Below are 57,398 nucleotides of genomic sequence, written 5' to 3' on the forward strand. Positions count from 1 at the left end.
ACAGAATCATGGTCACAAGACTTCGAAAAGGCACAAGAAATCTTTAACAAAGAATTCCTAACCAGCGCATTTGACGCTTTGTCTGCCAAGATGAAAGAAGACGGTGGTTTGAACTTGACTGCGCTGTCTGAAAGCATGACGGAACTGCAAGCCAAGGTACAAGAACGCTTAGCTGAGCATTCGAAAGACGTCGAAAAACAAGCGGAAGATTTGTGTGAATCACTGGATGATATGGCAGGTGAAGAGCAAGATCTGCTGAAGAAGATCCCAGCGTTAAAAGATTACCAAGTCTTCATGATTTAATTCGCGAAACACAAATAACAAAGAGCGCCTGTTATCGGCGCTCTTTTTACATGGGTACTATTCAGTATCTATACGAGTTATTCCGCATTCATCTGAGTTAACTTATCGCCTACTGGTTTCGAGAAGTTAAAGCCATCGTGTTCATCCCAATTGATTGACCATGTCATCACACCAGCGTAGTTCGGGTAGTTGAATGCTGGTTTCACTGTGCCACATGAAGTGCCTTTGGTTAAGCAATCTAATGCGTCTAGGATGTTCTGTGTTGGCGCCTGACCTGAGTTAGCTGAACTTGGACCCGATGGTAAGCCAATCGCGACTTGGTCATCACGCAGTGGTTCAAACATGGTACCGTCTGCCAATTCAAAACCTTCAATCAGCATCTTAGACTGCGCTACCATCATATCCACAGAACCTTCTGGTGCGGAGCCAGACATGTAAGGGTTTGGCAGGCCGCCGTTGTTGTATAGCTGAACGTGTAGTAGGTCGAGCGTGCTGCGTGTTTCGTTAATCACAGGAATGTATGCGCCCCAAATACCGCTATAAGCAATGTAGCCACCTTGTACATAAGGGTGCTCAGGTGCCATGGTTAGGTACATATCGCCGCCCATGTTCTGCTCGATTTGCAACAAAGCACCACCTAAACGAGCTTGGATTTGCGAACCATGCAGCAGGTTAGAGCCACTTTCTAGGTCCACATCCAAACCATCGAAGCCCCATTCGGCAATCAATGCGGTCAGGCTCGATACGAAGTTTGCTTCATCTTGGTCAGTGTTGAGTGTGATTGTGCCTTCTGCGCCACCAAGAGACAGAACGAACTTCTTACCTTTAGCTTGCAGAGCGGCCATGTCTTGCTTGAATTGAGTTGGGTCTAGCGCAGGACAATCGCTATAGATGTCACCAGAGTACAGGTTGAAGTGCACGGTACCATCGCTGTTACGGTCGTTTTCTGCAAAGGCAATATCAATCACATCCCATGCATCAGACATGTCAGCGAGGCGGATAGGACAGCCTGCACCGTTCACGAAGTTGTGCCAGTAGCCAATCAACTTATGACGTTTCTCAGTTTGTTCAACAACCGTAATCGATGCCGCATCAGAAAGCGCTGTTGTACCTGCAAGGTCGGTAGCTTGAGCACTTACCGTAAAGCTACCAATCGCGGCAGGTGTCCAGTTCGCCGAGTAAGGTGCCGTCGTGTCGGTTGCGACAATTGCACCGTTCACCATAAAGTCGACGTGTTTCACGCCAGAGGTTAGTGAGGTTGCATCTGCGCTTAGAACGAGATTCTTACCTAAACCGACGGTTTGACCTGCACTCGGTGACGTCAATGAAATCACCAAATCTTGGTCACTCACAGTCACGTTAACGACAGACTCGGAGGTATTGTTATCGTTGTCTGTGGCAACGGCTTTTAGTTGATTGGTACCAATCAGCGTTGCACTCCACAAGACTGAGTATGGTGCTTGAGCAACCACACCTAAACTGGTGCCATTGGCGAAGAACTCCACTTGAGTCACGTTACCGTCTGCATCGCTGGCATCCGCCGAGACTTCAACATTGTCGCCTGCGAGTAATACTTGGCCTTCGCTTGGTGCGGTGATAGCGACTTGAGGCGGTGTCGAACAGGCACCTAGCCCAGTCCAGGCATCCTGCCAGTACAAACCTTCACCTGGCTCATAAGCCCAGGCTGCATCAGAAGAACACCAGCCTGCAACATCACAACGATATTTCTGGTTGAGATTAGAGACGAGTGCACCTGCTTCATAGCGGTTACCTGCCACATAAGACACGGCGTCTGCACAACCGCCAGAACTAGAGTCGCTGACGACGAGCGAGACTTCTTGGCTCATGGTTGACAGGTTCGAATCATCGGTTGCTTGCGCTTTGAAGGTATGAGTACCGACTGCCGCCGTCCAGACATATTCATATGGAGCCGCAGTATCGACAGCCACGGATTGGTTGTTTACGAAGAACTCAACTTGGGTGACTAAACCATCGCTGTCTGCTGCATCGGCCGTTACCGAAATAGTGTCACCTACATTTGGTGTTTCTGTACCTGTTGGGCTCGTTAGAGAAACGGTTGGAGGTGGCAATTCGGTTTGTGGTTGAACGAAGATAGAAACATTGGTTGTGGTTACCGCACCTTCGTTGTCGGTGGCGATTGCCGTTAACTGAGAGACACCCTCTACTGCTGTCCAGTTAGCTTGGAAAGGGGCTTGGCTTACCATTGCAACAGTTTGATTCCCAGCAAGGAACTCTACTTGAGCCACTTGCCCATCTTCATCAGCAGCATTGGCTAATAGCGTTATTACGCTGCCTTCTGGTATCTGTGCGTTATCGGTTGGAGAAGAGAATGAGACTGTTGGAGGTAGGTTTGTACCGCCACCATCACATTGCCCAAGGCCTTTCCAAGCCTCCCATGGTCCCGAGTTGTTTACCGGATTATTGCCTTGGGTCCAATAGGCCGCTTCATAAGCTGCGCCTTGGGTCCGTACTTGATCGCCAGAGTTATAAACGGTGGTACCATCCCATGCTGATAAATTTTGGCAGTTATAAGCTTGAGCTTGGTAGCTGACACTGAGTGCCGCGATGACCGCACCATGCAGTAGCGTGACCTTCATTTTTCTCTCCTTGAGTTACAAGATGTTCTGTTGAACTAATTAGATAACTAGTTGATAAATAGACATCAGGAGAGAAATTCGAAGCGTTATGTTTCACTTTTCAACACGAAATCACGTTGAACTATTCGTACTTTACAACTCGGCTCATTATTTTTCGGCTCACTTCACGCTGATTTATAAATTCATCAAAAAGACAAAAAACGATACTTGGCGAATATGAGATGTACGTGGAAATTTACAAACTGAATGTCTGCTAATTGATCTGATTGTCGAGTAATTAACCTAATGACTCTTGTTGAGTAGAAGATATTGCTATACTGTACTAGTCAGCTAGTTCATTGATATTTTGTGTGAGTGGTATGACACAACAAACTTCTTCTCAGCCTCGTGAGCATTTTGGCTCACGCCTTGGATTCATCTTAGCGGCAGCAGGTGCTGCAGTGGGTCTAGGTAACATTTGGGGCTTTCCTACCCAAGCAGCAAGTAACGGCGGCGGTGCCTTCTTGTTGGTGTACTTGGTGATGATTCTTATCGTTGCATTCCCAATGCTGGTGGTTGAAATGGCGATCGGTCGTCATGGTCAAGCAAACCCAGTAGACAGCATGCGTTCTTTAACAGACAACCCTGTGGGCAAGAAACTTGGCGGCCTAGTTGGTTGGATTGGTCTGAGTGTGCCAAGTGCGGTTTTGGCGTTTTACTCGATTGTAGGCGGTTGGTTGATCTGCTTTATGTTGGGCGCAGTGACCGACATCATGGGTATGGAAGCGGCGACACAATGGTTGAAAGGCTTCAGCGTTGAACGCAACTTGTTTGGTACGATTACATTTTATGTATTAACCATTTTGATCGTACAAGGCGGCGTGAAGCAGGGCATTGAGAAGTGGTCAACACGTTTAATGCCAGCACTGTTTGTTCTGTTCGGTTTGCTGTTCATCTACATCATGACGCAAAACGGTGCGATGGAAGGTTTGAAGCACTACCTAGTGCCTGATTTCGAGAAAGTATGGGATCGCAAACTTATCCTTGCCGCAATGGGCCAAGGCTTCTTCTCACTGACCATCGGTGGCTGTTCGATGCTTATCTATGGCTCTTACCTAAGTAAGAAAGAGAACCTGCCGAAGATGGCGATGAACGTGACTATGGTCGATACCGCAGTTGCCTTTATTGCTGGTCTAGTGGTGATGCCAGCAATGTTCGTTGCGATGCAAAAAGGCGTTCAAATCTATGCAGAAGATGGCTCTCTATTAAGTTCAGATACATTGGTATTTACAGTTCTACCGCTGATGTTTGATAGCTTAGGTTTGCTTGGCCAACTGTTCTCAATCGTGTTCTTCTTACTGCTGACGATTGCAGCACTGACGTCATCTATCTCGATGCTTGAATGTCCGGTTGCTCTGGTTGGTGAGCGATTCAACACTAAACGCAGCACGACAAGCTGGGTATTGGGTGGCCTGATTGCGCTGTTCAGTGTGGTTATCGTATTTAACTTCGGCGCACTATTTGGCATGGTTGCGACTATCGCGACGCAATATTTACAACCGATGGCAGCACTGTTGTTCTGTCTGTTTGGTGGTTGGGTATGGAATCGTCACTCGAAAATCAAAGAGCTTGAACAAGGTTGTCCTGAGTTCACCCAAGGTTGGTTTGGTAAGTTGTGGCCTGCATACGTGAAGTTTGTTTGTCCGATTCTCGTGGCGACTGTTATCTGGGCTTCGTTCGGCTAATAAGCTGACTCAAAACATAAAAGAAAAGGGCTTGATGAATGCATCAAGCCCTTTTTTCTATTCGTGTTTTTGCTATCCGTCTCGGCTCACGATTAACGGAACTGACCTGCATCAGGTAAGAAATCGAAACCTGCCGTCGCTAGCTTTGCTTCAAGCGCAGCACGGTCGATATCAAAAAATACGACCAACTTATCCAGATCACCGCCAAAGTCGTCACGCAGCTTCATATTGACGATGCTCATTAACATGATTGGATCCATGGACTCAAAATTTGCCAGATTCATTACTTATCCTCAAAATCTGAAATCAGCAGGTTTGCTGCTGCAAACGCGGCTTTTTCACGAGCTTCTTTTGGTAGGGATTCGTCGGCAGCGATGTCGTTTAACGCTTTTACTGCACACGAGATCGCTTGAGGAATGTAGCCTTGATCGCCACTACCGATTTGAGCGTAAAGCTCACGAACTAATTCACAACAGCCGTATACTTGCATGGCTAAATCCTTAAGAAATGATAACTGCTCTCAAATATACACATAGCCGTTTTGAAACTCAAAGCAGAGAATTGTTTTGGCTCAAGTTAACACGCAACTTGAGCAAACATTCATCACTGTAATTGTGCTTCTAACTGATAAGTGACCTCTGGAGAAAGGTTGAGTTGCTTCGCAAGCTCCTGCAAATACGTTTTCTCCATAAAGTTTTGCTCATCGGCCACAATCAACGACGCCAGATAAATTTCTGATGCCTGTTGTGGCGACGTTGCTAAACGCGCGATTTCTGCTGGATCGAGCGGCTTGTGCAGTTCTTGATGAACCAACTGTCTTACATGATCATCTGCGCCCATTTCTGTCAGTGCTTGTTCGATGCGAGCCATTTCTTGTTCATCGACGTGGCCATCGGCTTTGGCTGCACCAATCATGGCTTTAAGGATCAGTTTTGCATGTTTGTTGTCATCAGGATCGAAGCTTTCGTTGACGCCCTGTGTGTCCTGCTTCGCTTGCCAATCATTGTAGACTTTGTAAGCCAGAGCACCTAATGCAGCTGCGCCACCGACTTTGAGTGCGCCTGTACCGACTTTCTTGGCCATCTTTTTGCTCTTTTTAGAGCCCATTAACATGCCGATAAGACCGCCACCAATCGCGCCGGCACCAAGTGTTTTCAGTTGGCTAGAGCTTGATGAGGATTTGATATTGCTGGTTTGTTTACCAATCGCATCGGTACCTTGCTTGATTAGGTCTGATTTGAGCGCTTGGTTAAGAAGACTTTTTAGATCCATGAATGACCTCCTTACTAGATTGAATCCAGTGTAAGGTGATGAGTCTGAACCAAAGATTAACAGCGCCAATATTAGGTAGGGCCAAAAGGCTTAAAAAACAGACGTAAAAAAGGGCTGACCGAAGCCAACCCTTTTTATCACTCTGTATTCAGCACAATGTGCTTATTGCAGTTGAGCTTTAATGTGTTCAACGATGTCTGCCATAGCAATCGCTGTTTTCTCACCAGAGCGGCGGTTCTTGTACTCGAAGTTGCCTTCTTTCATTGAACGATCACCGATCACGATAGTGTGAGGAATGCCGATAAGTTCCATATCAGAGAACATCACGCCTGGGCGCTCTTTACGGTCATCGAATAGTACTTCGATACCCATAGCCGTCAGTTCAGCGTACAGCTTCTCAGCCGCTTCTTTCACTTCTTCAGACTTGTGCATGTTCATTGGCACGATAGCAACTTGGAAAGGCGCTAGTGCGTCTGGCCAAATGATGCCGTATTTGTCGTGGTTTTGCTCGATTGCAGAAGCAACAACACGAGATACACCGATACCGTAACAACCCATTTCTAGGATAACGTTTTTACCGTCAGGACCAAGAACGCCACAGTTCATCGCTTGAGAGTAAACATTACCTAGTTGGAAGATGTGACCAACTTCGATACCACGTTTAAGCATTAGCGTACCTTGACCACATGGGCTTGGATCGCCTTCTACTACGTTACGTAGATCTTCAACTTGGCCTAGTTCAACGTCACGACCCCAGTTGATACCGAAGTAGTGTTTACCGTCGATGTTTGCGCCTGCGCCGAAGTCGCTCATTACAGCAACAGAGCGGTCAACGATGAATGGCAGTTCAAGACCAACAGGGCCTAGAGAACCAGCGCCGGCACCGATCAGTGCACGCATTTCCTCTTCTGATGCCATCTCTAATGGAGAAGCAACTTGAGGTAGGTTTTCTGCTTTCACTTCGTTTAGCTCGTGGTCACCACGAACGATAAGAGCAATGATGTCAGCATCTACTTCATCAGACGCTTTCACGAATAGAGTTTTCACAGTCTTCTCAATCGCTAGACCGTGTTGCTCTACAAGCTCCGCGATTGTTTTCGCGTTTGGCGTATCAACCAACGTCATCTCTTGAGTTGGCTCAGCGCACTCACCTGCAGGTGCTGCCGCTTCTGCTTTTTCGATGTTCGCTGCGTAATCAGACTCAGTAGAGAATGCGATTAGGTCTTCGCCGCTTTCAGCAAGTACGTGGAACTCTTGAGAACCACTACCACCGATAGCGCCAGAGTCAGCAAGTACTGGACGGTACTCAAGACCCATGCGATCGAATGCTTTACAGTAAGCGTCGTGCATCGCTTGGTAAGATTTCTCTAGACCTTCTTTGTCGATGTCGAAGCTGTATGCATCCATCATGCAGAATTCACGTGCACGCATTACGCCGAAACGTGGACGACGTTCATCACGGAATTTAGTCTGGATTTGGTACAGGTTTAGCGGAAGCTGTTTGTAAGAGCTCACTTCGTTACGCACAAGGCTAGTGATCACTTCTTCAGCTGTAGGGCTAAGAACAAACGGACGAGTATGACGGTCAGTAAAGCGAAGTAGCTCAGGACCCATCTTCTCAGAACGACCTGTCTCTTCCCATAGTTCAAACGGCTGAACAACGGGCATCAAAGTTTCGACTGCACCTGCATTGTCGATTTCTTGACGAACGATGTTTTCGACTTTACGCAGCACACGTAGACCAGTAGGCAGCCAGGTGTATAGACCTGAAGCCAGCTTACGGATCATACCCGCGCGTAGCATGAGCTGGTGGCTCACTACTTCTGCGTCGTTTGGAGTCTCCTTCAGAGTAGAAAGAAGATAATTACTGGTACGCATTAAATTTATCCGTTTATTAAAGTTAGATACTCAAGCCAGAATGGACAGGAGCATGAGGTCCCACAAAGGGAAAATTGTTAGCCGCTTATAATATCAGCCAAATGCCTTTGTCAAAAGCTTTCAATCGCAGTAACTGTTATTAAGTTATCGCTAACCGTGAACTTAACGTTCAGATCGAACAAATTTACCGCATATTCCTTACTGTCAGGCTTGTTTTTCTTGTAAGCCGGACGAGGATCTTGTGCCAGAACTTGCTCGATCACTGTTTTGACATACTCAGTATCGCTACGCTTTTTGAGTTCCGCCAGTGCAGCTGAAGAAAAGCCGATCTGAGATGTTTCGGGTTCGTCTTCTGCGTAGCCACCTTGTGCCTCTGTAATAGAATCTGAGTAGGGGATGTATGGTTTGATATCAACAATTGGCGTGCCATCGACCAAGTCTACGTTACCAAGATCCAAATAGATCTGATCGCCTTTCTTGCTAATACCTTTGACTTCCACTGCCGACATGCCAATGCCATTGGGACGGAAAGTAGAACGTGACGCAAAGACGCCAACACGTTCATTGCCTCCTAAACGAGGCGGGCGCACGGTGGGTTTCCATCCCGCTTCTAAGTTCTGATCAAACAAAAACAGTAGCCATACATGAGAAAACTGCTCTAAACCACGAAGGGCTTCTGGACTATTTGCTGCGCCTTGAAGTTTGACACGTGAATGCGCCGCAGGCACCAAGCGAGGTTGGCGAGGGACCGCAAACTTCTCTTTATATGGGCTTTCAATTACGCCAATAGGCTCAATGGAATACATGAATATGGTGTCTTATACATGGAAGATGAAAACTAAAGTACCACAAAATTCCGCTTGCTTTTTTGTTGAGAATGATTCCTAATTGATATGTTATATTATAACAATTAATCAAGAGGGAAATTTTAATATGAAACCAGGAATTCACCCTGAATACCGTCCTGTAGTATTTCATGACACCAGCGTAGACGAATACTTTGTTGTTGGTTCGACACTACAAACTGATCGCACCATTGAATGGAAAGACGGCAAGACTTACCCATATTTCACACTGGATGTGTCATCTGCCTCTCACCCGTTTTACACAGGCAAGCAACGTGTCGTACAAGCTGAAGGTCGTATTGCTAACTTCAATCGCCGCTTTGGTCAATTCAATAAAGATAAGGAGTAAAAAATGAAGGTTGTTAAGTCATTAAAGAGCGCAAAAAGCCGTCACCCAGATTGTCAGATCGTAAAAAGAAGAGGGCGTTTATACGTTATTTGCAAAACGAACCCACGCTTTAAGGCGGTGCAGAAATAACCATAAATATCGTATCGATTTATGGGATGGCGTGACTTATAATTCTGATTTATGATCTGTATGTGGGTGATATAACTATATTTTTATCGATAATAGGTCATAAATCCGCCTTTGAGTTACATTCTGTAACGTTTTGAACTTTCACTTAACCCTTGTGTCGAGTACCCTGCGCAAGCTTTATGACATTTTTGTCACAAATGCGCAGGAATAAATACAAGGAGGGAACAGATGAGTTCATCTGCTTCAATGAAACAAAACTCACCAAAGAAGCCGCTGTTCACGCGTTTTCTAGATACAGTTGAATATTTGGGGAACCTTTTACCCCACCCAATCACACTTTTCGCCATTTTCTGTCTTGCAATCCTAGTTATGTCGGGTATCGCTGGTTACTTTGAAGTTTCCGTTGTCGACCCGCGCCCAGAGGGTGCGCCTGGCCGTGCTGCTGATGGTATGATTCAAGTCGTAAGCTTGCTAAATGCTGAAGGCTTACAGCTGATTGTTACAAATCTAGTGAAAAACTTTGTTGGCTTCGCACCGTTAGGTACCGTCTTGGTTGCGATGCTTGGTGTTGCCATTGCAGAACATTCTGGTCTACTTTCTGCTGCAATGCGTGGCCTAGTAATGGGCGCTTCTCAGCGCATGGTTACTGTAACCGTTGTTTTCGCTGGTATCATTTCAAACACGGCTTCTGAGCTTGGTTACGTGGTACTGATTCCACTGGCAGCAATGTTGTTCCACTCATTAGGTCGTCATCCACTAGCTGGCCTTGCCGCTGCATTTGCTGGTGTATCGGGCGGCTACTCTGCAAACCTACTTATCGGTACGGTTGATCCACTGCTATCAGGCATCACTGAAACAGCAGCACAGATGATTGACCCAACTTACTCTGTTGGTCCAGAAGTAAACTGGTACTTCATGTTTGTTTCTACCTTCTTCATCGCGATTACCGGTGCATTTGTTACTGAGAAAATCGTTGAACCAAAACTTGGTAAATATAATGACGAAGAAGCGGCTGAAGACTTGTCTCAAGACAAGATGGGCGGTCTAACTGACGTAGAGAAAAAAGGCCTTAAGCTTGCGGGTATCGCAGTATTGGCAGTGTCTGCACTACTAGCATGGACTATTGTTCCTGCTGATGGTGTTCTACGTTCTGACGCTGGCACAGTAGCGGGCTCTCCATTCTTGAAGAGTATCGTCGCGTTTATCTTTGTTTTCTTCGCGGTACCGGGTTTTGTGTACGGTCGCGTAGTTGGTACGATGAAGAATGACCGTGATGTCATTGATGCCATGTCGAAGTCAATGTCTTCAATGGGCATGTACATCGTACTGGTATTCTTCGCGGCGCAATTTGTTGCTTTCTTTAAGTGGACGAATTTTGGCCAAGTGTTTGCAGTAGCAGGCGCAAGCTTCCTACAAGAAATTGGTCTAACTGGTCCAATGCTGTTCTTCGCCTTCATACTAATGTGTGGCTTCATCAACTTGATGATTGGTTCAGCATCAGCACAGTGGGCAGTAACTGCACCAATCTTTGTACCAATGTTAATGCTAGTCGGTTACGCTCCTGAAACCATTCAAGCGGCTTACCGTATCGGTGACTCAACGACGAACATCATCACACCAATGATGAGCTACTTCGGTCTTATCCTTGCGGTAGCAACGCGCTACATGAAGAATCTAGGTATCGGTACGCTGATCGCGACCATGTTGCCTTACTCGATTGTCTTCCTTGTTGGTTGGAGTGTGCTGTTCTACCTGTGGGTATTCGTATTCGGTCTACCAGTAGGTCCAGGTGCAGCGACATACTACACGCCTTAATAGGCAACCTCACTCAGCTCAATCAAAGCCTGCGTTTATCGCAGGCTTTTTTCGTTCAAAGACCTGCGAAACGATAGGTTAGACCGACTTCTAACGACCAACCTATATCACGCTGTATCAATGTGCTGTCACTGTCATGATGAATAAATTCTGCTTTGGTGATTGCAATCCAAGATGGTGTGACTTCATAAAGACCAATAAGTCCTGCTTGGTAAACAAAAGTAGAATTGGCTTTAAATTCTCTTAGCCCTGATGCTGCCGCTTCTCGCGCAGAGACACTGTACAGATGGTTAGAGAGTTTTTTATCTCGGTAATCGACTTCTAGAAAGGGGGTGAGGGTAAACGGTGGTAACCAAGTCTCTAGTGTCCGGCCGAGATGCAGTTGAACTTCGTAACCATCGTGATCTGAGGTGACATCATGCAGATAAGTCAATCTTGCGCCAACAGTGCCCAAAGTAATACCAAGTTCACCATTGCCATCGCGATCGGTGATGCCATTTGGTAAATCGACAAAGGTGTTGGAGACTTCCGCAAAGCGCCAATTAGCCGATAGGCCCAAATAAGTTAATGCTTGCCAGTTGGCTAAGCTGCCATCGACAAAGCCAATAGGGCCGGAATAGAACAAGTTAGGTGTCGCACCCAACTGAGGTGTGTCTTTGACGGAAAAAGCGCTTTCGCCAGAGGTGATACTACCGCCAACAATGCCAAAGGGTTCTTGGCTGGCAAGCAACGTCGTAGAAAAGAAAAATAATGAAAAGGGGACGACGATCCGTGCGTTCATAAATAAAACTCCATTCTTGTTATAACAACAAAGAACGGAGTTTTGAGGTTCTCATTTCACTGGCGACGATTTTCGTGGGTAAAAATGAATGCCTAACGTTTTGCGAGGATTCTGTCGAGGTGATTGGCGAACTCGCGACGTTCCGTTTGAGACAGCGCTGCTGGCCCTCCCGTTTGAATACCGCTTGATCGCATGGTATCCATAAAGTCACGGATATTGAGTCGCGCTTTGATAGTATCTTTCGTGTAAAGCTCGCCTCGTGAACTTAGCGCCAATGCGCCTTTGCTAATGACTTCATCTGCAAGTGGAATATCTGATGTGATCACCAGATCATTGGCTTCGACACGACGAACAATTTCGTTATCCGCAATATCAAAACCGGCAGGCACTTGCAGAGAGTGAATATTGGCACGCTTTGGTACAGGAACTACGTGGTTTGCAACAAAGGTACACTCAACACCGGTTCGTTCTGCCGCACGTACGATAGTCTCACGAATGACTTTCGGACAAGCATCTGCATCTACCCATAATTTCATGCTGTTTTCTCATTTAGTTTGGCTTCAAGCTCTTCAACACGAGCCACCAGTTTAGCTACTGTGTTTTCCAGAATGGTGATGCGATCTTCTTCTTTCGGTGTTTGTACCGCAACTTCAACTTTAGGAATGCGATTCGCGCTTTTCCAACTTTTGATGGTTGCGATTAATGCTGGCATAGGCACAGGCGTTTTCATTCGAGCTTTGACCAGAGCAACGGTTGGCTCTTTACCTTGCTGTTGCAACTGCTCCATCACGGCTTCCAGCTCTTTAGTGACGTCTTGAGTTAACATATTTTGTCCCTACTAAAATGACTTCTGTCATCATACGTTGAGGCGCTGAAATTAGCGAATGGCAATTTCGGCAGACCCTTGTGCGAGATCTCTCACAGAGGTTGTGAGAGAAAACGATTTCGTCGTCAGAACAAAAGAAATTGGTTGGCATAAGATTATGAAAAATAACGGTTTAACATATTTTTAACTAAGTTTTCAAACAAAAGAATATCTTGGGCTGATTGTGATTTAAAAGGAAAAGCGTAAATTAAACCTTGTCGGCAGGAAGCAGACATGGAACAGGAAAGCACCAAGGATTTGGTCATCGTCAGGACGACGATTTGATTATTCAGGATGAGTGATCAAGCACGGAGCGCAGGACATTGTAAGGACACAATCATCAACAGGATGTTGATGACTAAGGATAGACAATGGACCCCTCTTAGGATTGAGGTAAGGACAGCATCAGGAAGATGCAATGGACACCGCTCAAGGAACAAGTGATGCGCGCTAACGAGGATTGTTAGCTATCAGGATGATAAGGACACCGCTAGGACGGCGACGTAAGGACTAAGCTGACGGAATCAGCCACTATTATGGATGATGCATGGAGCACTATTTAGTAGCCGGACTGCTGCGAGTAAGACTATGACCCCGATACGCTAGTGTCGGGGTCTTTCTTATTTTGCACTTTCATAATTTCAGATAATTAAAAGTGTCAATATCACATAATTTATAAATTCCTCATAACACTGAATAAAAAACAATCCAGATCAATATCCTTTCCAATCAGTTGGTTTAACTTTCGGCTTCTCTAAAAGGCGTTATGTACCGCATAACAAATGAATAGCTCTTGAGCTTCTGCTATGCGGATAAATTAAGTTTGCTGTAATCAAGGAACAGATGTGACCATAGTAACCAGAAGAATGCTTCTTCTACCCTACAATGAGTCGTTGCAACTAGAGTTCGTGATGTTAAATTGCTGCGCTAAGAATCGCGCAGAGATGAATGGACCACATACCGTGTCTTCTGCGAAACAGTTGTTTGAGAAGATTCTGGATGATGAGAATGTCTACAGTATGGCGGTACTTGAAAGTACCAGCCGTGACTATATGGGACACGTGTTCATTTCGAATCTGGAGCATGAACCAGAGCTAGGATTTATCTTTGATAAAGCTTATTGGGGTAAAGGATTAGCAACAGAAGCGCTAAAGGCGTTTTTCCCGAAGGCGTGCCGTGAGCTTGGACTACACAAAGTTAAAGCAAATGTGAATAGTCATCACAAAGCATCCATGGCAGTACTGGAAAAACTTGGATTTACAAAGACAAGAGAAAGCAAGGACCTATACGGCCCTTACTTTGAAATGGAATTTACAAGCGATGTGGCGGTAGGTGAAAGTTCAGCGGCCTAAACCCGATCATCGTCAATTCTCCTTGGTAGCAATCGTCACCAAGAGATGAGAACTCAAATTGATACACTGTATGCCAACGCCAGATTCCGTCTGGCGTTTTCATTTTATGTGCACCAAATGCGATGCTGACCAATTGCAGATCAAGTTGCTCGCATTTGCGTGTAATAGCCGCTTTCGCTAATTCTGATTGGCGTCTTTGTTGCCAAAACAAAAAGCAGAAAAAGCACAGTCCTAAAATGGCTAGTAAGTCACCAATCATCCCTAATCCTTTATTATCCCTTGGTCGCTTGCTGCAATTTGACTAATGCCGTCGCTAGCTCTTCCGATGGGCTAGAGTGTAATAGAGGTAGCAGAACCATTCTTAGTTCTGGCAGCATCACTAAGTCGGCAAATAATTGGTTGAAGAGTGCTTGGTTGCCTGTTTGAGCAAGGCGCAGTAAAAACTGCTCAGCGACATTTGCATCAGCCAATAAGTGCCAAGTGCGGCCTGCGATACCAATTAAGACCTCTTGATGACTTAAACGTGGGCTTTGTAAAATTGTGTTTAACACTGGCAGTGAAATTTCCGACGATGCGCCTGCTAGAGCACGGATTAACGCAGATAATAGGAACAGATCAGGCTCATCACTTTCAATCTCTTGCTGTGCTTGTTCTGCAATACGCTGTGCTAGGCGCTCTTGCAGTTCTACATGTTCTAAAGCACCAAGCAGAGCGTAGCGTGGTTCGTTTGGTAGATGGTTTAAGGCCTTACGTAGTGTCACCGCATTTTGCTCTTGGCCAAGGCGTGCGGCCATATCAGTAATACCTTGTAGACCAACGGTTTGCCAGTTTTCCCAACCGAGACCACCAGTGAAATAGTGCTGAGTATGTTCGTAATACTGGCTGGTGGGTAAATCTAAACTAGCGCGAACTCGGCTATGAAATACCGCCATCTTCTCTTCAGCGGGTTTGAAAGTATATGGGTTGTTAGAAAGCTTTTGTTGTTGCTCTTCCGACATTTCCTCATTCAGACGAGTTCCCATCGCCTCTACAACGTATTTAATGAAGTTACCGATATCGGATTGCTTTAGCAAACCACGTTCATCCAGCTCAAATTTTAGAAACCAAATCCAAGGCTGCTTTTGCTCGTTCCAGTACGCGATCGCGAGGTGCGCTTTACGCTGCATTGGGAATGGGTAAGGGCACTGGCCTTTTTCCACATCCGCAAACACTTGTGCATCGATAGTCTTGATACGACGACCAAGGTCGAAGATTTGATACTCACATTGGCTGTTGCTAAGCAACTGGGTGAGTGTTTGAATGTTTTCCATTAAATACGACATCCTAATGTTCTTTTCACAAGAAATGGTATCATTCTCGGCTAATTCAAGGTTCGAGACGGAATTAATGGCAACAAACATCCAATTGGTCGACTTACTTCAACAACTTGAAGCGCAATTACAGCACTATGAGCTGTGGCAACAAACCATGCCTACGACAGAAGCGTTACAGAGCACAGAACCTTTCGCGATTGATACGCTGCATCCCCATGAGTGGTTACAATGGATTTTTATTGCACGTATGCGCGCGTTAGTGGAAAGTAATCAGCCTTTGCCGCGTGGCTTTTCTATCGAACCGTATTTCGCGGAAGCTTGGAAGCAAGAACCACATTATGCTGAGCTACTTGTAACCATCCGAACCATCGACGAACTATGTAAGTAATCTCAATGTCAGAACAAGAAACATCACAAGTTGTTACTCCAGTGGAATTGGAGATCGTTTATCAGGATGAGTACTTTGTTGCAGTAAATAAGCCTGCAGGTATGTTGGTGCACCGCAGTTGGTTAGATAAACACGAAACAGTTTTCGTGATGCAAACGCTGCGCGACCAAATTGGCCAACATGTGTTTCCTTTGCACCGTCTGGATCGTCCGACGTCTGGTGTGCTTGTGTTTGCATTGTCGAGTGAAGTTGCATCGCAAGTGATGCCGATGTTTGCTGAACATAAGATGGAGAAAACCTATCACGCGATCGTTCGCGGCTGGATCGAAGAAGAAGGCGTTCTCGATTACGCGCTAAAAGTTGAGCTGGATAAAATTGCCGATAAGTTCGCTTCGCAAGAGAAAGAAGCGCAGGATGCAGTGACAGCCTACAAACCGTTAGCGAAAGTTGAGGTGCCGTATTCAACAGGTAAGTTCCCAACCACTCGCTATTGCTTGATGGAAATGCAGCCAAAGACAGGGCGTAAGCATCAGCTGCGTCGCCACATGGCCCACCTACGTCATCCTATCGTCGGTGACACCAGCCATGGTGATGGTAAGCATAACAAGTTGTATCGTACAGAGTTTGATTCTCACCGTTTGTTGCTGCACGCGTCGGAGTTACGTTTTGTCCACCCATTTACCGAACAAGAAATCGTAATGAAAGCGGGTATTGATGAAACGTGGCAAAAATTGTTTGCACGATTCGAGTGGGATGAATCATTGGTGCTATAAGTCGTTAGTTTGATGAGCTCCGCTTTGATTCAATCAAAAAGAAAGGGGTTGGTATCTATACCAACCCCTTTTAAATTGTTTAGTTCTTAACGTTTTATTTCAGCTTTTCTAGATCCGCTTCGATCTCGGCGATTTTACTCGAAACCACTTTTTCCAGATGACGAAGATCGGACAGAATCTTCTGCTTCACGTCCACTTCTGCGGTTTTTACCGGTTTAGTTATCTTGTTTAATTCGTCGATGACTAGAGTTAAGTTACGATTGATTTCAGTAATTTCTTTGTACTTATGGCTGCCGCTGTCGACCAAGACGTTCTTTACTTGGCGTGGATATTTGAATTTAACGCTTTTGGCAAAGAATTCGCCTTTTTGTTTGTGGAAGTAAATTTTGAGGACGTCTTTGTGTGCTTCTTGGCGTAGGGAGTAACGTTCAATTTGTTTTGGTTCGTGGATACCCAAACCAGTGAGGTGGGGATACATAGGCTACCTCTGTCTCATAACTAGAATAAGTTTTCCGTATAACTGTAGCAGCCCATTTATGAGCTAGATAGCTGATATTTAGTCAAATTGCTCAACTTGTGGGCAAGATCGCTCTGGTTCTTGCCCTCGGTTTTATTGCTTAATCGCTTTTACGCAGAAACAGAATCGGACAACTTTTCAATCAGCTTCTCGCGCAATTCGTCTTGTTGTTCATCACTCAAACGACCACCAGCATCACTTGTGAGGATAAACAAATCTTCTGCACGTTCTCCAATTGTGGTGATCTTAGCGGCGTGTAAGTTAATGCCTAAGTCTGCAAACGTACGCCCCACTTTGGCGAGAAGCCCAGGCGTATCAAGTGCCACGAACTCCATTAAAGTGCGTTTCTTGCTCTTAGTTGGTAGGAAATCGACCTTGGTTTTGACGTTAAAGTGCTGAAGTTTATTTGGTGTACGACGTGTTTTGATTTTTGTCGGACGACCATCTTCCAATACGTGAGTAATGTGCTTGGTGACAGCGCCATGACGACCTTCTTCAATTGCTTTACCGTGTTGATCTAGCACCATAAAGGTATCGAGTACATAGCCATCTTTACTGGTCATGATCTGCGCGTCATGAACGTTAAAATTACGACGATCGAGCTCTGCAACCACCGTCGCGAATAGGGCTGGTTGGTCTGGGCAGTAGACGAACACTTCGGTACCACCACGCGTGGCTTTTTTGCTGATCAGAACCAGTGGTTTACTTGCGTCTTCCATACGCAGCAAGTTCTCACAATGCCAAGCAATTTGTTTATGGGTATGACGCAAAAAGTAGTCGGCTTTAAAGCGCTGCCAAAGCACCTCGATCTCGCGTGCCGAGAAACCTTCTTTACGCAGTAGCGCTGACGCCATTTGCTGGTTGTGGCGTATACGTTCACGAACATCCACAGGGTTCTCCAAGCCGCGACGCAACGCGCGCTGAGTTGAGTAGAACAATTCCGCGAGCAGGGTACGCTTCCAGCTATTCCAAAGCTCTGGGTTAGTCGCACAGATATCGGCAACAGTCAGGCATACGAGGTATTCAAGATACTCTTCATCACGTACTTGTTTCGCAAACTCAGTGATGACGTCTGGATCGTATATATCGCGTCGCTGAGCGGTCACGGACATCAATAGGTGATGTCTCACTAGCCAACTTACCAATTTCGCTTCAGGTTTAGATAGGCCGTGCTCAATACAAAAATCATACGCTTCACCTTCACCAATAACGGAGTGATCGCCACCACGCCCTTTACCGATATCATGGAAAATCGCGGCCAGAATCAGCAATTCTTTCTTTTGAATACGAGGGTAAACTTCACAACAAATCGGGTGCTTGCTGTGGTTTTCTGCGTAGCTAAAAGTATTGATGTGTTTGAGTAGGCGAATGCTGTGTTCATCCACGGTATACACATGGAACAAATCAAATTGCATCTGACCGACAATTTGGCTCCATTGCGGAAGATACGCCGCCAGTACACCAAGTTTGTGCATCAGACTGAACGCCTTATGCAGCGCATTTGGATGACGACACAGCGCCATAAACTTTTCACGCGCTTCAGGAATAGTGTGCAAGAACTTGTTTAAGCGACGACGCGCAGTACGCAACTGACGCAACGTAGGAGGGCTCACGCCTTCGATGCTCGAATCATTGGCGATGTGCAGGAACATATCCAAAATGGTTTCAGGACGAGCTTGGAACAGCGCGGGTTTGCGAGCCTCGATCAGTGAACCACGGCGTTGGAAATCCTCATCAATGATTTCGGCATCTGCAGAGGCGCCACCGTTGATGATCGCTTGATCAAACAGCTTGAGAAGCATTTTATTAAGCTCTGCTACACGTCTAAGCGTACGGTAGAACTCTTTCATCATCATTTCGACGCCGCGGTTACCTTCGCCGACATAGCCCAAATGTTCAGCCACTTGTGCTTGATGTCCGAACGTTAAACGGTTGTCATAACGGCGTAGTTCAATATGCAGAGCAAAACGGACTCGCCATAAGAAATCCTGACACTCAACCAACTCACGGTATTCTGCGTCGGTAAGAAAGCCATAGCGGCTCATTTCCAGCAATGAAGTCGCACCAAAGTGACGACGCGCTACCCAACTTAAAGTGTGAATATCACGCAAGCCTCCCGGCGTGGACTTGATGTCGGGTTCGAGGTTGTAGGTGGTGTCATGGTAGCGCGCGTGGCGTTCACGCTGCTCTTGAATCTTGGCGCGGTAGAAAGTTTCGCTTGGCCAGAAAGAATCAGACAACACCACTTTCTTTAAGGCTTGGAAGGTATCTTCACTGCCGCAAAGCAAACGCGCTTCTTGTAGGTTCGTGGCAACGGTTAAGTCTGAACGTCCAATCTCTGCACATTCAGCAACAGTTCGAACGGCATGACCGACTTCGAGGCGCAAATCCCAAAGTAGGGTAATGAATTCACTGATTTTAGCTTCAAGGGCGTTCGGTAATTTGTTGTTCGACAAAATCAAAATGTCGATATCAGAAAGGGGGTGTAACTCACCACGGCCATAACCACCTACTGCAACCAGCGATATATTATGGATGTCTTTGAAGCCAAAGTGTTGCCACAAACGGTTGAGGAGTAAGTCCATGTACTCAGCGCGTGACAACACCAAATTGGTGACCGGATGGTGGTTAAGAAATTCTTGTTTTTGGAATGAACTGAATTTTTCGAGTTCTTGCTTAAGTTCAGCGATGTTGATCTGTTCATCGGTAAACGAAAGAGGGGACTGAAGAGTCATATTTGCTATCCGTGCAACTTGCTACTGTAAGCAATCTAACAAATTTGAAGCAGATAAAAAATATCCCCGCATGGGCGGGGATAAGGAAAGTGATATGCGATTATGCGTTTTTCATTAAACGAGGAATCGTGTCGTCGCTACGAAGCGTCAGCACTTCACAACCGTCTTTCGTCACCACAATGGTGTGTTCCCACTGTGCCGAGTTTTTACCATCGCCAGTGTATACCGTCCAATCGTCTTGTGCGTCGACTGTACAGCCAAACTTACCTGCGTTGATCATTGGCTCGATAGTAAAACACATGCCTTCTTTTAGTACGCGACGGTCTTTGTTCTTGTAGTGAACCACTTGTGGCTCTTCGTGGAACTCATCACCGATGCCGTGACCGCAGAAGTCTTTCACGATAGAGAACTTGTTGCGTGGGTTGTTCTTGTTGTTCTCTTTGATGTACTTCTCGATTGCTGTACCGATATCACCAACTGTTGCACCAGGCTTAACTTGACGCATACCAATGTACAGAGACTCTTGAGCAACCATACACAAACGTTTGTTTGCTGGAGATACATCACCAACTAGGAACATCTTAGAAGTGTCGCCGTGGTAGCCTTGTGGACGAACGCTTAGATCTGCGTTTTCATCGTTAGGCACGATAACCGTGATATCAACGTTAATGATGTCACCATCTTTAAGTACCGCTGGCTTCATTTGGCCATTTGCACCTTTTTCATCTTCTGTCGCAGGGATGCCGTGACAAACGATGTGGTTGATTGACGTACAGATTGATTTAGGGAATCCATGGTAATCAAGCGGTGCAGAGTAAGCGCCTCGCTCTAGAGCGTAATCGTGACAGATTTTGTTTAATTCTTCTGTCGTCACACCCGCCTTGATGTGCGGTTCGATCATTTCTAGAGTGTCTGCGGCTAGCTTGCCCGCAATACGCATGCGTTCGATTTCTTCAGCAGTTTTAATCTTGATTGACATTGGCTTTCTCTACTTATTCGTAAGCACGTAAACGTGCGAATGCGCGCATTCTATCAGACAACCCTTGCTTAACCCAAGCCAGTTAAGAATATGAGTCATTCTTACTTAAAGTGTAGTGATGGAATTTGGTGAAGAGTAGGGTGGTCATGCAATGGGGGTAAGAAGTGTAAGAAACAATTTTTACTAGCCATCTTAGGCTAAAATATGGTATAAAGCGCGCCGGAATCGAGGACTGTTCTCTTTACTTTCCATTAGAAGAGTAGCGAAGCAAGCTTCTTCCAATTAACTTTTATCTTTAAATCACACACATTCCGTCACATGTTCCGGGGTGCTGAGCAGAAGCTTGGTCGGAATTATGGGGGATGTGGAGGCCTAACCCCATAGAGGATTTTAAAATGGCAACTGTATCAATGCGCGATATGCTGAAAGCTGGTGTTCACTTCGGTCACCAAACTCGTTACTGGAACCCAAAAATGAAGCCATTCATCTTTGGTGCTCGTAACCGCGTTCACATCATCAACCTAGAAAAAACTGTACCAATGTTCAACGAAGCTCTAGCTGAACTAGCTAAAGTTGGCGAGAAGAAAGGTAAAGTTCTATTCGTAGGTACTAAGCGCGCTGCATCTGAAGCTGTTAAAGAAGCTGCAATCGCAAGCAACCAATACTACGTTAACAACCGTTGGTTGGGCGGCATGCTAACGAACTACAAAACAGTTCGTCAGTCTATCAAGCGTCTAAAAGATTTCGAAGCACAAGCACAAGACGGTACTTTCGAAAAACTAACTAAGAAAGAAGCTCTAATGCGTACTCGTGAAATGGAGAAGCTAGAGAAATCTCTTGGTGGTATCAAAGATATGGGCGGCCTACCAGACGCTCTATTCGTAATCGACGCTGATCACGAGCACATTGCAATTAAAGAAGCTAACAACCTAGGTATTCCAGTATACGCTGTGGTAGATACTAACTCTAACCCAGACGGCGTTGACTACATCATCCCAGGTAACGACGACGCGATCCGCGCAGTTCAACTATACCTAAACGCTGTTGCATCTGCAGTAACTGAAGGTCGCAACAAAGACGTTGCAGTAGTTGCTGAAAAAGACGGTTTCGTAGAAGCTGAATAATAGCGGCTCTGCGTCACACTTAGTCTATGTGAAACCTTGTTGTAGCATAGACTGAGTTATAGTTAGCAATGGGGGCCGACAATGTAGGCCCCTGTTTTTTACCTTATTTCGAATCAAACGAGGAATAGAGAATGGCAACTGTAACTGCTGCTCTAGTTAAAGAACTTCGCGAGCGCACTGGCGCTGGCATGATGGAATGTAAGAAAGCGCTTGTAGAAGCAAACGCTGACATCGAACTAGCAATTGAAAACATGCGTAAATCTGGCGCAGCGAAAGCAGCTAAAAAAGCTGGTAACGTTGCAGCTGAAGGCGCAATCATCATCAAAGAAGAAAACGGCGTAGCTGTTCTTCTTGAAGTTAACTGTCAAACTGACTTCGTAGCAAAAGACGCTAGCTTTACTGCATTCGCTGAAGACGTTGCAGTTGCAGCACTAGCTTCTAAAGCTTCTGTTGAAGAGCTTCAAGCTCAATTCGAAGAAACTCGCGTTGCACTAGTTGCAAAAATCGGTGAAAACATCAACATCCGTCGCGTTGCTTACGTTCAAGGTAATGCAATCGCTTCTTACCGTCACGGTGAGAAAATCGGTGTTGTTGTTGCTGGTGAAGGCGATGCTGAAACTCTTAAGCACGTTTCTATGCACGTTGCTGCTTCTCGTCCTGAGTTCGTTAACCCAGAAGACGTACCAGCTGACGTAGTTGCTAAAGAGAAAGAAGTTCAAGTTGAAATCGCTATGAACGAAGGCAAGCCTCAAGAGATCGCTGAGAAGATGGTTATTGGCCGCATGAAGAAATTCACTGGCGAGATCTCTCTAACTGGTCAAGCATTCATCATGGAACCTAAGAAAACTGTAGGTGAAATGCTGAAAGAAAAAGGTGCATCTGTATCTACTTTCGTTCGTCTAGAAGTAGGTGAAGGCATCGAAAAAGCTGCAGAAATGAGCTTTGCTGAAGAAGTTGCTGCGGTACAAAAAGGTTAATCCTTAGCGTATAGAGCAAATATTAGACCGTAGCCTTGGCTGCGGTCTTTTTACGAAAAGAGCGGCGAAACTTAGCCGTGATGAATAGCTATAAGTCATCTTGTGTCTATTCATGACTGTTAATCAACAACTCTCTTTTGGAAGGTAAACTCCATGACTACGAACCCTAAACCAGCGTATCAACGTATTCTATTAAAACTGAGTGGTGAAGCTCTTCAAGGCGAAGAAGGTTTCGGTATTGACCCTGCGGTTCTTGACCGTATGGCTCAAGAAGTTAAGGAGCTGGTTGAACTGGGTGTTCAAGTTGGTGTGGTAATCGGTGGTGGTAACCTATTCCGTGGTGCTGGTCTGGCTGAAGCGGGCATGAACCGCGTTGTGGGTGACCACATGGGTATGCTAGCAACAGTAATGAACGGTCTAGCAATGCGTGATGCACTTCACCGCGCATACGTAAATGCTCGCGTAATGTCTGCAATTCCTCTAAAGGGTGTGTGTGACGATTACAATTGGGCAGACGCTATCCGCGAACTTCGCCAAGGCCGTGTAGTAATCTTCTCGGCAGGTACAGGTAACCCATTCTTCACAACAGATTCAGCGGCTTGTCTACGTGGTATCGAAATCGAAGCTGACGTAGTTCTAAAAGCGACAAAAGTTGATGGTGTATTTACTGCTGACCCAGTAGCAAACCCAGACGCAGAGCTGTATGATAAGCTATCTTACACTGAAATTCTGGATAAAGAATTGAAAGTGATGGACTTGGCTGCGTTCACACTTGCTCGTGACCACAAAATGCCAATCCGCGTATTTAACATGAATAAGCCAGGCGCACTACGTCGCGTGGTAATGGGCGAAGCTGAAGGCACGTTGATCTGCGCTGACGCGTAAATCTCAGCGCCATTCAACAAGAGACATTGGATGGCGTTTTGCTTTGCTTAAGCCCTTTAAGCTTTCTTCATGAAAGATGACATTTTTAAGGTGAAACCGTGATTAACGAAATCAATAAAGACGCGCAAGAGCGCATGGACAAAAGCGTTGAAGCGCTAAAGAACAACCTTTCAAAAGTTCGTACTGGCCGCGCACACCCAAGCCTACTATCTGGCATCTCTGTAGAATACTACGGCGCAGCTACTCCTCTTAACCAAATCGCTAACGTTGTTGCTGAAGACGCTCGTACTCTAGCAATCACAGTTTTCGACAAAGAACTAACTCAAAAAGTTGAAAAAGCGATCATGATGTCTGACCTTGGCCTAAACCCAATGTCTGCTGGCACAATCATCCGCGTTCCACTTCCACCGCTAACAGAAGAGCGTCGTAAAGACCTAGTTAAGATCGTTCGTGGTGAAGCTGAAGGCGCACGTGTTGCTGTTCGTAACATCCGTCGTGACGCAAACAGCGACCTAAAAGGTCTTCTAAAAGATAAAGAAATCTCTGAAGACGAAGATCGTAAAGCACAAGACGAAATTCAAAAATTGACTGACGTAGCAGTTAAGAAGATCGACGACGTTCTTGCTGCAAAAGAAAAAGAGTTGATGGAAGTTTAATACTCCCATCCACATCACTGTTGGAAAACGCTGTGCTCACAGCTCAGCGTTTTTTTGTGTTAGTCTATCCAACTGATGGAACTCAATTAACTCCCTATGCAAAATTCTCAAGCCTTCTCTGATTCCCTTCCTAAACATATTGCCATCATTATGGACGGTAATGGTCGTTGGGCTAAGTCCAAAGGAAAGCCTCGTGTATTCGGTCATAAAAAGGGCGTAAACGCCGTTCGTAAGACCGTTGCAGCCGCTTCCAAGCTTGGCATCAAAGCCATGACTTTGTTCGCTTTCAGCAGCGAAAACTGGCGTCGTCCAGAAGAAGAAGTCGGCCTTTTAATGGAGCTGTTCATTTCTGTCTTATCGAGTGAAGTGAAAAAGCTGCACAAAAACAACTTACGCCTACGTGTCATTGGCGATACCAGCCGTTTTAGTGAACGCTTACAAGGTAAAATTCTTGAAGCGGAAGCTCTAACTGCCAGCAACACGGGGATGGTGATTAACATTGCAGCCAACTATGGTGGCAAGTGGGACATCACTGAGGCGGCCAAATCGTTAGCGTTAAAAGCGCGTAACGGTGAGATCCGTGTAGAGGATATCAATGAGCAGTTGATTACCCAGCATCTGACTATGGCTGATCTACCAGAAGTCGATCTATTGATTCGTACTAGTGGTGAGTGTCGCATCAGTAACTTCATGCTGTGGCAAATGGCTTATGCTGAAATGTACTTTACTCCTGAGTACTGGCCTGAATTCGATGAAGATAGCTTAGTAGAGGCTGTGACTTGGTTTATCAACCGAGAACGTCGTTTTGGTTGTACTGGTGAACAAGTGAAGGCATTGATGGCTGCTCAATAAGGACTAGTTAGTTTGAAACAGAGAATAATAACAGCACTAATTTTAGCTCCCCTGGTTATTTTAGGTATTTTTAAGTTACCACTAATGGGTTTTATCATCGCATTGACCGCGATAACCCTATTAGGTTTTTGGGAGTGGACTCAGTTTACAGAAAGCAAATCTCGCATTGCTGCCCTTGTTCCGGCTGCCGTTGTTACCGGACTTAGTTTTCTATTCATTTCGCCTGATGCAGCAAGCCTTAACCAACTGGCAGCTCCGCATTACACCGTTTTAGCACTCGGTTTTGCTTGGTGGATTATCGCAAGTGGAATGGCAATTACTTACCCTAAAACCATTAATTTATGGCAAAGCAGTAAAGTGTTGCGCCATGTATTTGGTTTCCTTACGTTGATCCCTTTCTTGTGGAGTGTGATCATTCTTAGGGCTTCTGATTTTGCAGTAGATCCATACCACGGCGCAAAACTTGTGCTGTATGTTTGCTTCTTGGTATGGGCTGCTGATAGCGGTGCTTACTTTGCTGGTAAAAGCATGGGTAAGCGAAAAATGGCGCCTCATGTGAGCCCAAACAAGACGATAGAAGGCTTGATTGGTGGCATTATCGCAGCATTGATTGTTGGCTGGTTGTTCGCCGGTTGGTTTGATATCCAATTTACTAGTCCAATTCACATGGTGGTCATCACATTGGTTACTGTCGTGATTTCTGTGCTTGGTGATTTGGTTGAAAGCATGTTCAAACGTGTGTCAGGCATCAAAGACAGCAGCAACATCATTCCAGGTCACGGCGGTATCCTAGATCGTGTCGATAGCCTTACCGCTGCATTCCCAGTATTTGCTCTTCTTTACTACGTATTCTAATTTAATCGGGAGCGGCATCGTCGCTCCTGAGTTTTTCTAACGGTCTTACATCATGCAAAAGTTAACGATTCTTGGTGCAACAGGCTCAATCGGTGCAAGCACACTAAAAGTGGTTGAACAAAATCCTGAGCTGTTTTCTATCGTCGCATTAGCGGCCAGCACTAACGTTGAAAAGATGGTCGCACTTTGCCGCAAATGGCAACCAAAATACGCTGTTATGGCGGATAAGGCTGCGGCAGTGGCATTAAGCGCTGAGCTAGCTTCAATCTCGCTAAAGACTGAAGTATTAGGTGGTGTTGATGCACTTTGTCATGTTTCTGCACTGGAAGAAGTCGATAGCGTAATGGCGGCAATAGTGGGTGCTGCAGGTCTGTTGCCAACAATGGCAGCGGTAAAAGCGGGCAAGCGTGTGCTACTGGCAAACAAAGAAGCACTTGTGATGTCTGGTCAACTGTTCATTGACGCAGTTGAAGAACATGGCGCAGAGTTACTTCCTGTAGACAGTGAGCACAATGCGATTTTCCAGTGCCTACCACAACAAGTTCAAACTAATCTAGGCCGTTGCAACTTAGAAGAGCATGGCATTTCCTCGATCCTGCTGACTGGTTCTGGTGGTCCATTCCGCTATACCGACATTGCAGAGTTAGATAAAGTGACGCCAGCACAAGCGATTGCTCATCCTAACTGGTCAATGGGGCCAAAAATCTCGGTTGATTCTGCAACCATGATGAACAAAGGCCTTGAGTACATTGAAGCAAAATGGCTATTTAACGCCGCTCGTGAACAACTGAAAGTGATCATTCACCCTCAGTCTGTCATTCATTCCATGGTTCAATACCGCGATGGTTCTGTACTGGCGCAAATGGGAGAGCCAGATATGGCAACCCCGATTGCATTAACCATGTCGTATCCATCCCGTGTGGATGCGGGAGTGAAACCGTTAGATTTTACTCAAGTAGGTGAATTGACATTCCTTCAGCCAGATTTTGCACGCTATCCGTGTTTGAAGCTGGCTATCGATGCGTGCTACGAAGGCCAACATGCCACAACGGCTCTGAATGCAGCGAACGAAATTGCCGTTGATGCTTTCCTAAATAATCGACTTGGTTTCACAGATATCGCTCGCATCAATGAGTCAGTTTTGAACAAAATAACTGCAAGCCATAAAAGTGAGAATGTGAATAGCTTGGAAAGCTTGATAGAGCTAGATAGAATGGCACGAACTATCGCCTTAGAATTTTTACGCGAGCGTAGCTAATGACTGGTATTTTGTGGAATTTGGTTTCTTTTATCGTTGCATTGGGCATCTTGGTGGCTGTGCACGAGTTTGGTCACTTTTGGGTTGCTCGCCGTTGTGGTGTCAAGGTTGAGAAATTCTCAATCGGTTTTGGTAAGTCTATCTGGAGCAAGGTAGGCAAAGATGGCACTGAGTACAGCATTTCAATGATCCCATTGGGTGGCTACGTCAAAATGGTGGATAGCCGTGTTGATGAAGTACCTGAAAACGAAAAGCACATGGCGTTTGATCAAAAGCCATTGTGGAAGCGCACATCAATTGTTGCGGCGGGTCCTATTTTCAACTTCCTGTTCGCGATCGTTGCGTATTGGTTAGTTTTCCTGATTGGTGTGCCAGCGGTTAAACCCGTAATTGGTGAAGTTACGCCCAATTCAATCGTTGCTCAGGCAGGAATTGAAACAGGGATGGAACTAAAATCTATCTCAGGTATCAAAACTCCGGATTGGGAATCAGTCAACATGGGTTTAATCTCTCATATTGGCGATGATTCAATGACAGTGACCTTAACTTCATCGAATGAAGTGGGCTCTGAAGTGACCAAAACTCTTGATATCCGTGATTGGAAATTTGATCCCGAAACTCAATCAGCAATGCATTCACTTGGCTTTACGCCGTTCACTCCAGAGATATATACGGAGTTAGCGCAAGTAAGTGAAGGCGCTGCGGGTGAAAAGGCGGGTTTACTGGCTGGTGACAAGATTGTCGCGATTAACGGCAAAAAGATTTCTAACTGGAATGAAGTGGTTGAAGCCATTCGTTCTAACCCAGAAACGCCAATTGACCTGACGTTGTTACGTCAGGGTGATGAGCAATCATTGACGTTGACTCCAGGTCGCCGTGAGCTAGCTAACAAACAAGTGGTTGGTTTTGCGGGTATCGCACCTGAAGTCGCAGAATGGCCAGAAAGTTATCGCTTCGAATTACAGTTTGGTGTATTCGAGTCTATTGGCAAAGCGATTGACAAAACTGGTCAAGTTATTGGACTTACAATCAGCATGCTTAAGAAACTGATTGTAGGTGATGTTGGTCTGAACAATCTGAGTGGGCCAATTTCAATCGCCAAAGGAGCAGGAGCGACGGCAGACTACGGTCTGGTTTACTTTTTAGGTTTTCTCGCACTAATTAGTGTTAACCTAGGTATTATCAACCTCGTTCCTTTACCAATGTTGGATGGTGGTCATTTGCTATTTTTTGCAATCGAAGCCGTTATCCGACGCCCAGTACCTGAAAAGGTACAGGAAATGGGTTATCGAATTGGTGGTGCGATTATCTTCTCGCTCATGGCGTTAGCGCTATTTAATGATTTTACTCGTCTGTGATAGTTCAGAGACAAAAGCAGTAGCAAGGAATAATTAGAACAAGTATGGCGATTAAGCGAATTCTGTTTGCAAGTTTACTGGCGACCAGTGTATCTGCAAACGGAGCACAGAACTTTGTAGTTCAAGATATTGAGATCGATGGATTGCAACGTGTGGCACTGGGTGCTGCGTTGCTGAAGATGCCTGTACGTGTCGGCGATACTGTTGACCAAGGCGATGTTGCTGAGATCATTCGTGCACTGTACGCATCGGGTAACTTTGAAGATGTAAAAGTACTGCGCAACGGTGATGTGTTGGTTGTTCAAGTGAAAGAGCGCCCAACGATTGCTAGCATCTCATTCTCAGGCAACAAAGCAATCAAGGATGAGCAGCTACAAGAAAACCTGAACGCTTCTGGTGTTCGCGAAGGTGAAGCGCTTGACCGTACTACGCTAAGCAACATCGAAAAAGGTTTGGAAGACTTTTACTACAGCGTTGGTAAATACAACGCGACCGTAAAAGCGGTTGTTACTCCATTGCCTCGTAACCGTTCCGATCTGAAATTTGTCTTCACCGAAGGTGTATCGGCAAAAATTCAGCAAATCAACTTTATCGGCAATGAAGTCTTTTCTGATGAAGACCTTCTTTCTCGTTTCAACCTAAACGTAGACGTGCCATGGTGGAACTTCCTAGCGGACGAAAAATACCAAAAGCAAGTACTTGCTGGTGATATCGAAGCGCTGAAGTCTTACTACCTTGACCGCGGTTATCTGAAATTTAACGTTGATTCGACACAAGTGGCGATTTCTCCTGACAAAAAAGGCGTATACATTACGCTTGGTCTTGAAGAAGGCGACGTGTACACCGTGAAGGACGTGAAATTCCGTGGTGATTTGATCGGTGAAGAAGCAACGTTCGAAAAGCTGGTTCCATTTGAAGACAACGAGACGTACAACGGTTCTCGTGTGACTTCGATGGAAGAAGGTATCAAACGTGTGCTTGGTGAATCTGGTTACGCTTACCCGCAAGTTAACACCATTCCTGAGTTCGACGACGAAAACAAACAAGTATCACTTGTTGTGAACGTAGAACCAGGCAACCGCATCTACGTACGCGATATTCGTTTCACGGGTAACAACTCTACGAAAGACGAAGTACTGCGTCGTGAGATGCGTCAGATGGAAGGCAGCTGGTTAAACTCGAAATCGATTGAAACGGGTAAAACGCGTCTAAACCGTCTGGGTTACTTCGAAAACGTAGAAGTACAAACTGTACGTGTACCTGGCAGCGATGACCAAGTAGACCTAGTTTACTCAGTTAAAGAGGCAAACTCAGGCAGCGTTAACTTTGGTGTCGGCTACGGTACTGAATCAGGCGTCAGCTTCCAAGTTGGTCTACAACAAGACAACTTTATCGGTAGTGGTAACCGCGTCGGTATTAACGCGATGATGAACGACTACCAGAAAAACGTGAGTTTGGACTACCGCGACCCTTACTGGAACCTAGATGGTGTAAGTTTGGGTGGTAAGATCTTCTATGACGAGTTCGAAGCATCTGAAGCGGGTATCGTTGACTATACCAACCAAAGTTACGGTGCAAGTTTGACATGGGGTTTCCCATTCGACGAATTGAACCGTTTTGAGTTTGGTGTTGGTTATACCCACAACAAGATCGGTAACTTGTCGCCTTACTTACAGGTAGAACAGTTCCTACAAGCGCAAGCAGACAATATCGACTCTAGCGGCGCATTGAATACAAACGATTTTGACTTCAACATCTCATGGACACGTAACAACCTAAACCGTGGCTACTTCCCAACAGCGGGTAACCACCAACGTGCATTCTATAAGATGACCGTACCTGGCTCTGACGTTCAATACTTCAAGATGCAGTATGATGTTCGTCAATACGTGCCACTGACTAAGAAGCATGAATTCACGCTCTTGTTCCGTGGTCGTCTAGGTTATGGTAACGGTTATGGTCAAACGGATGGTAACGATAACTTGTTCCCATTCTACGAAAACTACTACGCAGGTGGTTTTACAACACTACGTGGTTTCGGCTCTAACTCTGTAGGTCCAAAAGCGGTTTACCGTGATTACTCAGGCTCAAATAACGGTGCGGACACCGCAACAGATGATTCTGTTGGTGGTAACGCGGTAGCGCTGGCGAGTATCGAGTTGATCGTACCAACACCATTTGCTTCGGATGAAGTTCGTAACCAGATTCGTACCAGTATCTTCTTCGATATGGCGAGTATTTGGGATACCGAATTTGATTACCGTAGCTCAGGTGCTGAATACGGCGACCGTTACTACTACGATTACTCAGATCCAACCAACTACCGTTCATCTTACGGTGCGGCGTTGCAATGGATGTCTCCTATGGGGCCACTAGTCTTCTCACTAGCGAAACCAATTAAGAAATATGATGGCGACGATGAAGAGTTCTTCACGTTCACTATCGGTAGAACCTTCTAAAGAGGAAAATATTTTGAATAAAATGATCAAAGCGGCTGGGATTGGCCTTCTTGTACTTAGCTCTTCAATGTTTGCAAACGCGGCTGAAGCTGCTCAGAAAATTGCTTACGTAAACACGGCTCAGGTTTTCCAATCTCTTCCTCAGCGCGAAGTGGTTCTACAAAAAATGCAGAAAGACTTCAAGAGCAAGGCAGACGAGCTGAAGTCTATCCAAGCAAAAGCGAAGACTAAGATTGAAAAGCTACAGCGTGATGGCCAACTTCTAGGCCAAGACGAAGTTGAAAAGCTACGTATCGACATCGCTAAACTAGACAGCGAGTACAAAGTAAAAGCTCAAGCTCTAGAGAAAGCAAGCGCACGTCGTGAAGCTGAAGAAAAAGCGAAGCTATTCAAAACGATTCAAGATGCTGTGAAGAAAGTAGCAACGAAGAAAGGTTACGATATGGTAATCGATATTTCTTCTCTTCAGTACGGTAAGCCAGAATACAACATCTCTGAAGACGTAATTAAAGCTCTAAAATAAGAAGTTATGAAGACATTAACATTAGCCGAGTTGGCGACAATTACCGGGGGAGAGCTATTTGGTGACGAGTCACTCGTCGTAAGCCGTGTAGCTCCAATGGATAAAGCACAAGAAGGTGACGTTACCTTTTTGTCTAACCCAAAATACGCAAAACACCTTGCTGAATGTCTCGCGACAGTGGTGATGGTGAAGGAAGAGCACAAAGAGCAGTGTACAGGCAATGCGCTTGTTGTCGCTGACCCTTATGTTGCTTTTGCTCGTGTGGTTCAAGCTATGGATACCACACCGAAGCCTGCTGAAGACATTGCACCTAGTGCCGTGATTGCAGCAGACGTTAAGATGGGTGCGAACGTAGCAGTCGGTGCAAATGCAGTGATTGAAACGGGTGTAGAGCTTGGCGACAACGTTATTGTTGGTGCGGGCTGTTTTATCGGTAAAAACGCAAAGTTAGGCAACAACACCAAGCTTTGGGCTAATGTTACTATCTATCATGAAGTGTCACTTGGCGATGACTGTCTGGTTCAATCTGGCACAGTCATCGGCTCAGACGGTTTCGGTTACGCGAACGATAAAGGCGAGTGGATCAAAATCCCTCAGCTTGGTTCAGTGCGTATCGGCAATCGTGTTGAGATTGGTGCATGTACTACGATTGACCGTGGTGCACTTGAAGACACCATCATTGAAGACAACGTGATTCTTGATAACCAGCTTCAAATCGCTCATAACGTGCAGATCGGATATGGTACTGTGATGCCAGGTGGTACTATTGTCGCTGGCAGTACCAAAATTGGTAAATACTGCCAGATCGGCGGCGCGTCGGTTCTTAACGGACATATCACGATTGCAGATGGCGTAGCTATCACCGGTATGGGCATGGTTATGCGTAGTATCGAAGAGAAAGGCTTGTATTCGTCAGGTATTCCACTGCAAACGAACCGAGAGTGGCGTAAGACGGCAACTCGAGTTCATCGCATTGACGATATGAACAAACGCCTGAAAGCTGTTGAGAAGCAGCTGGAACCGAAAGAAGAATCTTAGTTCCATAATTCTGAACAAAGACTCGCGAAATGCGGGTCTTTTTCTTCTATAATGACGCGCTATAAGTAGATTTATCACCAAGCTGGTATACACTTTGCAGGCATTTCCTGATTAAGTGGCTTTTGCCGCTGCCTTGCCATCTTGGTTGTTGAGTATTGATATAGGAAGACGACTTTGACTACTGAAAAGAAAACGATGAACATCTCTGAAATTCAAGAGCTACTACCTCATCGCTACCCATTCTTATTGATCGACCGAGTGATTGACTTCCAAGAAGAGAAGTACCTTCACGCGATTAAAAACGTGTCGGTTAACGAACCTCAGTTCACAGGTCACTTTCCACAATTGCCAGTCTTCCCAGGTGTTCTTATTCTGGAAGCGATGGCGCAGGCGACAGGCTTACTTGCATTTAAATCATTTGGTGCGCCAACTGAAAATGAGCTGTACTACTTCGCAAGTGTTGACGGTGCAAAATTCCGTAAACCAGTAGTACCAGGCGACCAAATGATTATTGAAGTAGAATTTTTGAAAGAGCGTCGCGGCATTGCTGCATTCAAAGGTGTAGCGAAGGTTGATGGCGAAGTAGTATGTTCAGCAGAGCTGAAGTGTGCTCGTCGAGAGTTTTAATATGATTCATGAAACCGCTAAAATCCACCCAGCTGCGGTGGTAGAAGAAGGCGCGAAAATTGGCGCTAACGTGACTGTTGGTCCATTCACTTACATCACCTCAACGGTAGAGATCGGTGAAGGTACGGAAGTGATGTCTCACGTAGTGATCAAAGGTCACACCACAATTGGTAAAGACAACCGCATTTTCCCACATGCTGTGATTGGTGAAGAAAACCAAGATAAGAAGTACGGTGGCGAAGATACAACAGTGGTTATCGGTGACCGCAACGTGATTCGTGAAGCGGTTCAGGTTCATCGTGGCACTGTCCAAGATAAAGCAACCACTGTGATTGGTGATGATAACTTGCTGTGTGTTAACGCGCACATTGCTCACGATGTTATCGTTGGTAACCATACTCACATTGGTAACAACGCGATTCTTGGCGGTCACGTAACGGTTGATGACCATGCCGGCATTATGGCACTTTCTGCGATTCACCCATTCTGTACGGTAGGTGCTTACGCTTACGTTGGCGGTTGTTCTGCGGTTGTTCAGGATGTACCAGCTTACGTACTTGCACAAGGTAACCATGCGACACCATTTGGTTTGAACTTGGTTGGTTTGAAGCGTAACGGTTTTGAAAAACCAGAAATCCGTGCACTGCAAAAAGCGTACAAAGAGCTTTACCGCTCAGGTAAAACGCTAGAAGAAGTAAAGCCGATCCTTGCTGAAATGGCACAAGAGTGGCCAGCAGTAAAACGTTTCTCAGACATTCTGGAAACAACGGAACGTGGCATCATTCGTTAATTTACGAATGTGCGGTTAATGAGAAAAGATCGCGCCCAGTTGGGCTGCGGTCTTTTTGTGTTTTATGGATAGGGTAAAATAGCAAGATCCCCGGATATTACTCTCTATCCATAGCGCATAGGAAAAAGCGAAAGAAAGATGGAAAGACCACTACGTATTGGCATCATTGCCGGAGAACTGTCAGGCGATACTCTTGGTGAGGGCTTCATCAAAGCAGTTAAAGAACAATACCCAGATGCAGAATTTGTCGGTATTGGCGGCCCTAAAATGATCGCGCAAGGCTGTGAGTCACTGTTTGAAATGGAAGAGTTGGCTGTGATGGGCTTGGTTGAAGTTCTGGGTCGCTTACCAAGATTATTAAAAGTGAAAGCAGAGCTGATTAAGTATTTCACTGCAAACCCGCCGGATGTCTTTGTAGGGATCGATGCACCAGACTTTAACCTACGTGTTGAGTTAGATTTAAAAAACGCAGGAATCAAAACGGTACACTACGTGAGCCCTTCTGTTTGGGCTTGGCGTCAAAAACGTATCTTCAAGATTGAAGCGGCAACCAACCTAGTATTGGCTTTCTTACCTTTCGAAAAAGCGTTTTACGACAAATTCAATGTGCCTTGCGAATTCATTGGTCACACATTGGCAGATGCCATTCCTCTGCATCCAGACAAGGCTCCTGCACGTGAGTTACTAGGTTTAAAACATGATAAACAATGGTTAGCGGTGCTTCCGGGGAGTCGTGGCAGTGAGTTGAAAATGCTCTCTCAACCGTTTATTGAAACCTGTAAAAAACTGCATCAGAAGTTCCCTGATCTTGGCTTTGTTGTTGCGTTAGTAAATCAGAAACGTCGCGAGCAATTCGAGCAAGCGTGGAAAGAGTATGCGCCAGAGTTGGATTTCAAACTGGTAGACGATACCGCTCGTAATGTGATTACGGCGTCTGATGCCGTGATGTTGGCGTCTGGTACGGTCGCGCTTGAGTGTATGTTGTTAAAACGACCAATGGTTGTAGGGTACCGTGTTAACGCGGTTACCGCCTTCCTAGCCAAGCGCCTGCTGAAAACCAAATACGTGTCATTACCAAACATTTTGTCGGATAGCGAGTTAGTAAAAGAATACCTGCAAGAAGAGTGCACTCCAGAAAACTTATTCACTGAAGTGTCTCGCTTACTAGAGAGCGATAACCAACAGATGTTGGATAAGTTTACGGAAATGCACCACTGGATACGCAAAGACGCGGACCAACAGGCTGCAAATGCGGTTCTAAAACTGATTGAAAAATAGAGATTTACCATGGCTGTAAAACCAAAAACGACCAAAGCGAAAGTAGAGCTCCCACCGTTTGAATACCCACAAGGTTACCAATTGGTTGCGGGTGTGGATGAAGTAGGGCGTGGGCCTCTTGTCGGCGACGTTGTTACCGCTGCGGTTATCTTAGATCCAAATAACCCAATTGAGGGTTTGAACGACTCGAAAAAGCTGAGCGAGAAAAAACGTCTCGCACTTCTGCCCGAAATTAAAGAGAAAGCCTTAGCTTGGGCGGTCGGTCGCTGTTCTCCTGAAGAAATTGACGAGCTTAACATATTGCAAGCCACCATGGTTGCCATGCAACGTGCAATTGCCGGTTTGAAAGTGCAGCCAGACCTCGCACTTATCGATGGCAACCGCTGTCCGCAGTTGCCAATGGATTCCCAAGCGGTGGTGAAGGGTGATTTGCGAGTTGCGGAAATCAGCGCGGCTTCAATCATTGCAAAAGTGGTTCGTGACCAAGAAATGGAAGAATTGGACAAGCAATACCCACAGTTTGGTTTTGCAAAGCACAAAGGTTACCCAACCAAAGCGCACTTTGAAGCGATTGAAGAGCACGGCGTGATCAGTGAACATCGCAAGAGCTTCAAGCCAGTGAAGAAAGTGCTTGGTATTGAAGAATAATTAGCGGCTGCTTGGTGTTATAAGCCAGCCCTTAGGTTAGAATTCCCAACAAGATTTAGTTTTACGGTACCTGTTAATGTCAGATCCCAAGTTCATTCACCTTCGTGTCCATAGTGACTTCTCGATGGTGGATGGTATCAACAAAGTTCCACCGCTCGTTAAGAAAGTCGCCGAACTCGGCATGCCAGCAATGGCACTGACCGATTTCACCAACTTATGTGGTTTGGTGAAATATTACGGCACAGCTCACGGTAGTGGTGTTAAGCCAATCATTGGTGCAGACTTTAAAATGCAATCCGATGAGTTTGGCGAGGAACTGACACAACTGACCGTATTAGCGGCGGACAACACCGGTTATAAAAACCTAACATTGTTGATTTCCAAAGCGTATTTACGTGGTCACGTTCAACATCAGCCTGTTATCGATAAAGCATGGTTAGCGGAACTGTCAGAAGGACTTATCATTCTTTCTGGTGCGAAAAACGGTGAAATCGGTAAGGCATTGCTAAAAGGCAACCGTAAAGTTGTCGACAGCTGCGTCGAGTTTTATAACCAATACTTCCCTGACCGCTTCTATATAGAATTGGTTCGAACCGGTCGCCCAGATGAAGAAACCTACCTTCACTTTGCGATTGAATTGGCAGAAGAGGTAGAACTGCCAGTTGTTGCAACTAACGAAGTGGTGTTCATCAGCGAAGACTTGTTTGATGCTCATGAAATCCGCGTTGCGATCCACGATGGTTACACCCTAGAGGATCCACGACGTCCAAAGAACTACAGTCCAGAGCAGTATTTGCGTACGGAAGAGGAAATGTGCGAGCTGTTTGCCGACATTCCTGAAGCGCTGGAAAACAGTGTCGAAATCGCTAAACGCTGTAATGTAACGGTTCGTCTCGGTGAATATTTCCTGCCAGCCTTCCCAACCGAAGGGATGGAAGAAACCGAATTCTTGGTGATGAAATCTCGTGAAGGCCTGGAAGAACGTCTTGAGTTCCTATTCCCAGACGAAGCCGAGCGTAAAGAGCGTCGACCAGAATACGACGATCGCCTTCAAATCGAACTCGACGTAATCAACCAAATGGGATTCCCAGGTTACTTCTTGATCGTAATGGAGTTCATCCAGTGGTCGAAGGACAATGCGATTCCAGTAGGCCCAGGTCGTGGTTCGGGTGCTGGTTCTTTGGTGGCATACGCACTGAAGATCACCGACCTTGACCCGTTGGAATATGACCTTCTTTTCGAACGTTTCTTGAACCCAGAACGTGTCTCTATGCCCGATTTTGACGTCGACTTCTGTATGGACAAACGTGACCAAGTTATTGACCACGTAGCAGAAATGTACGGTCGTGATGCGGTATCGCAGATCATCACGTTTGGTACCATGGCGGCAAAAGCGGTAATCCGCGACGTTGGCCGTGTATTGGGCCACCCATTTGGTTTCGTTGACCGTATCTCGAAACTGGTTCCGCCTGACCCAGGTATGACGCTAGAGAAAGCGTTTAAAGCTGAGCCAGCGCTACCAGAGCTTTATGACGCCGATGAAGAAGTCAAAGAGCTGATCGATAAGTGTCGCATCCTAGAGGGTTGTACACGAAATGCCGGTAAGCACGCGGGTGGTGTTGTAATTTCACCTACCACGATCACCGATTTTGCGCCGATTTATGCTGATGCTGAAGGCCACTTTCCCGTTACTCAGTTCGATAAGAACGACGTTGAAACCGCTGGCTTGGTTAAGTTTGACTTCTTGGGTCTGCGTACCTTAACCATCATCGACTGGGCACTGGGCCTGATTAACCCACGTTTAGAACGTGAGGGTAAAGAATCCATTCAAATTGAATCGATCCCGCTGGTGGATCCGGCGTCTTTCCGACTATTACAAAACTCAGAAACTACTGCGGTATTCCAGCTGGAATCGCGTGGTATGAAAGAACTGATCAAACGTCTTCAGCCGGACTGTTTCGAAGACATCATCGCACTGGTAGCCCTTTTCCGTCCCGGTCCGCTACAGTCGGGCATGGTAGATAACTTTATCGACCGTAAACACGGGCGAGAAGCGATCTCTTATCCAGATGAAAAGTGGCAACACGAATCACTTAAAGAGATTCTGGATCCCACTTACGGCATCATCCTGTATCAAGAACAGGTAATGCAGATTGCACAGGTACTGTCTGGCTACACCCTTGGTGGTGCGGACATGCTTCGTCGTGCGATGGGTAAGAAAAAGCCTGAAGAGATGGCGAAGCAGCGTGCCACCTTTGAAGAAGGCGCGATTGCTAACGGCGTCGATGGCGAGTTGGCGATGAAAATCTTCGACTTGGTAGAAAAGTTTGCAGGTTACGGTTTTAACAAATCGCACTCGGCAGCTTATGCGTTGGTTTCTTACCAAACGCTATGGCTAAAGACGCACTTCCCAGCAGAGTTCATGGCAGCGGTAATGACCGCAGATATGGACAACACGGAAAAAGTCGTTGGCCTTGTAGACGAATGTTTTCGCATGAAACTGACCGTCTTACCACCAGACATAAACTCCGGTTTATACCGCTTTAACGTGGATGAAAACGGCGCGATTGTTTACGGTATTGGCGCAATTAAAGGTGTGGGTGAAGGCCCAATTGATGCGATTTTAGAAGCGCGGAATAAAGGCGGTCACTTCATTGATCTGTTTGATTTCTGTGCGCGCATCGATCTGAAAAAGGTCAACAAACGCGTTATTGAAAAACTGATTTACGCGGGCGCACTTGATCGACTTGGTCCACATCGTGCGGCGTTGATGGCATCGTTGAATGACGCGGTCAAAGCGGCCAGCCAACATCACCAAGCTGAAGCATTTGGTCAGACTGATATGTTCGGCGTATTGACCGATGCTCCGGAAGAAGTGGAACACAAATACACCCAAGTTCCGGCGTGGCCAGAGAAAGTATGGTTAGAGGGTGAGCGTGAGACGCTAGGTTTGTATTTGACAGGCCACCCAGTAAACGCATACATAAAGGAACTAAATAAGTACGTTAGTTGTCGACTAAAAGATGCGACACCGACTCGACGTGATCAATCTGTGACCGTTGCGGGTTTGGTTATTGCAGCTCGTGTGATGACAACGAAGCGCGGAACACGCATCGGTTTGATGACTTTGGATGACAGAAGTGGTCGAATGGAAGTGATGTTGTTCTCGGATGCGCTCGATAGATATGCAGAACTTCTCGAAAAAGACAAAATTTTGGTCGTTTCTGGACAGGTCAGCTTTGATGACTTCAATGGTGGCCTTAAAATGTCGGCGCGTGAGGTCATGGATCTTGGTAGTGCACGTGAAAAATATGCACGTGGTTTGTCAGTATCCATCGATGCGAGCCAAATTAACGATAAATTCTTTGAGCAATTTACGCGTATTTTAGAACCGTACAAAGCCGGAACCGTACCTGTCAATGTATACTACCAGCGTGCCGACGCCAGAGCGCGGTTAACATTGGGCACCGAATGGCGAGTAACGCCAAGTGATACATTGCTAGACGATTTAAAACAGTTACTTGGCAAAGGCCAGGTAGAACTCGAATTTAACTAAAAATTCAGCGCAATATGTTAGACGCTGAGTCAAAAAGGATTCATAGATGAGCCTAAACTTTCTTGAATTTGAAAAGCCGATTGCAGAACTAGAAGCGAAAATTGAAGCGCTACGTGACGTATCTCGTCACGGTGGTGATTCTGCGGTTGACCTTGATAAAGAAATCGAACAGCTTGAGAAAAAGAGCCTAGAACTTAAGAAGAAAACCTTCAGCAACCTAGGCGCATGGGAAACAGCTCAACTGGCTCGTCACCCTTTACGTCCATACACATTGGATTACATCCAGCACGCGTTTGAAGAGTTTGACGAATTGGCGGGTGACCGTGCGTTCGCAGACGACCAAGCTATTGTTGGTGGTATCGCACGTCTTGAAGGCCGTCCAGTGATGATCATTGGTCACCAAAAAGGTCGTGAAACTAAAGAGAAAGTGAAGCGTAACTTTGGTATGCCTAAACCAGAAGGTTACCGTAAAGCACTGCGTCTGATGGAAATGGCTGAGCGTTTCAACATGCCTATTATCACTTTCATCGACACAGCTGGCGCATACCCAGGTGTTGGCGCGGAAGAGCGCGGTCAATCTGAAGCAATCGCAAAAAACCTTAAAGTGATGTCTGGTCTTAAAGTGCCAGTAATCTGTAACGTGGTGGGCGAAGGCGGTTCAGGCGGTGCACTTGCTATTGGTGTAGGCGACTACGTGAACATGCTTCAGTACTCAACGTACTCAGTAATCTCTCCAGAAGGTTGTGCTTCAATCCTATGGCGTGATTCCGACAAAGCACCTCAAGCAGCAGACGCAATGGGTCTAACCGCCCCTCGTCTAAAAGAGCTTGAGCTTATCGACGAAATCATCGAAGAGCCATTAGGTGGCGCGCATCGTGACCACGTTCAAATGGCGGCGAACATGAAAGCAAATCTGCTTCGTCAGCTAGAAGACCTAGAACAGCTGGATCACGAAACGCTACTTGAGCGCCGTTACCAGCGTCTAATGAACTACGGTTACTGCTAAATTACGGTCACCGTTAAGCGCTAGCTGATCTCTCTTGAGATAACAGATAAAATAGAAAGGGTTGGGCATGTGTCCAGCCCTTTTTTTGTTTCTACCGGATTGCTTATGGAATCGCTTTACTCAAATTTTGCTCAAGTTCTCGACCGCTATCATCAACCAAACACTAAGATCGTTTTGGCGTTCAGTGGTGGGGTGGATTCGCGTCTGTTGCTTGAGCTGTTGAGTCGTTACCAACAAGCGCATTCGGTAGACAATCAATCAGCAGGTTCTAAATCTGTTCGCTGCCATGCGGTGTACGTGCATCATGGCTTGAGTGTGAATGCTGATGACTGGGCACAAAAGTGCAAGCAATGGGCACAGCAAGCAGGGCTCTCATGTTCCGTTGAACACGTGAACCTAGATATCAACAGTGGTGAAAGCATTGAGCTTTTAGCTCGTGAAGCGCGCTATCAAGCTCTGGCGAAGCACATCGCAGTCGGTGACTTATTGCTGACCGGTCAACATGCCGATGACCAGGTCGAAACCTTTTTGTTAGCACTTAAACGGGGCAGTGGACCAAAGGGGTTATCATCAATGGCTGAAAGCATGCCGTTTGCTGGTGGCACATTAGTTCGCCCATTACTGACCATTAAGCGAGAGCAAATCGAAGCGGCAGCCAGAGAGCAAAAACTGGATTGGGTAGAAGACGAAAGTAACCAAGATATTCGTTACGATCGTAACTTCCTCCGTCATCGCATTGTGCCTGAGCTATCTGAACGTTGGCCGAGCATCCACCAAGCGGTGCAACGCAGTGCGACTTTGTGTGCCCAGCAAGAGACCTTGATAGATGAGTTGCTCGAAGCGGCATTCAATCAGGCGATGCAGCCGGATTTGAGTTTGAGTATTGACGTTTTAACGGCACACAGTGAGTTGGCGCGCGCACGTTTGATTCGGATGTGGCTGGCAAAACTCAATGCCAATATGCCGTCTCAAGTGCAGTTGAACCTGATTTGGGATGAAGTGGCGCGGGCTCAACAGGACGCCAACCCAAAATTGAAGATCAAGCAAGGTGAAGTGCGCCGCTTTCAACATCGACTCTACTGGGTCACTGAAACTTCAGATGTGACCTCGTGGCAAGCCGAGTGCCCTTTGAATACGCCTCTAAAGCTTCCTGAGCCGTTAGGGGAGCTTGAGTTGAGTACCAAGTCATGTGAGCTAAGTATTACCCTACCTGCGCACCCAGAGCGACTTAGAATTACATTTAACCCTGAAGGCTTGTCTGCACACCCGACGACTCGTCACCACAGTCGTAAGCTGAAAAAACTCTTTCAGGAATACAATGTGCCGAGCTGGCAACGTCGTCAAATTCCAATTCTAATGTATGAAGATAAAGTGGTTGCCGTCGCTGGCCTGTTCGTTGATCAAGCCTTTAGTGGTCAAGACTGTGAACTGATCTGGCGCAAGATGTTGTAATTCATGCAACAATATCGGTTATAAAACAAAAATATCTTTAAATAATAATCGATTAGGTGAAGCAATGAAGAAAATAATTATGGGCGCAGGAATCGCGCTAGCCATGTTAAGTGGGCAGGCAATGGCGGCAGGCGATGTGGCTGCTGGCCAAGCAAAAGCTGGCGTTTGTGCTGCTTGTCATGGACCAGATGGAATTGCTGTGATTCCTGGCTACCCAAACTTAAAAGGTCAAAATGAGCAGTACATTGCTAGCTCAATTAAGGCATACAAAGCAGGCCAGCGCACTGGTGGTTTAGCCGCGGTGATGCAAGCACAAGCAAGTTTGCTGTCTGATGAGGACATTGCTAACTTGGCGGCATACTATGCGAGCTTGAAGTAAGCGTTAGCCTCAAATTAACGTTCACTAAAACACATACCAAGCCAGACTTATGCTCTGGCTTTTTCATTGGTGGCATGATTGAGAATGGCGACTTTGTTACATTCGCCCGCAAATAAATCCCACCAGTGTCAGGATTTTCAGGTGCTTGGTCACAACAAGGATTGAATGTTGTGAGGCGCTAACCGATAATATGCGCAAACGATTGAAGCTTAAGGGATGAACATGAAAAAGATTGAAGCGATTATCAAGCCATTCAAATTGGATGATGTTCGAGAAGCATTGGCTGAAGTAGGCATTACAGGGATGACCGTCTCTGAAGTGAAAGGCTTTGGTCGTCAGAAAGGTCACACAGAATTGTACCGCGGTGCAGAGTACATGGTGGATTTCCTTCCTAAAGTGAAGCTAGAAATCGTAGTGACGGAAGACGTTGCAGACAAGTGTGTTGAAACCATCATCGAAACGGCGCAAACCGGTAAGATTGGTGACGGTAAGATCTTCGTAACAGACGTCGAACGCGTAGTGCGTATCCGTACTGGTGAAGAAGACGAAGATGCGATCTAATCTGTTATCCAGATAGATATAAGATTTCACTACAGCATGTGGTGAAAATTTGAGTAAGCTAAGAGGGAGCCGACTGGGGCTCCTTTTTTATTATGCGCATTTTATGCGTGCCATTTTTGTATTTAGGTAAGCCTATGTATCCGCGTTTAGCTTTTGCGTTAGTTTTTCTTATTATTACTGCGGTGGTGAGCTTTCAGGTGATTTTTACCGTGCCAGAGCAACCACAAATTATTACTCAAACAGGGACGAACATTAAGCAAGATATCCGCTGCATGGAGTTTGATAAGCCGCAAGTACTGGATAAGGATGGCGAGCTAAATGTCTTAGTGTGGAACATTTACAAACAAAACCGAGACAACTGGAAGCAAGCGTTGGATACATTCTCCGTTAATAAACAGTTGCTCTTGTTACAAGAAGCAAGCTTAACGGACGACTTCAAAAGCTGGCTGGTGGAAGGGCATTGGGTCAGTAATCAAGTCAGTGCGTTTAAAGCATTAGGAAGTGGTGCTGGTGTGATCAGCATTGCGCAAAAAGAGCCCATTCTCGCTTGTGCGTACACATCGAAAGAACCGTGGTTGCGCTTGCCGAAATCGGCACTGTATAGCAAATACAGGCTCAGCAACGGTGAAACCTTAGCGGTGGTGAACATTCACGCGATCAACTTTACCGTTGGTACCGAGGAATACACTTCGCAATTGTCTGTGTTAGAAAGGGTATTGAAAGAGCACAAAGGCCCGATTTTGTTTGCGGGGGATTTCAATAGTTGGAGTGAAGAGCGCGTGATGGCAATGAAGAAAGCACTCCAAAAAGCCAATCTACAAGAAGCAAAGTTCAGCCAAGACAATCGAACTCAGTTCATTACAGGCTTGCCGCTTGATCATGTGTTTTATCGCGGGTTAACCCTCAAAAACGCGAAAGCGCCGCAGAGCGACGCTTCCGATCATAATCCACTGTTGGTGTCGTTTACGTTAAGCGACTAACGGATTACCTTGGTCCATTAAGCGATAACGATGTACAACGCCCAAATTACGTAAAACGCAATCCAAGGCAGGCTCGCAATCACAAGAGCCTGTCCGCGTTCGAACTCTGTCCAAGTCAAAACTACACCATAGCCAAGCACGATGTACCATGGCAATAGCAATGGTAATGAGCTTGCAAAGTGTGACCAATCACTGGTCAAAGGTAACTTTAGCAACCCGTTTAGGCTATTCAAATCGGCAGCGTAAGTCATCACCTGACCATGCTTCAGCAATAAGCTCGCGTAGCTTGCAATATCGCCCAACACGGCTGGGAATAAAATCGCACTCGCAGCAGCGAACCATTTCCAGTAACCGTATTGCTGTTTACTTGCTTTGGTTGCAAGAAAGAACCACAGCGCTAATAGCAGCAGTGTTGCAAAACGATTGAATACGTCATTGATGATCGCACTTGCCATCAGCGTGTTTGGCTCCAGCAACTCGATTTGCTTTGGATCGATCTGTTGGAACTGAGCGGTCAGTTGATCACTTAACCAAGTAAAATCCACATTCGAGAAGTAGGCGCCCCAGAATAGGAATGGGCTGAGCATCAAAATGATGAACGGTTGCCACCCCCAACCTCCGCGCTGATACAGCGCTAAGAAGCAAGATGTTGGCGATCGGAAGATATCCAACAACATGACAAGCGGGTTACTCGACGGGTTCATACACTTACCTTAGTTACATCAACATACAACTTAAGCTTCTGACCTGGTTTCAGGTACTTCTGCTTTTGAAGAGAATTCCATTTTACGATGTCGTTACCCTTCACCTTAAACTTGGTTGCAATACCACTGATGGTGTCGCCAGAACGTACGTTGTAGAACACGGTACGAATCACTGCGCCTTTATCAGAGTTCTTCCAAATCACCAGTTTTTGGCCAACGCGCAAGGTGTCTTTTGGTCCCATGCCGTTCCATTTTGCCAAAGACTTATGAGAAACCTTGTTCTCTTTTGCGATTGACCACAAGCTCTCGCCTGATTGCACAACGTGAGTCAGTTTGAATTGACCACGAGATTGAGATTGCGTTTTGTTCAGGCGATTTTCAGCAGTTAAGGCGTACTTTGTATCGTCTTTTGTCGACGTTGGGATCATTAGGTACTGACCAACGCGGATATTGTTGTTCGATAGGCCGTTAGCACGTTGGATAACTTTCGTTGTCGTACCGTACTTCTGAGCCAATACGCTGAGCGAGTCACCAGACTTCACTTTATAGCGTGCGACCTTCATGCCTTTACCACGGTTCTTCTTCACTTGAGCAAGGAACTGATCCTTTTTCTCGATAGGAATAAGAAGTTGGTGTGGGCCGTCAGGTGCAGTAGACCATTGGTTATATGCTGGGTTGTAACCTTGCAGCTCCTTAACACCAATTCCGGCGTAGTCTGCCGCAATTGCTAGGTCTAGTTGTTCTTTTGGATCAACCTGAGTCAGAACTGGCTTGTTCGGGATCGGCGGAATGTCGATGCCGTACTTATCTTGGTTCGCAATGATGTCCGCTAGTGCAAGCAGTTTAGGAACGTAACTGCTGGTCTCTTTTGGAAGATCCAAAGAGAAGAAGTCCGTTGGTTTGCCTAGCTTTTTGTTCTTACGAATTGCGCTCGATACACGGCCACCACCACTGTTGTAAGCCGCAATCGCTTGATCCCAGTTGCCGTCAAAACGCTTGCTTTGCTGCTCTAGGTAATCCAGTGCTGCATCGGTAGAAGCATAAACATCACGGCGACCGTCGTACCAGTAGTTCTGATCTAGACCCATCATTTTGCCGGTGCCAGGAACGAACTGCCACAAGCCTGCTGCACTGCCGTGCGAGTAGGCAAAAGCATCAAATGAGCTTTCTACGATCGGTAGCAGCGCCAATTCCATCGGAAGGCCACGTTCTTCGATACGGGTGGTAATCATGTACAAAAACGGCTGTGCACGTTCAGATACTGTGCGCAGGTGGTTAGGATGCTTTAAATACCAAGTGCGGTAGTAAGCCACTTTCTTGTTGTCAGGAATGTCCATTTCAAGTTGCATGCCGATACGTCGCCACACATCGTCTTGTTCCTGAGGGGAAAGGGCTTTTGGCGTCTCTTTAGCAGGTTTCTTTGCTATCGATTGCTTTTTCTCGGAGTCAGCCTGAGCTGTTTTTTGCTTAACAGCTTGTTCTGACTTATTGGTTTCTGGTGTTGGAGTGCTTGCAGAATCTGACTGTGTCAATTGACAGCCAGATAATAGTAACGCCAACGCCCAACTGTACTTCAAACGCATGGTTTCAGCCTATTTAGGGCCTGTTTATCTTCTCCTGCCTGTCGCGCAACAAAGTGCGTGGCAGTCGCAAGATAATAGACATCTTGTAACACTAACTAAGGGTAGAGGCGGTTTTGCCGCTACTTTATGCGTTTGGGTGAAATACAAACAGATTTATATCAGCCCCAAACGCAATAGAAGCGCCAGAGGCGCTTCTATGAAAATCAGCTCACGATAATACTTGCGTCTAGCAAAGTTACAAGCAGAAAATGGTTAAAATTCGTTCTTCCACTCACGTAAAGCTGTAAAAACCGAGCATGGGTCGCTATTTTGGATACGGTTTGTTACAGATTTTATGACCTCTGCGTTCGTTGCACGCAGGAATGGGTTAATTAACTTCTCTTTGCGTAACGTCGTAGGAAGGGTAGGAATATTTAATCCGCGTAGACGGTTTACATCATCACGGTATTGACGCAAATGTTCATTGTCCGGCTCAACCGCCAGCGCAAATGCTACATTACTTGCCGTGTATTCATGTGCGCAGAACACTTCTGTCTCTTCCGGCAGTTTCATTATTTTGCTTAGTGACTCAAACATCTGCTCTGGTGTGCCTTCAAAGATTCGGCCACAACCCGCCGAGAACAACACATCACCACAGAACAACTTACCGTCACCAACATAGCCAATGTGACCTAATGTGTGGCCAGGCAGCCCCAGTACCATGAAGATTTCGCCAAACAATTCTAACTTGTCGCCTTCTTCCATTGCGTTGGTTAAGGTTGGAATTGGCTCTGCTTTCGGACCAACCACTGCAACATGAGGAAACGCATGAACTAAATCTGGAACGCCACCAATGTGATCGTTGTGGTGGTGTGTAATTAAGATCGCTTCTAAAGTTAACTCGTTAGCCTGCAAATATTCCAACACTGGCTTAGCATCGCCCGGATCAACCACGGCGCATCGCTTATCGCTATTTTGAATCAGCCAGATGTAATTATCATTAAATGCGGGTATGCTTTTGATCTCTAACACGTTCGTTCTCCGTCACCCTTTTAAGTCAGGTGGTTAATGAAACCAGCACTCAGCAACAAAACTTTACAGCACCCGTCGACCTGGTCAGAAATGAATAACGGCCCGTGGGTACTTGAGTCAATCCAAACCCGACTAGACGAGTGGTGTCCGAAATTGTTCGGTTACCACATGCTTAAATTGGGCGGGTTGAGCTGTGAGCTAACCAGCTGTAGTTGTAACATTCAACACCAAGTCAACGTAGATATCCAGAACCCGTTGCATAATGTCATTGCAGATGGTTACGAATTACCCTTTTTAGAGAAAAGCTTTGATGTTGCGGTCCTCGCCCATCAGCTTGACTATGCAAGTGATCCCCATCGATTGCTGCGAGAAGTCGATCGCGTCATGATGGACGACGGTTATCTTATTATTACGGGATTCAACCCCATCAGTTTCACTGGACTTGCGAGTTTGTTGCCTTGGCGCAGAAATAATTTGCCTTGGAGTGGACGAATGTTCACAGCGAACCGGATTAAAGACTGGTTAGGGGTATTGAACTATCAGGTGATTCATTGCGAACGTTATGCTCTGTTTCCGATGACACGTTACAAAACCATGTGGACATGGTTGGAAAACAGCTTGGGGGATTGGGCATCGCCGGCGGGGAGTTTGTATTACATCGTCGCTCGTAAGCGAACTTACCCTCTCAAACCTATCAAGCCACATTGGCGCTTGAAGAGAAAGTTAACACCACTGGGCGTGATGAACAGAGAGGGCAGTGCGGTAGAAAAGGTATCAAGCAGTAAAAACTAAGACGCTTGGTAACCGGTATCCTCTTCGGTTGGGTTTTCTGCGGCTGTGCGTGCTAATTCATCACACATTTCGTTTTCACGATGACCCGCGTGGCCTTTAACCCAGCGCCAATCCACTTGGTGGCGAGCAGTCTCTTTATCCAATGCCTGCCATAAATCGGCATTTTTCACAGGTTTTTTATCTGACGTTTTCCAACCGCGTTTCTTCCAGTTGTGGATCCATTGCGTAATGCCTTGGCGCACGTACTGACTATCGGTAGTCAACGTCACTTGGCACGGCTCTTTTAGCGTTTGTAACGCCACAACAGCGGCCAACATTTCCATACGGTTGTTTGTGGTGAGCGTGTAACCTTTGGCGAGGGTCTTTTCTGTTTGCTTATAACGCAAGACAATGCCGTAACCGCCAGGGCCTGGATTTCCTAAACAAGATCCGTCTGTGAAAATCTCAACGTGTTTGGTCATATTTTTGGTACTATTAGCCGAAACATTTAATAAAGCATAGTCTGACACACATAACCTTATGAATACCAGCAGCAATTCTGAACATAATCGTATTGTCGTTCTCGATACCGAAACCACGGGTATGAACCTAGAAGGTGGTCCTCACTACACGGGTCACCGCATCATCGAAATTGGTGCCGTGGAGATCATCAACCGTAAGCTGACTGGTCGTCACTTTCACGTTTACCTAAAACCTGACCGTGAAATCCAACCAGACGCGATTGAAGTCCACGGTATTACCGATGACTTCTTGGTCGACAAGCCAGATTACTCAGCCGTACACCAAGAGTTTCTCGACTTTATCAAAGGTGCCGAACTGGTTGCCCACAACGCGCCCTTCGATACCGGCTTCATGGATTATGAGTTTGAAATGCTCAATCCAAGCATTGGTAAGACGGATGACTACTGTAAGGTGACCGATACCCTTGCCATGGCGAAGAAAATCTTCCCGGGCAAGCGAAACAACCTCGACGTCTTGTGTGAACGTTACGGCATTGATAACTCACACCGTACTCTCCACGGGGCATTGCTCGATGCGGAGATTCTAGCTGACGTTTACCTCCTAATGACGGGTGGTCAAACGAGTCTAGAATTCAACGCCAACAAAAAAGACGGTGAAGCGGAAGGCATTCGTCGTGTTGAAGGAAGAAAAGCGCTAAAGGTTTTGCGTGCAACTGCCGATGAAGTAGAAGCACACCAGAAAAGACTCGAACTGGTGAACGACAGTATTTGGCAGTAAATAGGAGAGACTATGTTGAGGGCTTTGTCAGTCGCTATTTTAGCGTTCTGGAGTTGTTTCGCGTTTTCTGCGAGCGAGTCCGCCATGTCTTTGTTAGATAACCGCTTTCGTGTCGATCCCACCATCGAACAGATTACTTTTTTGGTTTATCGTGAACAGAGCTCTCAGCCCGTCGTCCTTGTCCGCCCCGATGGTAAAAAATATTACGCTTGGGGCACCTACGACAACGTTCGTTGGTATCAAGAATCTTCCCTCGACATCATCTCGATAGATAAACCCATGCCGGGTCCTTGGCAGGCCGTCGGCAAAGTTACCCCGAAAAATAACATCCGTCTGATTTCGCACCTCAAACTCAGCACCGATGTGTTTCCAAACCGCCTTTACAATAGCGAAGCTCTAAAATTTACCGCACGTTTGACCTCAGACGATAAGCCGCTTGTACTGCGTGATTTCCTAGACCGGGTAAACCTGCGTGTGACTTTTACTAAGTTTGTTGAGAACGAAGACGAACTGATCAAAGAAGCGCGCCCTGTACCAATGGTGATTGGCGAATTTGCCGATGATGGCCGTGGGCTAGATGAAAAAGCAGGCGACGGTGTGTTTACTGTTCAACTACCAATTGATGTCGAACCGGGTAAATACCGCGCGCGCATTACTTCTGGCAACGGCGTGTTCCTGCGAGCACAAGAGCAAGTGGTACTGGTATACCCATCTCCAATCTCACGTACCTTCATTCAATCTCGTCATGCAGACCAACCTCATCAGCTGGTGGTTAGTGGTGAGCAAGGCATGATCACGCCCGGAACCATTGCCGTAAACGTTGAGCAAGAAGCACCAGACGGCTTTATCAGTTACAGCCAAGGTCAGGTGTCGGCTGATGGTTCTAAAACCACATTGAAGATGGATAACGATCCTGAACTTGGCAAATATTCATGGCACGGTGAAGTCTTTGCTACCGACTTGTCTACCAAGCGCTCATTGGTGTTCCCAATTAAAGAGCAGACGTTCAGTGTGGTCGACGAAGTGGATCTAGAAGCCGCACGTCTTGCTAAAGAAGCAGAGCTTGCCGAGCAACGCCGCATCGAAATGGAAAAACGCATCATCGCCGAGCGCGAAGCCGAACGTAAGCGCAGCATGATCATCATCGCCATCGGCAACGTGATAGCACTGATATTGGTGATTCTATTCTGGATCATCTGGAGCAAGCTCAAGGCCAAGCGTCAAGCAATGCCAGAGATGCAGTTGGAAGTGCCTAAGAAGTAGAGCGCAAGAATTTATATAGAACGGAGCCGATTGGCTCCGTTTTACTTTTTATGGCGCATCTAATTTTGTGACACTCTTAGCGAAGGTTATAAATACCGGTTCGATTTGCAAAATCATTCGTGATATTCACTAAGTGGGTTAAAGCTGATTTGTGTGTGAAAGCCCTAAGCTCTACATCTCAAAGAAACCAAGTTATTAGGAGGTCTCTGATGAAGTACAAAAAACGTCGGACGTACAAATACAACCTTCATTCCGAAGAACAGATTGAAACCGGTATCACCCTTGCGCAGCCTTTCGATAGTCCGTTTCTGAGTCTATCTGAGCAAGGTTGGCTGACGATTAAGAAAGGCTATTCATGGGATGGGGCGAGTGGTCCAGCGATTGATACCAAGAACATTCTTAAAGCGTCTTTGGTGCATGATGCGTTGTATCAGCTCATGAGGGAGGAAGTATTGCCGCAAAGCAGTCGAGAGCAAGTGGATAGGCTTCTACGTCAAATATGCCTTGAACATGGCATGTCGAATTTTAGAGCTACGTACATCTATTACGGAGTCCGAGTGTTTGGCGGATGTTTTTCTAAACCGGATCTTTTATATGCCTAGTTAAGCTCTCTTGGTGAGTAGATTCTGAATCATGTTCGTTCCTCACTGTTCAGAATGACGAAAACCTAGGGACACTGCGCGTGTAGCAACCTGATAACTAAAAATAAACCGTCATTCTAGCGAGCTCCAGCGAGACTAAGAATCTGCTATCAGCGCGCTGGGGCGTTTGTTTCTTGAACCTCTACAGAATGATTGGCAAGCAGGCTTCAGTCCGTGTTCTCAATCGTTTTGCTGTTCCTTTTAGTATCTATGCTAAACTCTCGCCATCAGCTATATGAATGACTTCTCATTTGTTTACCTGAGGGCAGCAATTGGGCTGCTGTATTCTTATTAAAGGCACAAAAATGAGCAAATTAACTTCAGCTGAACGTAAAGCGCGTGACAACGAACGTTTCTCTCAACGCGTGAATGAGCGCCGTGAAAAAGGTGAAGATGTCGTTGCGTACGCATTGGCGAACAAAAAGGCTGTGAAGTTCCTGACTAAGTCAGAGAAGAAAGATTTGAACGAACGCAAAGCGACGCTTCAAGAAGAACTTAAGCTGAAAGAGCAGGAAGAACTGCGCAGAATTGAACAGTCGTTTATTGTTGAAGAAGATAACGAACAATAAACGCTTCTTTGTGATTGCCGTGTTGTGCGAAGCAGAGATTCAACAAAAAAACGGGAGCCGAGGCTCCCGTTTTGCTTTCTTATTTATCGTTTAAGTCATCATTCGCTTAAGCGACGTTTTCCATTTGAGGGTAAAGCGGCTTTGCGGCCAATAGCTCTGGCTCAAAATCGTCTACGTTGATAGTGTCTAGGCGATGCTGTTCCGCTTCTCTTAGCAGATCTGCTTCTTCTTGAGTAATGAAGCCTTGCTCTAGGCCTTCTTGAGCAATCATATCCAAACGCATGAATGGACGGCGTTTACCTTGCGCTTTGCATATTTTGTCGAACACAGGCTCAGCTTGAAGAATCACAGACAGTGCCAGTTCAATCTTACCTGCTGCGTTGTGTTCCGTTGGTTCTAGGTACTGACCACGACCAATACGTGAACGTGTTGCACTTGGCGTTTGTAGAATACGCGCCACTTTACTGTCTAGCTTATCGCTTGGCGCTTTGCGCACTCGGCCAAATGGCATGATCAATACACGCAGTGCACGACCAATCACTTTGTTCGGGAAGTTTGCTAGGAACTCATCAATGGCAGCTTCGCTTTGTTTTAAGCTGTCTTGCAAGCCCCAATGTACCAATGGCAAATCTTCTACAGGGCGGCCATCTTGCTCAAAGCGTTTCAATGTTGCAGAGCTCAAGTATAGCTGACTTAAAATGTCACCAAGACGCGCAGACAGACGCTCTTTACGCTTCAACGAACCACCTAGTACTGCCATCGAGATATCCGATAGAAGAGCAAGGTTTGCGCTGTAACGATTCAATTGTTGGTAGTAACGCTTGGTTGCGTCTTTGGTTGGTGACGTTGAACCTAGACCATCACTTAGACCAAACCAAATGCTACGAATTAGGTTACTCATGGTAAAGCTCACGTGACCCGCTAGTGCTTTGTCAAACTTCTCAACGGCGTCACCAGTCTCCGAGTATGCGGCATTCATCTCTTCAAGAACGTAAGGGTGACAACGAATCGCGCCCTGACCGAAGATGATCATTGAACGAGTCAGGATGTTTGCACCTTCTACCGTTACCGCGATTGGTGCACCTTGGTAACCACGTGCTAGGAAGTTAGAAGGACCCATACAGATGCCTTTACCACCTACGATGTCCATCGCGTCGATGATGCTTTGTTGGCCACGATGCGTACAGTGGTACTTCACGATAGCCGAGATAACCGAAGGTTTTTCACCTAGGTCGATACCTGCCACGGTTAGGTTGCTTGCTGCATCCATCACGTAGGCATTACCACCTAGACGAGCTAATGGTTCTTCTACGCCTTCCATGTGACCGATAGGTTGTTTGAACTGACGACGAATGCGTGAGTAAGCGCCTGTTGCCATCGCAGCGGTTTTGATGCCGCCCGTTGAGTTAGAAGGTAGCGTGATACCACGACCGACTGATAGACACTCAACCAGCATACGCCAGCCTTGACCAGCCATTTTCTCGCCACCGATGATGAAGTCCATTGGTACAAACACATCTTTTGCGCGAGTCGGACCATTTTGGAATGGTACGTTAAGTGGGAAATGACGGTTACCAATCTCAACACCTTTAAGGTTTGTTGGGATTAGAGCACAAGTGATACCAAGATCCTCTTGATCACCAAGCAGACCTTCAGGGTCACGCAGTTTAAAGGCTAGGCCAAGTACCGTCGCGACAGGTGCCAGTGTTATGTAACGTTTATTCCAAGTTAGGCGCATGCCTAAGACTTCTTCGCCTTCCCACTCACCTTTACATACCACACCGAAATCTGGAATAGAGCCAGCATCGGAACCTGCTTCTGGGCTAGTCAGTGCAAAACATGGGATCTCTTTACCTTCAGCCAAGCGAGGTAAGTAATGATTTTTCTGCTCTTCTGTACCGTAGTGTTGCAGGAGTTCACCAGGACCTAATGAGTTCGGTACGCCAACGGTAGAAGACAGCACGCCAGAAACGCCAGTCAGTTTTTGCAGCACCAAAGATTGCGCGTATGCAGAGAATTCCAGACCACCGTATTTCTTTTTGATGATCATGGCGAAGAACTTGTTGTCTTTTAGGTATTGCCATACTTCTGGTGGCAAATCTGCAAGCTCGTGAGTGACTTGGTAGTCGTTCACCATGGCACACACTTCGTTAACTGGGCCATCTAGGAATGCACGCTCTTCTTTGCTCAGCTTAGGCGCTTTGATTGCGTGAAGCTTTTCCCATTCAGGTTTGCCTTTGAATAGCTCCGCTTCCCACCAGACCGTACCAGCGTCCAATGCTTCTTTCTCGGTCTGAGACATAGCAGGCAGGACTTTCTTAAACATCACGAGCGCTTTGCGGCTGATCAGTGATTGGCGAATGCCCGACACGGCGAATACCGCAACGGCAAGTACATAAAGTGCCCAGCCAATAACACCAACTGAGCCTGCGATCGTCAGTGCTAGCATGGCAGCAGTTAGCAGACTGACGGATTTCACGAGAGACATTCTGTGGTAGAGCGTTATGCCTAACACAACTGTCATCGCTACGATTGAGAGCAAGATGTCCATATGTTTTTTCCTTTTCAGACTTTATTAATGTTGTACGTCTGTATTTTGGTAAGAGGTCTAACCAGTTCTCATAAGTGTAATCAAAATATTAATAAAATGTAAAACCCAAGATTGGGTAAAAAGTGATCTATGTAGAGTTAAAATTCTAAAGTTGGGAGTTGAGTGATGATTTCGTAAGCAAGTTAACAAGTTTATTACCGCGATGAATCCAAATCTGTTGGTTCACTATCGACACTAATTCTCGTTTGTGGGTAAACTCAGAGTAATGAAATGTCCGGTGCGAGATTCGCATCAGAACAATTTGCCAAGCGAGAGCCTCAACCTCACTGCTGTGGCCGAAATAATAAAGAGAACGTCTTATGTACCAAGATCTGATTAGAAGTGAATTAAACGAAGCTGCTGAAGTTCTGAATAAGTTTTTAAGTGATGACCACAACATCGCGCAAATCGAAGCGGCAGCAAAAATGATTGCTGACTCATTCAAGCAAGATGGTAAAGTGTTGTCATGCGGTAACGGTGGTTCTCACTGTGACTCTATGCACTTTGCAGAAGAGCTAACAGGTCGTTACCGTGAAAACCGTCCGGGTTACGCTGGTATTGCTATTTCAGATCCAAGCCACCTATCTTGCGTTAGTAACGATTTTGGCTACGACTTCGTATTCTCTCGTTACGTTGAAGCAGTGGGCCGCAAAGGTGATGTTCTGTTTGGTTTGTCGACGTCAGGCAACTCAGGCAACATCCTAAAAGCGATTGAAGCCGCGCAAGCGAAAGGCATGAAGACAATTGCGCTGACCGGTAAAGATGGCGGCAAAATGGCTGGCCTAGCGGACATCGAGATTCGCGTACCACACTTTGGTTACGCAGACCGCATTCAGGAAGTACACATTAAGATTATTCACATCATCATTCAGTTGATTGAAAAAGAGATGGAATAAGCTTTTCAGCTTGGCCTCGTTTGGGCTTAGTGGTGTTTTAAGGTAAGGAGTTCGTTTAACCATGTGTGAATTGCTCGGCATGAGCGCAAATGTTCCAACCGATATTTGTTTCAGTTTTACTGGATTGATGCAGCGCGGTGGTCGCACTGGACCGCATCGTGATGGCTGGGGAATTACTTTCTATGAAGGAAAGGGTTTCCGAACATTCAAAGATCCAAACCCTAGTTGTGATTCTCAGATCGCTGAGTTGGTGCAGAACTACCCGATAAAAAGTCGTGCGGTGGTTAGCCACATTCGCCAAGCAAACCGAGGCGGAGTGAATTTAGAGAACACGCACCCATTTACGCGTGAGCTGTGGGGACGCTACTGGACTTTTGCACACAATGGTCAGCTGACTGACTACCAAGATTTGTATACGGGTCGTCACCGTCCGGTGGGAGAAACCGACAGCGAAATGGCTTTCTGTTGGCTGCTCAAACAGATGGAAGATAAATACCCTGAGCCACCTCAGGATATGGAGTCGGTCTTTACTTATGTTGCTCAGTGTTGCGATAAGTTGAGAGACAAGGGCGTGTTTAACATGCTGCTCAGTGACGGTGAGTTTGTGATGACTTACTGTACCAACCATCTGTATTGGATTACGCGTCGCGCACCATTTGGCAAAGCGGCCCTATTGGATGAAGATGTCGAAATCAACTTCCAAGAAGAGACCACGCCAAATGATGTGGTTTCTGTGATTGCGACTCAGCCATTAACGGGCAATGAGGCATGGCAACGAATGAAACCGGGTGAGTTTGGTTTATTCCATGTCGGAGAGTTGGTATTGAATAATGCCAAGGCTCTGGAGGATGTCCCCTTTGCAGCGCCGAAGCCGGGTAACCAAGCACCGACAGAACCGTTGGAGTGATGGTTTCCTCGCAGTAAAACATTTGAATAAAACAAAAGGCAGCCTGATGGCTGCCTTTTTACGTTTGGTGTTTGGAATTAAGAGTTACTCGGCGGCGTAGCCGTGAGCTCCTAGCTCAAAACCATCGAGATACGCTTTGCCTTCGGTCATCGATAATCGCCCGTCGACTAACCACTTAGTCACCATTGGATAGATGTTGTGCTCTTGCGTTTGTACGCGCGCGGCTAGGGCATCGGTATCGTCGTCTTCAAATACGGGTACTTTGGCTTGTAGTACCACAGGGCCGCCGTCTAACTCTTCTGTGACAAAGTGTACGCTGGTGCCGTGTTCTTTGTCGCCAGCATCAATAGCGCGCTGGTGGGTGTGTAGCCCCGGATACTTAGGCAAAAGGGAAGGGTGGATGTTGATCATTTTACCCAGGTAGTGGGAAACAAACGCGCCACTGAGAATACGCATGTAACCTGCAAGTACAATCACATCCGGTTGGTATTCATCGATTTGTTTCATCAGTTCAGCATCAAAGTCTTCACGGGATTCGAATGCTTTTGGATCGACAAAATGCCCATTCACATCAAACTGTTTTGCGCGCTCTAAACCATAAGCGTCAGCTTTATTGGAGAACACCGCTGCGACTTGTGCATTTGGCATACTGTCTTCGCAAGCTTCCAAGATGGCTTGAAGGTTACTGCCGTTACCCGAAATGAGGACCACTATGTTTTTCATGATGTTGAGACTGCCTTGCTATTGTAGGTTTGAAGTGCGTATCCGCTAAATTACCTACTATTAGAATGGTTTTCGATGTTCCAGATAGCAGAATGAGGACATCGCGTCCTCATTCTTTTTATTTTTTGAGCTTGATTCGCAAGTTATTGGATTTCAACTTGCTCTTCGTTTGCTTCTGCTTGAGCGACTTCACCAATCACCCATGCGTTTTCGCCCTCTTCTTTAAGAAGAGCAACCGCTGCGTCTGCTTGGTCTTTTGGAAGTGCAATGACTAGGCCAACACCACAGTTGAACGTACGGTACATCTCGTGTGTTTCAACGTTGCCTTTCTCTTGTAACCATTTGAAGATGATTGGCCATTCCCAGCTATTACCATCGATAACGGCTTTTGTGCCTTCAGGCAGTACGCGTGGGATGTTTTCCCAGAAACCACCACCCGTGATGTGAGAAATCGCGTGGATGTCGTGCTTCTCAATCATCTTAAGTGCTGATTTGATGTAAATCTTAGTTGGTTCTAGTAGGTGCTCACCGATAGTACGACCTGCTAGCTCTTCGTTTTTATCTGCGCCAGAAACTTCTAGG

57 protein-coding genes (2 of these 57 cut by a window edge) are annotated in these 57,398 nt (G+C 46.2%); 36 read left to right on the plus strand and 21 right to left on the minus strand.

The window, feature by feature from the left end; translation table 11 throughout:
• On the plus strand, window positions 1-303 hold the final stretch of the coding sequence (locus ATB76_RS21470) for a YggN family protein (protein ID WP_042600067.1). It extends 441 nt beyond the left edge of the window; 303 of the gene's 744 nt are visible here — the last part of the coding sequence; the start codon falls outside the window, past its left edge; it ends in the stop codon at window positions 301-303.
• A 77-nt stretch (window positions 304-380) separates the two neighbouring features.
• Here the strand turns inward: ATB76_RS21470 and ATB76_RS21475 are convergent, their stop codons facing one another.
• Window positions 381-2,921 (minus strand): Ig-like domain-containing protein, encoded by a 2,541-nt coding sequence (locus ATB76_RS21475; RefSeq protein ID WP_042600066.1) that lies wholly within the window; start codon window positions 2,919-2,921, stop codon window positions 381-383.
• 359 nt (window positions 2,922-3,280) lie between these two features.
• Here ATB76_RS21475 and ATB76_RS21480 point away from each other — a divergent pair, with 359 nt between their 5' ends.
• Entirely contained in the window at window positions 3,281-4,645 is a 1,365-nt protein-coding gene (locus tag ATB76_RS21480) for a sodium-dependent transporter (protein WP_005436738.1), read from the plus strand.
• Window positions 4,646-4,737: 92 nt separating this feature from the next.
• Here the strand turns inward: ATB76_RS21480 and ATB76_RS21485 are convergent, their stop codons facing one another.
• The 5 genes from ATB76_RS21485 to tsaA form a co-directional block, all read right to left on the minus strand.
• Complete coding sequence (locus ATB76_RS21485; RefSeq protein ID WP_042600065.1) at window positions 4,738-4,929, minus strand: DUF4250 domain-containing protein; 192 nt, start codon at window positions 4,927-4,929, stop codon at window positions 4,738-4,740.
• Entirely contained in the window at window positions 4,929-5,135 is a 207-nt protein-coding gene (locus tag ATB76_RS21490; protein WP_038864665.1) for a YaeP family protein, read from the minus strand. The genes ATB76_RS21485 and ATB76_RS21490 overlap by 1 nt, the downstream gene beginning before the upstream one ends.
• A gap of 113 nt (window positions 5,136-5,248) precedes the next feature.
• Window positions 5,249-5,917 carry a tellurite resistance TerB family protein gene (locus ATB76_RS21495; protein WP_038879127.1) on the minus strand — a complete coding sequence of 223 codons (669 nt, stop codon included), beginning with the start codon at window positions 5,915-5,917 and terminating at the stop codon, window positions 5,249-5,251.
• A gap of 162 nt (window positions 5,918-6,079) precedes the next feature.
• Window positions 6,080-7,795: a proline--tRNA ligase gene (locus tag ATB76_RS21500; protein WP_042600064.1), complete on the minus strand. Its 1,716-nt coding sequence runs from the start codon at window positions 7,793-7,795 to the stop codon at window positions 6,080-6,082.
• A gap of 110 nt (window positions 7,796-7,905) precedes the next feature.
• On the minus strand, window positions 7,906-8,601 hold the full coding sequence (gene tsaA / locus ATB76_RS21505) for a tRNA (N6-threonylcarbamoyladenosine(37)-N6)-methyltransferase TrmO (RefSeq protein WP_061036096.1): 696 nt from the start codon (window positions 8,599-8,601) through the stop codon (window positions 7,906-7,908).
• 127 nt (window positions 8,602-8,728) lie between these two features.
• Here tsaA and ATB76_RS21510 point away from each other — a divergent pair, with 127 nt between their 5' ends.
• The 3 genes from ATB76_RS21510 (at window position 8,729) to ATB76_RS21515 (ending at window position 10,933) form a co-directional block, all read left to right on the plus strand.
• On the plus strand, window positions 8,729-8,989 hold the full coding sequence (locus ATB76_RS21510) for a type B 50S ribosomal protein L31 (RefSeq protein ID WP_038864672.1): 261 nt from the start codon (window positions 8,729-8,731) through the stop codon (window positions 8,987-8,989).
• 3 nt (window positions 8,990-8,992) lie between these two features.
• Window positions 8,993-9,118, plus strand: coding sequence for a type B 50S ribosomal protein L36 (gene ykgO / locus ATB76_RS27505; protein ID WP_005380299.1), 126 nt, complete (start codon window positions 8,993-8,995; stop codon window positions 9,116-9,118).
• 228 nt (window positions 9,119-9,346) lie between these two features.
• Complete coding sequence (locus ATB76_RS21515; protein ID WP_038864674.1) at window positions 9,347-10,933, plus strand: AbgT family transporter; 1,587 nt, start codon at window positions 9,347-9,349, stop codon at window positions 10,931-10,933.
• Window positions 10,934-10,988: 55 nt separating this feature from the next.
• Here the strand turns inward: ATB76_RS21515 and ATB76_RS21520 are convergent, their stop codons facing one another.
• From ATB76_RS21520 to ATB76_RS21530, 3 genes are all read right to left on the minus strand, one after another.
• A complete protein-coding gene (locus tag ATB76_RS21520; protein WP_061036097.1) occupies window positions 10,989-11,714 on the minus strand; it encodes a MipA/OmpV family protein in 726 nt (241 codons plus the stop codon).
• A 92-nt stretch (window positions 11,715-11,806) separates the two neighbouring features.
• The gene (locus ATB76_RS21525; protein ID WP_038864678.1) at window positions 11,807-12,250 is read right to left on the minus strand and encodes a YaiI/YqxD family protein; all 444 of its coding nucleotides are present in this window, start codon (window positions 12,248-12,250) and stop codon (window positions 11,807-11,809) included.
• A complete protein-coding gene (locus ATB76_RS21530) occupies window positions 12,247-12,540 on the minus strand; it encodes a hypothetical protein (protein ID WP_038864680.1) in 294 nt (97 codons plus the stop codon). Before ATB76_RS21530 ends, ATB76_RS21525 begins: the two co-directional genes overlap by 4 nt.
• Before the next feature lie 905 nt (window positions 12,541-13,445).
• Here ATB76_RS21530 and ATB76_RS21535 point away from each other — a divergent pair.
• Complete coding sequence (locus ATB76_RS21535; RefSeq protein ID WP_038864682.1) at window positions 13,446-13,931, plus strand: GNAT family N-acetyltransferase; 486 nt, start codon at window positions 13,446-13,448, stop codon at window positions 13,929-13,931.
• Here the strand turns inward: ATB76_RS21535 and ATB76_RS27515 are convergent.
• Both ATB76_RS27515 and ATB76_RS21540 read right to left on the minus strand, forming a co-directional pair.
• Window positions 13,891-14,190, minus strand: a complete 300-nt coding sequence (locus ATB76_RS27515; RefSeq protein ID WP_039976952.1) for a DUF3301 domain-containing protein — start codon at window positions 14,188-14,190, stop codon at window positions 13,891-13,893. The genes ATB76_RS21535 and ATB76_RS27515 overlap by 41 nt on opposite strands.
• A gap of 13 nt (window positions 14,191-14,203) precedes the next feature.
• Window positions 14,204-15,241, minus strand: a complete 1,038-nt coding sequence (locus ATB76_RS21540) for a DUF3549 family protein (RefSeq protein WP_061036098.1) — start codon at window positions 15,239-15,241, stop codon at window positions 14,204-14,206.
• Between the two features lie 76 nt (window positions 15,242-15,317).
• Here ATB76_RS21540 and ATB76_RS21545 point away from each other — a divergent pair, with 76 nt between their 5' ends.
• The gene (locus tag ATB76_RS21545) at window positions 15,318-15,632 is read left to right on the plus strand and encodes a YqcC family protein (protein WP_038864800.1); all 315 of its coding nucleotides are present in this window, start codon (window positions 15,318-15,320) and stop codon (window positions 15,630-15,632) included.
• A gap of 5 nt (window positions 15,633-15,637) precedes the next feature.
• Window positions 15,638-16,405 (plus strand): tRNA pseudouridine(65) synthase TruC, encoded by a 768-nt coding sequence (truC, locus tag ATB76_RS21550; protein WP_061036099.1) that lies wholly within the window; start codon window positions 15,638-15,640, stop codon window positions 16,403-16,405.
• A gap of 94 nt (window positions 16,406-16,499) precedes the next feature.
• Here the strand turns inward: truC and ATB76_RS21555 are convergent, their stop codons facing one another.
• From ATB76_RS21555 to map, 3 genes are all read right to left on the minus strand, one after another.
• Complete coding sequence (locus ATB76_RS21555) at window positions 16,500-16,883, minus strand: DUF3461 family protein (protein WP_038864687.1); 384 nt, start codon at window positions 16,881-16,883, stop codon at window positions 16,500-16,502.
• 149 nt (window positions 16,884-17,032) lie between these two features.
• Window positions 17,033-19,657 carry a bifunctional uridylyltransferase/uridylyl-removing protein GlnD gene (gene glnD, locus ATB76_RS21560; RefSeq protein ID WP_061036100.1) on the minus strand — a complete coding sequence of 875 codons (2,625 nt, stop codon included), beginning with the start codon at window positions 19,655-19,657 and terminating at the stop codon, window positions 17,033-17,035.
• Between the two features lie 100 nt (window positions 19,658-19,757).
• Window positions 19,758-20,636 (minus strand): type I methionyl aminopeptidase, encoded by an 879-nt coding sequence (gene map, locus ATB76_RS21565; RefSeq protein WP_038864689.1) that lies wholly within the window; start codon window positions 20,634-20,636, stop codon window positions 19,758-19,760.
• Window positions 20,637-21,031: 395 nt separating this feature from the next.
• Between map and rpsB the strand changes: the two genes are divergently transcribed.
• From rpsB to ATB76_RS21670, 21 genes are all read left to right on the plus strand, one after another.
• Entirely contained in the window at window positions 21,032-21,760 is a 729-nt protein-coding gene (gene rpsB, locus ATB76_RS21570; RefSeq protein ID WP_038864690.1) for a 30S ribosomal protein S2, read from the plus strand.
• A 131-nt stretch (window positions 21,761-21,891) separates the two neighbouring features.
• Window positions 21,892-22,737, plus strand: coding sequence for a translation elongation factor Ts (gene tsf / locus ATB76_RS21575; protein WP_038864691.1), 846 nt, complete (start codon window positions 21,892-21,894; stop codon window positions 22,735-22,737).
• 153 nt (window positions 22,738-22,890) lie between these two features.
• Window positions 22,891-23,622 carry a UMP kinase gene (gene pyrH, locus ATB76_RS21580; protein WP_005436777.1) on the plus strand — a complete coding sequence of 244 codons (732 nt, stop codon included), beginning with the start codon at window positions 22,891-22,893 and terminating at the stop codon, window positions 23,620-23,622.
• A gap of 98 nt (window positions 23,623-23,720) precedes the next feature.
• Window positions 23,721-24,278, plus strand: a complete 558-nt coding sequence (gene frr / locus ATB76_RS21585) for a ribosome recycling factor (protein WP_038864693.1) — start codon at window positions 23,721-23,723, stop codon at window positions 24,276-24,278.
• Between the two features lie 96 nt (window positions 24,279-24,374).
• On the plus strand, window positions 24,375-25,130 hold the full coding sequence (locus tag ATB76_RS21590) for an isoprenyl transferase (protein ID WP_042600058.1): 756 nt from the start codon (window positions 24,375-24,377) through the stop codon (window positions 25,128-25,130).
• 12 nt (window positions 25,131-25,142) lie between these two features.
• Window positions 25,143-25,985 carry a phosphatidate cytidylyltransferase gene (locus ATB76_RS21595; RefSeq protein ID WP_042600057.1) on the plus strand — a complete coding sequence of 281 codons (843 nt, stop codon included), beginning with the start codon at window positions 25,143-25,145 and terminating at the stop codon, window positions 25,983-25,985.
• A 52-nt stretch (window positions 25,986-26,037) separates the two neighbouring features.
• Complete coding sequence (ispC, locus tag ATB76_RS21600; protein WP_038864705.1) at window positions 26,038-27,243, plus strand: 1-deoxy-D-xylulose-5-phosphate reductoisomerase; 1,206 nt, start codon at window positions 26,038-26,040, stop codon at window positions 27,241-27,243.
• Complete coding sequence (gene rseP, locus ATB76_RS21605) at window positions 27,243-28,601, plus strand: sigma E protease regulator RseP (protein ID WP_061036101.1); 1,359 nt, start codon at window positions 27,243-27,245, stop codon at window positions 28,599-28,601. Before ispC ends, rseP begins: the two co-directional genes overlap by 1 nt.
• A gap of 44 nt (window positions 28,602-28,645) precedes the next feature.
• Window positions 28,646-31,060: an outer membrane protein assembly factor BamA gene (gene bamA, locus ATB76_RS21610; protein ID WP_038864709.1), complete on the plus strand. Its 2,415-nt coding sequence runs from the start codon at window positions 28,646-28,648 to the stop codon at window positions 31,058-31,060.
• 13 nt (window positions 31,061-31,073) lie between these two features.
• Window positions 31,074-31,583: an OmpH family outer membrane protein gene (locus ATB76_RS21615; RefSeq protein WP_038864801.1), complete on the plus strand. Its 510-nt coding sequence runs from the start codon at window positions 31,074-31,076 to the stop codon at window positions 31,581-31,583.
• Between the two features lie 6 nt (window positions 31,584-31,589).
• Entirely contained in the window at window positions 31,590-32,621 is a 1,032-nt protein-coding gene (gene lpxD / locus ATB76_RS21620) for a UDP-3-O-(3-hydroxymyristoyl)glucosamine N-acyltransferase (protein ID WP_039976967.1), read from the plus strand.
• A gap of 174 nt (window positions 32,622-32,795) precedes the next feature.
• Window positions 32,796-33,248: a 3-hydroxyacyl-ACP dehydratase FabZ gene (gene fabZ / locus ATB76_RS21625; RefSeq protein ID WP_009707417.1), complete on the plus strand. Its 453-nt coding sequence runs from the start codon at window positions 32,796-32,798 to the stop codon at window positions 33,246-33,248.
• Between the two features lies 1 nt (window position 33,249).
• Window positions 33,250-34,038: an acyl-ACP--UDP-N-acetylglucosamine O-acyltransferase gene (gene lpxA / locus ATB76_RS21630; RefSeq protein WP_061036102.1), complete on the plus strand. Its 789-nt coding sequence runs from the start codon at window positions 33,250-33,252 to the stop codon at window positions 34,036-34,038.
• A 138-nt stretch (window positions 34,039-34,176) separates the two neighbouring features.
• Window positions 34,177-35,316: a lipid-A-disaccharide synthase gene (gene lpxB / locus ATB76_RS21635; RefSeq protein ID WP_042603785.1), complete on the plus strand. Its 1,140-nt coding sequence runs from the start codon at window positions 34,177-34,179 to the stop codon at window positions 35,314-35,316.
• Between the two features lie 9 nt (window positions 35,317-35,325).
• Window positions 35,326-35,964: a ribonuclease HII gene (rnhB, locus tag ATB76_RS21640; RefSeq protein WP_061036103.1), complete on the plus strand. Its 639-nt coding sequence runs from the start codon at window positions 35,326-35,328 to the stop codon at window positions 35,962-35,964.
• Between the two features lie 76 nt (window positions 35,965-36,040).
• Window positions 36,041-39,520, plus strand: coding sequence for a DNA polymerase III subunit alpha (dnaE, locus tag ATB76_RS21645; protein WP_061036104.1), 3,480 nt, complete (start codon window positions 36,041-36,043; stop codon window positions 39,518-39,520).
• A 46-nt stretch (window positions 39,521-39,566) separates the two neighbouring features.
• Window positions 39,567-40,526 carry an acetyl-CoA carboxylase carboxyl transferase subunit alpha gene (gene accA / locus ATB76_RS21650; RefSeq protein ID WP_038864720.1) on the plus strand — a complete coding sequence of 320 codons (960 nt, stop codon included), beginning with the start codon at window positions 39,567-39,569 and terminating at the stop codon, window positions 40,524-40,526.
• Window positions 40,527-40,631: 105 nt separating this feature from the next.
• Window positions 40,632-41,978, plus strand: a complete 1,347-nt coding sequence (gene tilS, locus ATB76_RS21655) for a tRNA lysidine(34) synthetase TilS (RefSeq protein WP_061036105.1) — start codon at window positions 40,632-40,634, stop codon at window positions 41,976-41,978.
• Between the two features lie 64 nt (window positions 41,979-42,042).
• Window positions 42,043-42,357, plus strand: coding sequence for a cytochrome c (locus ATB76_RS21660; protein ID WP_038879163.1), 315 nt, complete (start codon window positions 42,043-42,045; stop codon window positions 42,355-42,357).
• Window positions 42,358-42,579: 222 nt separating this feature from the next.
• On the plus strand, window positions 42,580-42,918 hold the full coding sequence (glnB, locus tag ATB76_RS21665) for a nitrogen regulatory protein P-II (protein WP_005436810.1): 339 nt from the start codon (window positions 42,580-42,582) through the stop codon (window positions 42,916-42,918).
• A 134-nt stretch (window positions 42,919-43,052) separates the two neighbouring features.
• Window positions 43,053-43,898: an endonuclease/exonuclease/phosphatase family protein gene (locus ATB76_RS21670; protein WP_045405593.1), complete on the plus strand. Its 846-nt coding sequence runs from the start codon at window positions 43,053-43,055 to the stop codon at window positions 43,896-43,898.
• 17 nt (window positions 43,899-43,915) lie between these two features.
• Here the strand turns inward: ATB76_RS21670 and ATB76_RS21675 are convergent, their stop codons facing one another.
• The 3 genes from ATB76_RS21675 to gloB form a co-directional block, all read right to left on the minus strand.
• Window positions 43,916-44,602, minus strand: coding sequence for a YIP1 family protein (locus ATB76_RS21675; RefSeq protein ID WP_045405594.1), 687 nt, complete (start codon window positions 44,600-44,602; stop codon window positions 43,916-43,918).
• Window positions 44,599-46,185, minus strand: coding sequence for a LysM peptidoglycan-binding domain-containing protein (locus ATB76_RS21680; RefSeq protein WP_038864730.1), 1,587 nt, complete (start codon window positions 46,183-46,185; stop codon window positions 44,599-44,601). The genes ATB76_RS21675 and ATB76_RS21680 overlap by 4 nt, the downstream gene beginning before the upstream one ends.
• Before the next feature lie 252 nt (window positions 46,186-46,437).
• On the minus strand, window positions 46,438-47,196 hold the full coding sequence (gene gloB, locus ATB76_RS21685; protein ID WP_038864732.1) for a hydroxyacylglutathione hydrolase: 759 nt from the start codon (window positions 47,194-47,196) through the stop codon (window positions 46,438-46,440).
• A 36-nt stretch (window positions 47,197-47,232) separates the two neighbouring features.
• On the opposite strand from gloB, the gene ATB76_RS21690 reads away from it, so the two are divergent.
• Entirely contained in the window at window positions 47,233-47,988 is a 756-nt protein-coding gene (locus ATB76_RS21690) for a class I SAM-dependent methyltransferase (protein ID WP_038864734.1), read from the plus strand.
• Here ATB76_RS21690 and rnhA read toward each other — a convergent pair.
• Window positions 47,985-48,449 (minus strand): ribonuclease HI, encoded by a 465-nt coding sequence (gene rnhA, locus ATB76_RS21695; RefSeq protein ID WP_038864736.1) that lies wholly within the window; start codon window positions 48,447-48,449, stop codon window positions 47,985-47,987. The genes ATB76_RS21690 and rnhA overlap by 4 nt on opposite strands.
• 58 nt (window positions 48,450-48,507) lie before the next feature.
• Here rnhA and dnaQ point away from each other — a divergent pair, with 58 nt between their 5' ends.
• The 4 genes from dnaQ to ATB76_RS21715 all read left to right on the plus strand — a co-directional run bounded on the left by dnaQ (window position 48,508) and on the right by ATB76_RS21715 (window position 51,700).
• Window positions 48,508-49,227 (plus strand): DNA polymerase III subunit epsilon, encoded by a 720-nt coding sequence (gene dnaQ, locus ATB76_RS21700; RefSeq protein WP_061036106.1) that lies wholly within the window; start codon window positions 48,508-48,510, stop codon window positions 49,225-49,227.
• A 12-nt stretch (window positions 49,228-49,239) separates the two neighbouring features.
• A complete protein-coding gene (locus ATB76_RS21705; protein WP_039976976.1) occupies window positions 49,240-50,490 on the plus strand; it encodes a TIGR03503 family protein in 1,251 nt (416 codons plus the stop codon).
• A 209-nt stretch (window positions 50,491-50,699) separates the two neighbouring features.
• The gene (locus ATB76_RS21710) at window positions 50,700-51,092 is read left to right on the plus strand and encodes a DUF1353 domain-containing protein (RefSeq protein ID WP_061036107.1); all 393 of its coding nucleotides are present in this window, start codon (window positions 50,700-50,702) and stop codon (window positions 51,090-51,092) included.
• Between the two features lie 344 nt (window positions 51,093-51,436).
• Window positions 51,437-51,700 (plus strand): hypothetical protein, encoded by a 264-nt coding sequence (locus tag ATB76_RS21715; RefSeq protein ID WP_038879177.1) that lies wholly within the window; start codon window positions 51,437-51,439, stop codon window positions 51,698-51,700.
• Between the two features lie 106 nt (window positions 51,701-51,806).
• On the opposite strand, the gene fadE is transcribed toward ATB76_RS21715, so the two are convergent.
• Window positions 51,807-54,251, minus strand: coding sequence for an acyl-CoA dehydrogenase FadE (gene fadE / locus ATB76_RS21720; RefSeq protein ID WP_061036108.1), 2,445 nt, complete (start codon window positions 54,249-54,251; stop codon window positions 51,807-51,809).
• A gap of 359 nt (window positions 54,252-54,610) precedes the next feature.
• On the opposite strand from fadE, the gene lpcA reads away from it, so the two are divergent.
• Both lpcA and ATB76_RS21730 read left to right on the plus strand, forming a co-directional pair.
• Window positions 54,611-55,186 carry a D-sedoheptulose 7-phosphate isomerase gene (gene lpcA, locus ATB76_RS21725; RefSeq protein WP_005436835.1) on the plus strand — a complete coding sequence of 192 codons (576 nt, stop codon included), beginning with the start codon at window positions 54,611-54,613 and terminating at the stop codon, window positions 55,184-55,186.
• 61 nt (window positions 55,187-55,247) lie between these two features.
• The gene (locus ATB76_RS21730; RefSeq protein WP_038864746.1) at window positions 55,248-56,093 is read left to right on the plus strand and encodes a class II glutamine amidotransferase; all 846 of its coding nucleotides are present in this window, start codon (window positions 55,248-55,250) and stop codon (window positions 56,091-56,093) included.
• Between the two features lie 84 nt (window positions 56,094-56,177).
• Here the strand turns inward: ATB76_RS21730 and purN are convergent, their stop codons facing one another.
• Window positions 56,178-56,816 carry a phosphoribosylglycinamide formyltransferase gene (gene purN, locus ATB76_RS21735; RefSeq protein WP_039976982.1) on the minus strand — a complete coding sequence of 213 codons (639 nt, stop codon included), beginning with the start codon at window positions 56,814-56,816 and terminating at the stop codon, window positions 56,178-56,180.
• A gap of 143 nt (window positions 56,817-56,959) precedes the next feature.
• Window positions 56,960-57,398, minus strand: partial view of a phosphoribosylformylglycinamidine cyclo-ligase gene (gene purM, locus ATB76_RS21740; RefSeq protein WP_061036109.1) — the 3' end only. 602 nt of this gene lie beyond the right edge of the window; the window shows 439 of its 1,041 coding nt (coding positions 603-1,041); its start codon lies off the right edge, out of view — the gene reads right to left on this strand; its stop codon occupies window positions 56,960-56,962.

The sequence above is a fragment of the Vibrio sp. MOR3 genome (assembly GCF_001557775.1).
GTDB classification, from domain to species: Bacteria; Pseudomonadota; Gammaproteobacteria; order Enterobacterales; family Vibrionaceae; genus Vibrio; species Vibrio jasicida.

Coding starts and splice junctions, on each gene's coding strand:
- ATB76_RS21535 (WP_038864682.1), top strand. CDS start 13,446: ATGCTTCTTCTACCCTACAATGAGTCGTTGCAACTAGAGTTCGTGATG.
- ATB76_RS21730 (WP_038864746.1), top strand. CDS start 55,248: ATGTGTGAATTGCTCGGCATGAGCGCAAATGTTCCAACCGATATTTGT.
- ATB76_RS21525 (WP_038864678.1), bottom strand. CDS start 12,250: ATGAAATTATGGGTAGATGCAGATGCTTGTCCGAAAGTCATTCGTGAG.
- bamA (WP_038864709.1), top strand. CDS start 28,646: ATGGCGATTAAGCGAATTCTGTTTGCAAGTTTACTGGCGACCAGTGTA.
- glnD (WP_061036100.1), bottom strand. CDS start 19,657: ATGACTCTTCAGTCCCCTCTTTCGTTTACCGATGAACAGATCAACATC.
- ATB76_RS21715 (WP_038879177.1), top strand. CDS start 51,437: ATGAGCAAATTAACTTCAGCTGAACGTAAAGCGCGTGACAACGAACGT.
- ATB76_RS21675 (WP_045405594.1), bottom strand. CDS start 44,602: ATGAACCCGTCGAGTAACCCGCTTGTCATGTTGTTGGATATCTTCCGA.
- map (WP_038864689.1), bottom strand. CDS start 20,636: ATGTCAATCAAGATTAAAACTGCTGAAGAAATCGAACGCATGCGTATT.
- ATB76_RS21500 (WP_042600064.1), bottom strand. CDS start 7,795: ATGCGTACCAGTAATTATCTTCTTTCTACTCTGAAGGAGACTCCAAAC.
- ATB76_RS21540 (WP_061036098.1), bottom strand. CDS start 15,241: ATGGAAAACATTCAAACACTCACCCAGTTGCTTAGCAACAGCCAATGT.
- ATB76_RS21710 (WP_061036107.1), top strand. CDS start 50,700: ATGAAGTACAAAAAACGTCGGACGTACAAATACAACCTTCATTCCGAA.
- ATB76_RS21680 (WP_038864730.1), bottom strand. CDS start 46,185: ATGCGTTTGAAGTACAGTTGGGCGTTGGCGTTACTATTATCTGGCTGT.
- ATB76_RS21530 (WP_038864680.1), bottom strand. CDS start 12,540: ATGTTAACTCAAGACGTCACTAAAGAGCTGGAAGCCGTGATGGAGCAG.
- tsaA (WP_061036096.1), bottom strand. CDS start 8,601: ATGTATTCCATTGAGCCTATTGGCGTAATTGAAAGCCCATATAAAGAG.
- lpxD (WP_039976967.1), top strand. CDS start 31,590: ATGAAGACATTAACATTAGCCGAGTTGGCGACAATTACCGGGGGAGAG.
- ATB76_RS21705 (WP_039976976.1), top strand. CDS start 49,240: ATGTTGAGGGCTTTGTCAGTCGCTATTTTAGCGTTCTGGAGTTGTTTC.
- rnhA (WP_038864736.1), bottom strand. CDS start 48,449: ATGACCAAACACGTTGAGATTTTCACAGACGGATCTTGTTTAGGAAAT.
- lpcA (WP_005436835.1), top strand. CDS start 54,611: ATGTACCAAGATCTGATTAGAAGTGAATTAAACGAAGCTGCTGAAGTT.
- ATB76_RS21555 (WP_038864687.1), bottom strand. CDS start 16,883: ATGTATCCCCACCTCACTGGTTTGGGTATCCACGAACCAAAACAAATT.
- tsf (WP_038864691.1), top strand. CDS start 21,892: ATGGCAACTGTAACTGCTGCTCTAGTTAAAGAACTTCGCGAGCGCACT.
- ATB76_RS21660 (WP_038879163.1), top strand. CDS start 42,043: ATGAAGAAAATAATTATGGGCGCAGGAATCGCGCTAGCCATGTTAAGT.
- lpxB (WP_042603785.1), top strand. CDS start 34,177: ATGGAAAGACCACTACGTATTGGCATCATTGCCGGAGAACTGTCAGGC.
- ATB76_RS21480 (WP_005436738.1), top strand. CDS start 3,281: ATGACACAACAAACTTCTTCTCAGCCTCGTGAGCATTTTGGCTCACGC.
- ATB76_RS21670 (WP_045405593.1), top strand. CDS start 43,053: ATGTATCCGCGTTTAGCTTTTGCGTTAGTTTTTCTTATTATTACTGCG.
- ATB76_RS21545 (WP_038864800.1), top strand. CDS start 15,318: ATGGCAACAAACATCCAATTGGTCGACTTACTTCAACAACTTGAAGCG.
- accA (WP_038864720.1), top strand. CDS start 39,567: ATGAGCCTAAACTTTCTTGAATTTGAAAAGCCGATTGCAGAACTAGAA.
- ispC (WP_038864705.1), top strand. CDS start 26,038: ATGCAAAAGTTAACGATTCTTGGTGCAACAGGCTCAATCGGTGCAAGC.
- ykgO (WP_005380299.1), top strand. CDS start 8,993: ATGAAGGTTGTTAAGTCATTAAAGAGCGCAAAAAGCCGTCACCCAGAT.
- ATB76_RS21515 (WP_038864674.1), top strand. CDS start 9,347: ATGAGTTCATCTGCTTCAATGAAACAAAACTCACCAAAGAAGCCGCTG.
- dnaE (WP_061036104.1), top strand. CDS start 36,041: ATGTCAGATCCCAAGTTCATTCACCTTCGTGTCCATAGTGACTTCTCG.
- pyrH (WP_005436777.1), top strand. CDS start 22,891: ATGACTACGAACCCTAAACCAGCGTATCAACGTATTCTATTAAAACTG.
- lpxA (WP_061036102.1), top strand. CDS start 33,250: ATGATTCATGAAACCGCTAAAATCCACCCAGCTGCGGTGGTAGAAGAA.
- ATB76_RS21490 (WP_038864665.1), bottom strand. CDS start 5,135: ATGCAAGTATACGGCTGTTGTGAATTAGTTCGTGAGCTTTACGCTCAA.
- rseP (WP_061036101.1), top strand. CDS start 27,243: ATGACTGGTATTTTGTGGAATTTGGTTTCTTTTATCGTTGCATTGGGC.
- ATB76_RS21485 (WP_042600065.1), bottom strand. CDS start 4,929: ATGAATCTGGCAAATTTTGAGTCCATGGATCCAATCATGTTAATGAGC.
- ATB76_RS21590 (WP_042600058.1), top strand. CDS start 24,375: ATGCAAAATTCTCAAGCCTTCTCTGATTCCCTTCCTAAACATATTGCC.
- truC (WP_061036099.1), top strand. CDS start 15,638: ATGTCAGAACAAGAAACATCACAAGTTGTTACTCCAGTGGAATTGGAG.
- rpsB (WP_038864690.1), top strand. CDS start 21,032: ATGGCAACTGTATCAATGCGCGATATGCTGAAAGCTGGTGTTCACTTC.
- ATB76_RS21475 (WP_042600066.1), bottom strand. CDS start 2,921: ATGAAGGTCACGCTACTGCATGGTGCGGTCATCGCGGCACTCAGTGTC.
- ATB76_RS21495 (WP_038879127.1), bottom strand. CDS start 5,917: ATGGATCTAAAAAGTCTTCTTAACCAAGCGCTCAAATCAGACCTAATC.
- glnB (WP_005436810.1), top strand. CDS start 42,580: ATGAAAAAGATTGAAGCGATTATCAAGCCATTCAAATTGGATGATGTT.
- rnhB (WP_061036103.1), top strand. CDS start 35,326: ATGGCTGTAAAACCAAAAACGACCAAAGCGAAAGTAGAGCTCCCACCG.
- ATB76_RS21510 (WP_038864672.1), top strand. CDS start 8,729: ATGAAACCAGGAATTCACCCTGAATACCGTCCTGTAGTATTTCATGAC.
- fadE (WP_061036108.1), bottom strand. CDS start 54,251: ATGGACATCTTGCTCTCAATCGTAGCGATGACAGTTGTGTTAGGCATA.
- ATB76_RS27515 (WP_039976952.1), bottom strand. CDS start 14,190: ATGATTGGTGACTTACTAGCCATTTTAGGACTGTGCTTTTTCTGCTTT.
- ATB76_RS21690 (WP_038864734.1), top strand. CDS start 47,233: ATGAAACCAGCACTCAGCAACAAAACTTTACAGCACCCGTCGACCTGG.
- dnaQ (WP_061036106.1), top strand. CDS start 48,508: ATGAATACCAGCAGCAATTCTGAACATAATCGTATTGTCGTTCTCGAT.
- tilS (WP_061036105.1), top strand. CDS start 40,632: ATGGAATCGCTTTACTCAAATTTTGCTCAAGTTCTCGACCGCTATCAT.
- ATB76_RS21520 (WP_061036097.1), bottom strand. CDS start 11,714: ATGAACGCACGGATCGTCGTCCCCTTTTCATTATTTTTCTTTTCTACG.
- purN (WP_039976982.1), bottom strand. CDS start 56,816: ATGAAAAACATAGTGGTCCTCATTTCGGGTAACGGCAGTAACCTTCAA.